Annotated in this window: 40 protein-coding genes, 1 tRNA gene and 2 pseudogenes; 20 read left to right on the forward strand and 23 right to left on the reverse strand. The window is 53.1% G+C overall.

Annotated features, from left to right (window positions below):
- Positions 1 to 55 precede the first annotated feature (55 nt).
- The 4 genes from hemA to QCD69_RS19685 are packed head-to-tail and all read left to right on the forward strand — an operon-like array spanning position 56 to position 3,885.
- Positions 56 to 1,087: a 5-aminolevulinate synthase gene (gene hemA / locus QCD69_RS19670; RefSeq protein WP_301253293.1), complete on the forward strand. Its 1,032-nt coding sequence runs from the start codon at positions 56 to 58 to the stop codon at positions 1,085 to 1,087.
- Positions 1,084 to 1,596 (forward strand): GNAT family N-acetyltransferase, encoded by a 513-nt coding sequence (locus QCD69_RS19675; protein ID WP_301253268.1) that lies wholly within the window; start codon positions 1,084 to 1,086, stop codon positions 1,594 to 1,596. The genes hemA and QCD69_RS19675 overlap by 4 nt, the downstream gene beginning before the upstream one ends.
- A gap of 6 nt (positions 1,597 to 1,602) precedes the next feature.
- Positions 1,603 to 2,688: a Gfo/Idh/MocA family protein gene (locus QCD69_RS19680; RefSeq protein ID WP_301253270.1), complete on the forward strand. Its 1,086-nt coding sequence runs from the start codon at positions 1,603 to 1,605 to the stop codon at positions 2,686 to 2,688.
- Positions 2,689 to 2,700: 12 nt separating this feature from the next.
- The gene (locus QCD69_RS19685; RefSeq protein WP_301253271.1) at positions 2,701 to 3,885 is read left to right on the forward strand and encodes an MFS transporter; all 1,185 of its coding nucleotides are present in this window, start codon (positions 2,701 to 2,703) and stop codon (positions 3,883 to 3,885) included.
- 130 nt (positions 3,886 to 4,015) lie between these two features.
- Here QCD69_RS19685 and QCD69_RS19690 read toward each other — a convergent pair whose 3' ends face one another.
- The 4 genes from QCD69_RS19690 to QCD69_RS19705 all read right to left on the reverse strand — a co-directional run bounded on the left by QCD69_RS19690 (position 4,016) and on the right by QCD69_RS19705 (position 6,349).
- Entirely contained in the window at positions 4,016 to 5,029 is a 1,014-nt protein-coding gene (locus tag QCD69_RS19690; protein ID WP_301253272.1) for a zinc-dependent alcohol dehydrogenase family protein, read from the reverse strand.
- A gap of 306 nt (positions 5,030 to 5,335) precedes the next feature.
- Positions 5,336 to 5,470, reverse strand: coding sequence for a hypothetical protein (locus QCD69_RS19695; RefSeq protein ID WP_301253274.1), 135 nt, complete (start codon positions 5,468 to 5,470; stop codon positions 5,336 to 5,338).
- Positions 5,471 to 5,473: 3 nt separating this feature from the next.
- Positions 5,474 to 5,893, reverse strand: coding sequence for a translesion error-prone DNA polymerase V autoproteolytic subunit (gene umuD / locus QCD69_RS19700; RefSeq protein WP_253455981.1), 420 nt, complete (start codon positions 5,891 to 5,893; stop codon positions 5,474 to 5,476).
- Positions 5,894 to 6,088: 195 nt separating this feature from the next.
- Positions 6,089 to 6,349, reverse strand: a complete 261-nt coding sequence (locus tag QCD69_RS19705) for a helix-turn-helix domain-containing protein (protein WP_253455977.1) — start codon at positions 6,347 to 6,349, stop codon at positions 6,089 to 6,091.
- Positions 6,350 to 6,464: 115 nt separating this feature from the next.
- Here QCD69_RS19705 and QCD69_RS19710 point away from each other — a divergent pair, with 115 nt between their 5' ends.
- Positions 6,465 to 6,680, forward strand: a complete 216-nt coding sequence (locus QCD69_RS19710) for a helix-turn-helix domain-containing protein (RefSeq protein WP_253461142.1) — start codon at positions 6,465 to 6,467, stop codon at positions 6,678 to 6,680.
- Between the two features lie 476 nt (positions 6,681 to 7,156).
- Here the strand turns inward: QCD69_RS19710 and QCD69_RS19715 are convergent, their stop codons facing one another.
- The 3 genes from QCD69_RS19715 to QCD69_RS19725 all read right to left on the reverse strand — a co-directional run bounded on the left by QCD69_RS19715 (position 7,157) and on the right by QCD69_RS19725 (position 9,137).
- A complete protein-coding gene (locus QCD69_RS19715; RefSeq protein ID WP_253455974.1) occupies positions 7,157 to 8,260 on the reverse strand; it encodes a glycosyltransferase in 1,104 nt (367 codons plus the stop codon).
- A 67-nt stretch (positions 8,261 to 8,327) separates the two neighbouring features.
- The gene (locus QCD69_RS19720; protein WP_253455971.1) at positions 8,328 to 8,783 is read right to left on the reverse strand and encodes a hypothetical protein; all 456 of its coding nucleotides are present in this window, start codon (positions 8,781 to 8,783) and stop codon (positions 8,328 to 8,330) included.
- Positions 8,784 to 8,831: 48 nt separating this feature from the next.
- The gene (locus QCD69_RS19725) at positions 8,832 to 9,137 is read right to left on the reverse strand and encodes a hypothetical protein (protein ID WP_253455969.1); all 306 of its coding nucleotides are present in this window, start codon (positions 9,135 to 9,137) and stop codon (positions 8,832 to 8,834) included.
- A 543-nt stretch (positions 9,138 to 9,680) separates the two neighbouring features.
- On the opposite strand from QCD69_RS19725, the gene QCD69_RS19730 reads away from it, so the two are divergent.
- From QCD69_RS19730 to QCD69_RS19755, 6 genes and pseudogenes are all read left to right on the forward strand, one after another.
- Positions 9,681 to 11,231: an MchC protein gene (locus QCD69_RS19730; protein ID WP_301253277.1), complete on the forward strand. Its 1,551-nt coding sequence runs from the start codon at positions 9,681 to 9,683 to the stop codon at positions 11,229 to 11,231.
- The gene (locus QCD69_RS19735) at positions 11,228 to 11,686 is read left to right on the forward strand and encodes a toxin-activating lysine-acyltransferase (RefSeq protein ID WP_253455963.1); all 459 of its coding nucleotides are present in this window, start codon (positions 11,228 to 11,230) and stop codon (positions 11,684 to 11,686) included. Before QCD69_RS19730 ends, QCD69_RS19735 begins: the two co-directional genes overlap by 4 nt.
- Positions 11,676 to 12,950 (forward strand): HlyD family secretion protein, encoded by a 1,275-nt coding sequence (locus QCD69_RS19740; RefSeq protein ID WP_301253279.1) that lies wholly within the window; start codon positions 11,676 to 11,678, stop codon positions 12,948 to 12,950. The genes QCD69_RS19735 and QCD69_RS19740 overlap by 11 nt, the downstream gene beginning before the upstream one ends.
- Entirely contained in the window at positions 12,943 to 15,042 is a 2,100-nt protein-coding gene (locus QCD69_RS19745) for a peptidase domain-containing ABC transporter (RefSeq protein ID WP_253455958.1), read from the forward strand. The genes QCD69_RS19740 and QCD69_RS19745 overlap by 8 nt, the downstream gene beginning before the upstream one ends.
- Before the next feature lie 396 nt (positions 15,043 to 15,438).
- Positions 15,439 to 15,614: pseudogene (locus QCD69_RS19750) on the forward strand (DUF4400 domain-containing protein); the annotation flags it as partial.
- A gap of 63 nt (positions 15,615 to 15,677) precedes the next feature.
- Positions 15,678 to 15,962 carry a hypothetical protein gene (locus tag QCD69_RS19755; RefSeq protein WP_253455955.1) on the forward strand — a complete coding sequence of 95 codons (285 nt, stop codon included), beginning with the start codon at positions 15,678 to 15,680 and terminating at the stop codon, positions 15,960 to 15,962.
- A 103-nt stretch (positions 15,963 to 16,065) separates the two neighbouring features.
- Here the strand turns inward: QCD69_RS19755 and QCD69_RS19760 are convergent, their stop codons facing one another.
- Positions 16,066 to 16,902: a hypothetical protein gene (locus QCD69_RS19760; RefSeq protein ID WP_301253281.1), complete on the reverse strand. Its 837-nt coding sequence runs from the start codon at positions 16,900 to 16,902 to the stop codon at positions 16,066 to 16,068.
- A 231-nt stretch (positions 16,903 to 17,133) separates the two neighbouring features.
- Between QCD69_RS19760 and QCD69_RS19765 the strand changes: the two are divergent.
- Positions 17,134 to 17,340, forward strand: a pseudogene (locus QCD69_RS19765) (RAQPRD family integrative conjugative element protein); the annotation flags it as partial.
- A gap of 267 nt (positions 17,341 to 17,607) precedes the next feature.
- Here the strand turns inward: QCD69_RS19765 and QCD69_RS19775 are convergent.
- The 5 genes from QCD69_RS19775 to aspA form a co-directional block, all read right to left on the reverse strand.
- Positions 17,608 to 17,683: transfer RNA gene (locus QCD69_RS19775), tRNA-Phe, on the reverse strand.
- A gap of 349 nt (positions 17,684 to 18,032) precedes the next feature.
- The gene (gene dicD, locus QCD69_RS19780) at positions 18,033 to 18,611 is read right to left on the reverse strand and encodes a division control transcriptional repressor DicD (RefSeq protein WP_301253283.1); all 579 of its coding nucleotides are present in this window, start codon (positions 18,609 to 18,611) and stop codon (positions 18,033 to 18,035) included.
- A 63-nt stretch (positions 18,612 to 18,674) separates the two neighbouring features.
- Positions 18,675 to 20,507, reverse strand: a complete 1,833-nt coding sequence (locus QCD69_RS19785; RefSeq protein ID WP_301253284.1) for a protein-disulfide reductase DsbD — start codon at positions 20,505 to 20,507, stop codon at positions 18,675 to 18,677.
- 200 nt (positions 20,508 to 20,707) lie between these two features.
- Positions 20,708 to 22,009, reverse strand: coding sequence for an anaerobic C4-dicarboxylate transporter (locus QCD69_RS19790; RefSeq protein WP_301253285.1), 1,302 nt, complete (start codon positions 22,007 to 22,009; stop codon positions 20,708 to 20,710).
- Positions 22,010 to 22,125: 116 nt separating this feature from the next.
- Positions 22,126 to 23,556 carry an aspartate ammonia-lyase gene (gene aspA, locus QCD69_RS19795; protein ID WP_253455939.1) on the reverse strand — a complete coding sequence of 477 codons (1,431 nt, stop codon included), beginning with the start codon at positions 23,554 to 23,556 and terminating at the stop codon, positions 22,126 to 22,128.
- 315 nt (positions 23,557 to 23,871) lie between these two features.
- Here aspA and QCD69_RS19800 point away from each other — a divergent pair, with 315 nt between their 5' ends.
- The 3 genes from QCD69_RS19800 to groL all read left to right on the forward strand — a co-directional run bounded on the left by QCD69_RS19800 (position 23,872) and on the right by groL (position 26,529).
- On the forward strand, positions 23,872 to 24,333 hold the full coding sequence (locus tag QCD69_RS19800; protein ID WP_253455937.1) for an FxsA family protein: 462 nt from the start codon (positions 23,872 to 23,874) through the stop codon (positions 24,331 to 24,333).
- Positions 24,334 to 24,544: 211 nt separating this feature from the next.
- The gene (locus QCD69_RS19805) at positions 24,545 to 24,838 is read left to right on the forward strand and encodes a co-chaperone GroES (RefSeq protein WP_125290273.1); all 294 of its coding nucleotides are present in this window, start codon (positions 24,545 to 24,547) and stop codon (positions 24,836 to 24,838) included.
- Between the two features lie 44 nt (positions 24,839 to 24,882).
- Positions 24,883 to 26,529: a chaperonin GroEL gene (gene groL / locus QCD69_RS19810; protein WP_125290274.1), complete on the forward strand. Its 1,647-nt coding sequence runs from the start codon at positions 24,883 to 24,885 to the stop codon at positions 26,527 to 26,529.
- Between the two features lie 58 nt (positions 26,530 to 26,587).
- Here the strand turns inward: groL and QCD69_RS19815 are convergent, their stop codons facing one another.
- Positions 26,588 to 28,714 carry an autotransporter outer membrane beta-barrel domain-containing protein gene (locus QCD69_RS19815; RefSeq protein ID WP_301253287.1) on the reverse strand — a complete coding sequence of 709 codons (2,127 nt, stop codon included), beginning with the start codon at positions 28,712 to 28,714 and terminating at the stop codon, positions 26,588 to 26,590.
- A gap of 893 nt (positions 28,715 to 29,607) precedes the next feature.
- Between QCD69_RS19815 and QCD69_RS19820 the strand changes: the two genes are divergently transcribed.
- On the forward strand, positions 29,608 to 29,958 hold the full coding sequence (locus tag QCD69_RS19820) for a DUF4156 domain-containing protein (RefSeq protein ID WP_253455934.1): 351 nt from the start codon (positions 29,608 to 29,610) through the stop codon (positions 29,956 to 29,958).
- Positions 29,959 to 30,014: 56 nt separating this feature from the next.
- Here the strand turns inward: QCD69_RS19820 and epmB are convergent, their stop codons facing one another.
- A complete protein-coding gene (gene epmB, locus QCD69_RS19825; protein WP_301253289.1) occupies positions 30,015 to 31,043 on the reverse strand; it encodes an EF-P beta-lysylation protein EpmB in 1,029 nt (342 codons plus the stop codon).
- Positions 31,044 to 31,084: 41 nt separating this feature from the next.
- Between epmB and efp the strand changes: the two genes are divergently transcribed.
- Both efp and QCD69_RS19835 read left to right on the forward strand, forming a co-directional pair.
- Positions 31,085 to 31,651 carry an elongation factor P gene (gene efp / locus QCD69_RS19830; protein WP_125290277.1) on the forward strand — a complete coding sequence of 189 codons (567 nt, stop codon included), beginning with the start codon at positions 31,085 to 31,087 and terminating at the stop codon, positions 31,649 to 31,651.
- Positions 31,652 to 31,910: 259 nt separating this feature from the next.
- Positions 31,911 to 32,045, forward strand: coding sequence for an entericidin A/B family lipoprotein (locus tag QCD69_RS19835; RefSeq protein ID WP_034939964.1), 135 nt, complete (start codon positions 31,911 to 31,913; stop codon positions 32,043 to 32,045).
- A 54-nt stretch (positions 32,046 to 32,099) separates the two neighbouring features.
- Here QCD69_RS19835 and QCD69_RS19840 read toward each other — a convergent pair whose 3' ends face one another.
- From QCD69_RS19840 to frdA, 5 genes are all read right to left on the reverse strand, one after another.
- The gene (locus QCD69_RS19840; protein WP_253455930.1) at positions 32,100 to 32,624 is read right to left on the reverse strand and encodes a lipocalin family protein; all 525 of its coding nucleotides are present in this window, start codon (positions 32,622 to 32,624) and stop codon (positions 32,100 to 32,102) included.
- A gap of 72 nt (positions 32,625 to 32,696) precedes the next feature.
- Complete coding sequence (gene frdD / locus QCD69_RS19845) at positions 32,697 to 33,050, reverse strand: fumarate reductase subunit FrdD (protein ID WP_253455928.1); 354 nt, start codon at positions 33,048 to 33,050, stop codon at positions 32,697 to 32,699.
- The gene (frdC, locus tag QCD69_RS19850; protein ID WP_301253291.1) at positions 33,050 to 33,454 is read right to left on the reverse strand and encodes a fumarate reductase subunit FrdC; all 405 of its coding nucleotides are present in this window, start codon (positions 33,452 to 33,454) and stop codon (positions 33,050 to 33,052) included. Before frdC ends, frdD begins: the two co-directional genes overlap by 1 nt.
- A gap of 11 nt (positions 33,455 to 33,465) precedes the next feature.
- Complete coding sequence (locus QCD69_RS19855; RefSeq protein ID WP_253455924.1) at positions 33,466 to 34,200, reverse strand: succinate dehydrogenase/fumarate reductase iron-sulfur subunit; 735 nt, start codon at positions 34,198 to 34,200, stop codon at positions 33,466 to 33,468.
- A complete protein-coding gene (frdA, locus tag QCD69_RS19860; protein ID WP_253455921.1) occupies positions 34,193 to 35,974 on the reverse strand; it encodes a fumarate reductase (quinol) flavoprotein subunit in 1,782 nt (593 codons plus the stop codon). Before frdA ends, QCD69_RS19855 begins: the two co-directional genes overlap by 8 nt.
- Before the next feature lie 262 nt (positions 35,975 to 36,236).
- Between frdA and epmA the strand changes: the two genes are divergently transcribed.
- Positions 36,237 to 37,214, forward strand: a complete 978-nt coding sequence (epmA, locus tag QCD69_RS19865) for an elongation factor P--(R)-beta-lysine ligase (protein WP_253455919.1) — start codon at positions 36,237 to 36,239, stop codon at positions 37,212 to 37,214.
- A gap of 108 nt (positions 37,215 to 37,322) precedes the next feature.
- On the opposite strand, the gene mscM is transcribed toward epmA, so the two are convergent.
- The 3 genes from mscM to rsgA form a co-directional block, all read right to left on the reverse strand.
- On the reverse strand, positions 37,323 to 40,652 hold the full coding sequence (mscM, locus tag QCD69_RS19870) for a miniconductance mechanosensitive channel MscM (protein WP_253455916.1): 3,330 nt from the start codon (positions 40,650 to 40,652) through the stop codon (positions 37,323 to 37,325).
- Between the two features lie 9 nt (positions 40,653 to 40,661).
- Positions 40,662 to 41,561: an archaetidylserine decarboxylase gene (gene asd / locus QCD69_RS19875; protein ID WP_253455913.1), complete on the reverse strand. Its 900-nt coding sequence runs from the start codon at positions 41,559 to 41,561 to the stop codon at positions 40,662 to 40,664.
- 87 nt (positions 41,562 to 41,648) lie between these two features.
- Complete coding sequence (rsgA, locus tag QCD69_RS19880; protein ID WP_253455910.1) at positions 41,649 to 42,698, reverse strand: small ribosomal subunit biogenesis GTPase RsgA; 1,050 nt, start codon at positions 42,696 to 42,698, stop codon at positions 41,649 to 41,651.
- Positions 42,699 to 42,789: 91 nt separating this feature from the next.
- Between rsgA and orn the strand changes: the two genes are divergently transcribed.
- Positions 42,790 to 43,335 carry an oligoribonuclease gene (gene orn / locus QCD69_RS19885; RefSeq protein ID WP_253455908.1) on the forward strand — a complete coding sequence of 182 codons (546 nt, stop codon included), beginning with the start codon at positions 42,790 to 42,792 and terminating at the stop codon, positions 43,333 to 43,335.
- Positions 43,336 to 43,540 lie beyond the last annotated feature (205 nt).

The following is a 43,540-nucleotide window of genomic DNA, read 5'->3' on the forward strand; positions in this document are numbered from 1 at the left end:
GTTTGAAAACCAAAACCTCGCTTAGGGCCGTGTCCACATTACGTGGGTAGGATCAATTGAACAGTATGGCGCGGGATCGGGTGGTTCCAGAAACATTGGCGGTACGCACTCCTATTTTGAAAAACTAGAAAACGCTATTGCTGACTGGCATGGTAAAGAAGCGGCCCTGGTATTTCCTACTGGCTACAGCTCAAATGATGCCACCATTCAGTGCTTGCTCAGACTCTTCGATGACTGCGTTGTCTTTTCCGATGCTTCGAATCATGCATCAATAATCAATGGTATCCGCAGTACTGTTATTGAGCGAAAAATATTCCGTCACAATGATGTTAAAGATCTGGAAAGACTACTTTCAGAGCAGCCTGTTGACCGTCCTAAAATCGTTATATTCGAATCCGTTTACTCAATGGACGGTGACATCGCGCCAGTTAAAGAAATTGTCGCGCTTTCAAAAAAATATAACGCGCTGACCTATATTGATGAAGTTCATGCCATAGGCATGTATGGCCCCAACGGGGCGGGTATTGCTGCCGGTCTTGGTATAGCCGACCAGATAGATATTATCCAGGGAACAATGGCGAAAGCTATCGGCGTTATCGGTGGTTATATTACTGCAAGCGCGCTGATTATCGACGCTATCCGCTCTTTTGCCTCTGGGTTTATATTTACAACTTCATTACCGCCGGCAATCACTGCCGCCTGCTATACGAGCATTCAGCACCTGAAGAGCTCGAACGCAGAGCGAGATGAGCTGCATAAGAAAACAGCGCTGCTCAGGAAACTCCTTCTGAAAAAAAACACCCCGGTAATGCCGATCAGTACCACTCACATCCTGCCAGTACTAATAGGAAGTGCGGATAAATGTAAAAAATCGGCACGTTACCTTCTTGAGAAAAAAGGCATTTATCTTCAGCCTATCAACTTTCCTAGCGTACCGGTTGGCACAGAAAGATTTCGAGTAAACGTGACGCCAGGCCATTCTGAAGCACAAATCTACGCTCTGGCAGATGCTCTGGAAGAAGTGTTCCGCATAATGGACGTGCCTTTTATTCAAAAATCACCTCAGGAGTTAAATACTGTCGCATGAAAGTTTTGGAAACCAGCCCCCCCCTCAGCGCGAAATGCGTGACAGCCGGAACAGCGGATATTGAAGGGTTAATTCGTCTTCGGAAGCTGCTCCTCAGCGACGGCGACGCCCACTATTCTGCGACTTCATCCGAGGAAGACTTAGCGTGGCAGCTGCACTACCAAAAGTGGCTTCTTCAGAAGCTTAATGAACCCACAGGTAATGTGAGGGTTGTGGTTATACATGACGAAGCGGACAACATAATTGCCTGCGCAACGGGCATTCTGGATGAACGAGCGCCCATGCCTGGCATTTTGAACGGCGTGCAGGGATGGATTCAGTCTGTGGTAGTGGCGCCAGAATGGCGAGGTAATGGCCTCGCCAGCCTTCTTCTTTCTGCTTTATTTTCATGGTTTAGCGCCAGGGATGCAGGAAAGGTAGTGCTGCAAACAACGCCAGCAGGTGATGCGCTGTACAGAAAACTTGGATTCAAAAATTCAGGTGAAGATCTTCTGATCAAAATACTGTGAGGAAAAATGGCCGCGTTAAATGTTCTTATTATTGGTCCCGGCTATGCCGGGAAAAGGTATATCAACGCTTTTCAGTCCTTAGAAGGGGAATTCAGGGCGACTGAATTTAACTATGCTTATGTCGCAGTAAGTAAGAAAGATCTGCCGTTCACTTACTATTCTAATATTGAACAAGCGCTTAAGCAGCACCTCCCGGATGTTATTGTTGTGGCGGTCTCAGATGGAAATCATGCTGAAGTCCTTTTCCAGCTGGAGGGCTATAGCGGTTTTATTATCTGTGAGAAACCGCTGGTTAATTCGGCAGACGATCTTCATCGCATCCGGCAGGCGCTCGTCAATACGCTTGGATTCTGTATGGATATGGTTGAAAGGTATTCTGAAGCCACCGACTATTTAAAAAATTATATTCGCGATAACAGCCTCACTCTGCTACGGGCAAACTTCATTTGGGGAAAAGACAGGATACACGACCACAGAACTACCTGTGGCGTACCCAGTGAAATTATTCACTCTCTTGATCTGGTGGAATGGGTGGCGGGCATAAATGAGCATCTGGAGCTTGATGCCGCTATTGGGACAGAATCTAACTTTTCCATATCTGGCGATAACATCCTTGATAGCGTGTCAGTTACTGCCCGGCTTGGAGAAGCCCTTATCACCGGCTATAGCAGCTTTACCAATATAATTCGTCAGCGTACGCTCGATTTTATCTTTTCATCGCCAGAAAAAGAGCTGGTGTATGCCCGGCTGACGTTTGATACGCCTGAGTGGGACAATGACCATCTCAGGCTATGGAAGCACACAAAGCAGGGTGACGAATTGATTCAGGCATTTACCACCTCTTTCGATGAGTCTGAACAGGCGTTAAAAACAATTCAGAAGCTCAGGAAGCAGGTGCGGGAAGTCATTCATTATCTTCTGAATAACTTACCGCCTGAACACGCTTTTGCCGATCTCGATACTTCGCTCAGATTACAGAGGCTGCTTAACACGATTGAGCATAAAGTGCGCCGACTTGGCCCGGCAAACTATGTCCTTAAAGATGAAAGGGAATTGTTCACTGAAGATGGCAGCCTTGAGCAATTAGGCTAGGCGGTTTCACCATTGTTTGAAGGTTATATGAAAAAGATTATTTTCTTATCCATAGGAATGTTCGCTTTAGGTCTGGATGCGTATGTCATCGCCGGTATACTGCCGGCAATCGGACTCACCTATGGCACTAGTGAAGCTCAAAATGCCCAGACCGTCACTGCGTTTACGCTTTGTTATGCTGTTGCCGCCCCTCTGTTTTCCGCCCTTCTGGCCGGAAAATCTGTTCGTAAAATTCTTAGTGTCGCGTTAGTGATTTTTTCCGTTGCGAATATCGGCAGCGCATTAAGTCCCGACCTGCATACTTTATTATTCTTTCGGGCGATTGCAGGAACAGGGGCGGGGCTTTTCTCACCGGTTGCAGCGGCGGCGGCGGCGGCCCTGGTTAGTCCGGAACGTAAGGGCCGCGCGCTGAGCATGATCCTGGGCGGCATGAGCACCGGAACGGTAATTGGCGTGCCTTTGGGGCTAATCCTCTCGTCCCACTTTGGATGGCAAAGCACCTTGTGGCTGGTAACCGTTATTGGTGTCGTTGGGCTGATTGGCGTGGTAGCGGGCTTTCCTGATATCACCGTTTCAACACCGCCTTCGTTATCGGCTCGCTTTAAGATGTTAGGCAATCGTCAGGTAGCTGCAACCGTTGGTGTCACCTTTCTGACGGCACTCGCCAGTCTTGGCCTTTATACTTTCATTGCGCCCGTGCTTAAGGAAGTCTCTGATGTGAATGCTATTACGCCTTACTTATGGGCGTGGGGCATTGGCGGGATGATAGCAAGCTTCAGTGTGGGCCATGTGATCGACTGGTGTAAAAAACCCGCCATTTTACTGGTCTTCATTTTGCTGATTATGGCCCTGTCGCTGTTGAGCATACCGATTACTTCTCAGTATGGGCCGGCGTTCGCCTTTCTCTCTTTCATCCTCTGGGGAGCTACAGGTTGGTCATCGCTTGCTCCTCAACAGCACAGTTTGCTCAGAATGCAGCCGGAGCACGGCGCAGCTGTGGTAGCGCTGAACAGTTCCAGCAATTATTTAGGCGGTGCGGTAGGGACTATCTGCGGTGGGTTACTGATTTCTTACGGCATCCACGCCAGCAACCTGCCTTATTTCGCTGGCACAGTAGCAGCACTGGCCCTGGTGAGCCATCTGGGGATCCTGGCATCACGACGGACTGCGGCTCGCGAAAACTCTTTCAATAATTAAAACAGTTTAACAGGGGCCAACTCAGGCCCCTTTATTTTACAGCGTTTACGGCCATAGTGACTGATCTGTTCAAACCATACCGGCTCTGAATCATCTACACAGCACGCTTAAATCCTGCCGCTATTTTAATCTATTGAAGAGTAATAACAATTTTGCCCGTGTGTTTTTTCCCCTGCATAAAGCGCCAGGCTTCTACCGCATCGTCAAACGTAAAAGTCCTACTAATTAAAGGATGAAGTTGTGCCTGAGAGATAGCTCTGTTCATGTCTTCAAAGTCTTCACGCGAGCCCACACTCATTGGCATAAGCACTGCACCACTTGCATAGATATCCATAAAGTTCAGCATGCTGTTACCCCCGGAAGCAAAGCCAAGCAGAATAATTTCGCCACCCTTCGTACAGGATTTTATGGAGTGAGCTATGGTTCCTGGCCCCCCAACTTCTACAATACGATCCACACCTCTGCCTTCCGTCAATTCTCTGACCTGCTGATACCAGTCGCAATGCTGTGTGTAATTAATTATATGGTCAGCGCCCTGCTCACGGAGTAGCTGCTCTTTCTCCTGAGTTGAGGTCAGGGCAATCACTTTTACGCCCAGTAGCTTTGCAAATTGCACTGCGAACAACGATACTCCGCCGGTGCCCTGTATAAGAACCGTCTGGCCTGCTTTAAGCTGTCGCGGTTTCATCAGGCTGTTCCACGCAGTCACTGCCGCACAAGGCAAGGTGGAAGCCTCTTCAAAAGAGAGATGCTGCGGAATGGAGACCAGCGCCTCCTCACTGATAACTTTATACTGAGTCAGCCATCCATCCTCTTCCAGTCCCCATGCCCCTCTTCCAGTATCCTGAGTTAAGGCGCCAGCCTGCCAGTTAGGGAAAAATATGCCTGCGACTCTGTCTCCTTTACGGAATCGGCTCACATCATCACCTGTCTCGACGATTTCACCGGCCCCGTCAGATAGCGGAATGAGGCCTTTGCGTGGAGAAAGCGTTCCTTTGCCAAAGAGCATTGAGAGATCGCGGTAGTTAAGGCTACAGGCTCTGACTTTGACCAGCACTTCTCTTCGGGATGGTTTCGGCTCGTCTTCAATACGCATATTAAGGGCGTCCAGACTACCAAAGCTGTTGATGCGAAAACATTTCATAATAAAATCCTGTTCTTAATATTTGCAGCATTAACTTTAGACGATTCAGTAAAGAAGATGATATGTAATGTATATGCTGAAAATATAATCAGCTCAGATAGAGCTATTACTCTGTCAAAAGAAATTTGGAATCAACGCACTGAGCATTTATCGATCATACGAAACGCGAAGCTCAATATTCGTAACCAGCAAGCGTATACCCTGAATCACCTAATAGCGTAAGTTCCAGGGTATGAAAGTCTATATTTCGCTCATAGCAGACCAAACAACACTCCAGAGCTGCTGACCTGAAAAGCATCAAATTAACTAACGTTTCTCACCACTCAGATCATTATTAGTCGGCACCAGCTCGTGCAGCCGACTGAACAAAAACTTAACCTGATGCGGCGGCGAAGTCTGAACGTCAGAGGCGCAGGCGCGGTAAACCCGATTTTTCAACATGGCTTACTCCATCGCCTTAATGGTGAAGGTCACCACGCCAAAAATATCCAGCTGCTCTTCTTCCGCCAGCACTATCGGCGGCCAGGCCTTGTTCATCGCCAGTAGCCGCACGTCCGGGCGCAGCTGCAGCTTTTTTACCGTGAACTCGCCGTTTACCGCCGCGACCACGATATCGCCGTGATCGGCGGCAATACCGTTATCGACCACCAGCAGGTCACCGTCATCGATCCCGGCATCCTTCATTGAGTCGCCGCTGACGCGAATGTAATAGGTGCTCTCCGGCCGCTGCACCAGCAGATCGTTTAAGTCCAGACGTTGTTCAACATGGTCGTGCGCGCTGGCAGGTGAGCCGCAGGGCACGCGGCTCATAAAGAGCGGCAGCCGCAGAAGCGCGCGGACTTCGACCGGACGAAGTAAATTCATGGGGTTATCCCGAAATAAGCTGTATATAAACACAGTATTATCATTTACGGGAAACGATCAAGCCTGACGATGGTTTTTTTGCTTCTGGCGACAGAGGAAAAGACATCGGAACAGGCGTACAGCTTGTGAAATAAGGGGAGCGACCGCAGGGCTGGCGATTGTCTGAAAAGCGACAGGGCCACTGTTAAAGCGGCGTCAGGCGGGACGTTGTCTCTGGTGCCAGAGCGCTAAAATCGTCTCGGCGAAGGCGTCATCAATCGTATAAAAATAGCATTCCGGCACGTTGAGCACTTTTGCAAAGGCGCACATCGTTTCAAACGTTGGACGATGGATCCCGCCTTCGTATTGCGAAACGCGCGAGCGCGCCGTTTCCTCTTCAATGCCTGCCAGAACGCCCAGCTTTTCCTGAGTCAGACGAGCATGGAGACGGGCGGCTTTCAAACGAGCTGGGATCATCAGTAACACCATCAACAATCATACATTGACTTACTGTTTAGCATTACTTAACATCGTAGTTGTTTAGTGATACTCAACAAGCAACGTCTGATGGAAGCTGACAAGGATGACAGAGATAACCGATAAGGACTGGCACCCGGCAGATATCATTGCCGAGCTGAAGAAGAGAGGCACGACGCTGTCTGCCGTTTCCCGCGAGGCTGGGCTGGCCTCGTCCACGCTGGCCAATGCGCTGAACCGCCACTGGCCAAGAGGGGAAAGGCTGATTGCCATAGCCCTGGATACCGAGCCGGAGCGCATCTGGCCTTCGCGATATAATAAATTCAGGTAAGAATGGCGGCGTTAAAATGATTATCCGAATGTGTAACCGGTGAGCGTATCGCCTGTGATATTTCTGCGCTTACGCAACCCTTTTTTCATCAAATGGCTTCTTTATCAGCATCGACTTCGTCCCTCCGGATCGACAAATCTTTATCACATACCCCAGCAAGATAAATTTATTGCTGTAGCTGCCGGTCAGAACATTATGTTCAGACATACCGCACAGCGTCAGGTGACCAAACCGGCATAGCTAATAAAGAAGTTATACCGGAGCAGAATGCGGAGAAAGTTGAACAGGCACTGATGAGAATAAGAACTAAGCCCGAGGCATGAACAGACAACAAAGCGTTAAAAGCAAACGTTGCTAACATTCATTTGCGTTAATGAAATCGAAGCTGTTTTTGCAGTATAGAGTCCAGCCAAAAGCCTGACTGGCCATAGTTATTATCTGTTGGCGTAAGGATCAAATAGCGCAGCTGACGATGATTAACCGCTTAGCCTTGTAACAAGCTCTTTTGCAACGTCTGAAGGGCTGGCTTGTGCAGCCATTTCCACGGCAACCTGTGCCGAAGCTTCGCGCAATGCTTTATTGCCCAAAAAGGTATTGATCCCTTCGCTTGTGATGCCATTTTTACCGGGTATGATCCCACAGCCTCGCTCAACAACAGCTCTGGCGTTAACAGGTCGATCGGCACCTTCGCCAAACACTATCTGAGGGATGCCGCTGCGTAAGGCTGTCAGGGTGTTGCCTGCGCCGCCGTGATGAATAAATCCATCTGCGCCGTTGAGAAATACGCCCATCGGGATCCAGTCGACCAGTCTTACATTTGGCGGAAGCTGACGTAGGCCAACGCGTGCATTGGCCGCCAGCTGAAGAATAATGTCAGCATCCACGTCATCTGCCGAGTCCATGACCCACGAAATTAAATCCAGGCCATCGACCATGGGTTTAACGGTGCCAAGACTAACCAACAAACGCTTTCGTGTCGGGGTTCTCTCCCACCATTTTTGCCAGACGGCGCCCCCATTATAGGGAACGTACTGCATAGAAATGACGGGTTCGCCTTCATTTTTCAGGATGCTCATGCTCGGCGGTGTAACATCAATCCAGGCAAGATCGCGCGGCGGTGCAGTAACGCCATGACGAGCATAGGCATCGGCCAACGATTGCGTCACCATTTTTATATGCCATGACGTATGGGCGAAACCCACCGACTGCATCACAACAGGAATACGGTATTTGGCCGCGATCAGGGGGCCGACCACGCCAAGCGGAGGATAGACGATCAGGTCGGGCCGCCATTTGCCAGCCAGCTCTATAAGCCGGTCGGCCATTTGGTCACTGTAAAAAGAGAAGTTTCCTGTTTTATTGCTTTTTTTTCGTTTCTCTTCCTGACGTCGGTATTCGGATTCGGAATCAAGATTTGGCGCAGCATCAAACGTCACCAGACCTGCTTCGGCAGCCTTCTGTGCAAACTTTCCGGCGCTGGCGATTAGCACTTCATGTCCGTTAGCACGAAATCCCTGAGCCAGAGATAGCACGGGAAATAGCAGGCCATATAAAGGAGGGCCGATAAAAAGAACGCGCATGGGAAAACCCTTCTCTACAAGAAATAATGATCAGCGTTTTGTCTGTCAGGTACGCCTCAGATTGAGACTATTTAGTCGCATCTTCAGAAGGTGCGCCGGCATTAAGCTGCTTAATAACCTTCTTCAGGATGTTATAGGGACCGGTAATCACCAGGGTTTCGTTTTTTCTGTTGAGATAAATCCGCTGAGATTTAAATTTCATATAGCGATGCGCCGGGATGTCGTAATAGCCCAAACCATTTTTTTTATATTTGTAACGCTCCAGGATTACTGCCAGCTTGTCCACATAATCGACAGAATCAATACGCAGGCGGCCTATACAAGTCAGCCAGAAATTAACGGAAAGTCCGCACAACATTCCGACAAAACCGTTCTGTACATTGCCATGACCAAACAAAGGCAGAACCCAGTAAATCACGGCGGAAAAAATAAGCACGACGGCGATGCAAAAGAGCAGGCGAAAACGGTCAAAACGCCACTGGTCAAGCAGGCTCAGTCGATGAAGCGTATAGCGAGTATTCACTTACTAATTTCCTTTCAATACAGAGCAGCCGCCCGCAGGTAAAACAGGTTAAGCGCCTGAAGACGATGAAGAAGAGGCTGAATCGCCGCCAAAATAGCTACCGACGGCATCGTAACCGGCAGAGATAGCCGAGCCAATGGCATCACCGCCAAAGTAACCAACGCCTGCACCTACACCGCTACCAATAATGGCACCGGCAGGCCCGCCCATGCCGGCACCGATTAAGGCTCCTTCTTCTGCTCCTGCATAGGCGCCAGCGGTGCCACCAACGGCAGAACCGATAGTCTGAGCAGCGCCCACAATATCCGCAGCCCCGCTGGCTAACTGCATTTCTTCAATACTTAAATTGCGCATTTTATTCTCCTTTGATGTTGTCTGATTGTACATTTTTGTAAAGTATAATAACGCTATCTTTACAGTAAGCAATAAAAAATTAGTTTCATCTGTTCGTGATTATAAGTTCTACAAACCTTACCTTTTAATTGGTCGCTATTTTCCCGGCGGGATTGAGAGGTAATAAAAATGATACCGCAGTCTATTTTTGTCTGGCTAAATTATGCTCGGGTAGTTTATGTATACATGGTCCTAAAAAATAACGCAGTTAAATTATATTAAATGAAATTATCATTAGCTGGCACTAGCGTAATCATTGACGCAATACTGACGCTTTGATAAATTTAAAAAAATTTAATTTTGTTCCTGTAGTGTCTAAAGGCTCTTTATTATAAATTCTGTACCCTTTTTATCTTCTGCTATTTCTTTTTGGATAAGAAAATGCTCAATAAAATACCCGCTGCTTATTATGTATCTTATGACCCTATTTAAGCGCGTTGGAAATTACCCGCCTAAAAAGAAGCAAAACGCATATCATCAAAACACGTTGGAGAATGCCAGCAAATGAGTCATTCCTCTTTGCTTTCAGGCCTGGCAGAAAATCTGGTGCCTTTTTATGCCCAACAAGTGTCATCCTCGTTGCTGTGGTGCGCTGCGGACGTTGAAGATCCAGAAGCACTACGCAACGCCTGTAGCTATCTGATCGATCCAGCCCGTTCCGCTGCGACCAAAAAGTTTTATGCGGAGCGTTATGGCGGTAGCGGCATTCAGCGCAACGGCGGCGGTGCCCGCTGCGGTTTTGACGGGCATTATCAGGTGAAAGGAATGGGGGCTAATCCCTTGGTGGGTAAGGGCTCAGACGAACGTCACTCAAATGGTACATTGAGCGCCGTTCATGCGCTTTATGAAGCTTTATGGAGCGAAGTGCTGGGGCAAATTCTCCCTTATGGCGCGGTGCAAACGCGCGCAGTTTTACTTATCGACAATGATATTGCCAACGCCGGTGAACTTGCGGCAGGCTCTTCGCGGCGGGCGCTGCTGATCCGTGAGCCTGTAGTGCGTCCGGCTCATTTCGAACGGGCACCCTATTTTCGGCCGCAGCCTGACTATGCCGGGCAACTATTGCATGATGCCCGACGGGTGAGTTCTGTCATCCGCCAGTTGCCGATAAGTTTGCCGATGCCGCCAGATGGCTTTAGCGAGCGGGCTTATCGCGATCCGCAGCGTTACTGCATCGAAGGATTATGTGAGCTTGCCAGACGCCAGGCACGGCAAATGGCATTTTGCCGGACACGTTTTTTGAGGCTAACGACGTCGCCATCCAATATCTCAATGGACGGCAAGCTGCTGGATTTTAATGGCCTGAACTGTCTGTTCCCGGACGAAAGTAGCGATAGCTTTGAATACCATCTCAGGCTTATGGCGCTGATGAAAGAGCCAGCAACGTTGCAAAAGGGGCTATCCAATCTTTGCCTGTACGCAGGTAAATATCTGTTCGATCCGGGATTCACGGTGACTGCCCGTCAGCAGACAGAAGACGTCTTTCAACAGGCTTTCCAGGACGCTTGCTACCGTGGCTATTTGGAATTGTTGGGTATAACCATTCCCTTACAGAAACCAGTGCCTGAAACGCTAAAACCTTTAGTTAAAAACTTTGTGGCATTTATTGCCAGGCCTGGCAACATGCCGTATCGCGGTGAAAAGAATAGATTTTCACTGGAAAACATTGTTACAGGTTTAATCCAGCGCTGCCAGGGACAAAGAGGTTTACATGATAATGACCTGGAGGAAGATAACCGCTTTCCGGAACTGTTGCGAAGTTATACCGACGCCATAGGCTGGCTGACCAGCACTTGCCATGAGCAGGGAGTTGATAACGCCGCAATGATAAAAGAAGTGGAGCAGAGCGCGCGACAAAAACTGCTGCCCCGAGCCTGTTTAGGCAAAGTGCAAATGTTTGAAGAAATAGCGCATCTGCTAAAAACGCATGAAAAAGATATTGTGTCTCTGAGGCAGGCATTCGTCGCAATGGGGATCAAAATGCAGACATTTGCTAACGACGTATTAGGCAGTAGCGCATTAGCCATTCACGGGCACCAGGCGAGAAAACAATGACATTGTATATACAGGAAACCGTAGATGGCCAGGATACATGGTCAGCCCAGGAACAGATTGGTTTTGCCGTTAGCTGTATGCTCCATAACCGTAATTACAGCCTCTATCCGGTTTTAACTATTCAGCTCTGGACCGAATACGCGATACAGCACCACCAAATAAAATTTCTTTTCGACGTGCAGGGTTTTCCACTGGCCTATATCACCTGGGCATACCTGGCTGCAGATACGGAAAAGAGATTGCTTGACGATCCAAAATTCCGACTGCACCCTTCTGAATGGAATGAAGACGGCAGGGTTTGGATCCTCGATTTTTGCTGCAAACCCGGTTTTGGCCGCAAGGCTATTGAGCGTTTTTCCCAACTACGACCTTGGGGTGAAGAACCAGTGCGCTGGTTAAGCCGTAGGAAGAAAATTAGAGTCGAAACATTCCGAGGAAGAAAATTTGTTTCGTAAGGAAGCAATAGAAAACAGGAAAATGCAATGGCATGGGCGTGCGATCTTATTGCCGGGCATTCCGCTCTGGTTGGTTATATTAGTCTCTGTCACTTTCATGGTGGCTTTTCTGGTATTTATTACGGAAGGAACCTATACGCGTCGAGTTAATGTCAGCGGAGAAATTACTACCTGGCCACGGGCAATTAATATTTACTCCAGCGTACAAGGGATCGTGGTGAAGCAGTTTGTCCATGAAGGGGATATCATAAAAAAAGGTGACCCTGTTTATCAACTGGACGTTAGCAAAAGCACGCCAGGCGGCGTCGTCAGTGAAAATCGTCGGAGGGATATTGAAAGCCAGCTGGTTCGCGTAAGGAATATTATCTCCCACCTGAAAGAAAATAAAAAAGTCACACTGGCTATGTTAGAAAAACAACATATGCAATACAGTGATGCATTCCGACGCTCATCAGATATTATCAGACGAGCTGAAGAGGGCATAAATATCATGAAAGGTAATATGGAGAACTACCGGAAATACCAATCAAAAGGACTGATCACCAAAGATCAGTTGACTAATCAGGTGGCACTGTATTATCAGCAGCAAAATAATCTTCTTAACCTGAGCGGGCAGAATGAACAAAATGCGTTACAGGTAACCAATCTTGCAAGCCAAGTTCAGACGCAGGCGGCAGAATTTGATAATCGCATTTATCAGATGGAACTACAGCAATTCGACTTACAAAAAGAGTTGGTTGACACCGACGAGGGCGAAGAAATCGTTATTCGTGCTCTTTCTGACGGGAAAATAGATTCAATGAGCGTCACGCCAGGGCAAATGGTAAATGCTGGGGACAGTCTGCTACAGCTTCTCCCTCAGGTCATTGATCATTATTATCTCATTATTTGGGTGCCTAATGATGCTGTACCTTATATTTCACCGGGAGATAAAGTTAATATCCGTTATGAGGCTTTTCCGGCAGAAAAATTCGGCCAGTTTTCCGCAACGGTGACGACCATCACCAGGACGCCAGCCACAGCAAAAGAGATGCTCACTTATCAGGGATCTCCTGGATATTCATCAGGCACCTCTGGCCCCTGGTATAAGGTAATCGTTAAACCTGAAAAGCAGATTATTACTTATGACGGGAAATTTCTGCCTTTGGAAAATGGTATGAAAGCGCAAAGCACATTATTTCTGGAAAAAAGAAAAATTTACCAGTGGATGCTTTCACCACTCTATGACATGAAGCACAGCGCCACAGGACAGGTAGATGAGTAGCACTGCTTTTAAAAAGATTGTGAATCAACTGGATTTGCGGTGGCAACGGCGAGTTCCGGTTATTCATCAGACAGAGACTTCAGAATGTGGACTCGCCTGTTTGGCGATGGTATGCGGACACTACGGCAAAAACATTGATTTGATATCGTTGCGACAGCGGTTCAATTTATCGACGCGCGGTGCCAATCTTGCTGGTCTCAACGGTATTGCAGAACAGCTGGGGATGGCGACCCGTCCTCTGTCATTGGCCCTAAGCGAGCTGGGCGCGCTGAAAATGCCCTGCATACTTCACTGGGATTTTAACCACTTTGTCGTGCTGGTCAGCGTGAAACGCAACCGTTTTATTCTACACGATCCTGCCAGAGGACGAAGGCATATCGGGCTTGAAGAAATGTCGCAACACTTTACCGGTGTCGCGCTGGAAGTCTGGCCCGGCAGTGAATTTACAGAACAAACGGTTAAGAATCGCCTGAGCCTGCGTACGCTGATTAGTAGTATTTATGGCATTAAAAGTATGCTGGCAAAAATATTTTTCCTGTCAGTAATTATTGAGGCCATCAATCTGGTGATGCCGATAGGTACGCAGCTGGTGATGGATCATGCTATTCCGGCAAGCGATAAAGGATTATTAACTTTGATTTGTTTCGGATTAATGTTCTTTATATTTCTGCGAGCGGCAACGGGCATTGTTCGAGCCTGGTCTTCACTGGTTATGGGGACTTTTATTAATGTGCAATGGCAGTCTGGCCTGTTTAATCATTTGTTAAGGCTTCCTTTAACTTATTTTGAAAGGCGCAGGCTGGGTGATATTAATTCTCGTTTTGGCTCGCTGGATACGCTACGTTCTACCTTTACGACCAGCGTTGTTGGCGCCATCATAGACAGTATTATGGTCGTCAGTGTCCTGATAATGATGGCGCTATATGGTGGTTGGTTAACCTGGTTTGTACTGGGTTTTACTGCGGTCTATGTTATTATTCGGCTATTGACCTATGGTCATTACCGTCAGGTTTCAGAAGAAACGCTTGTCAGAGGTGCGCGTGCCAGCTCCTATTTTATGGAGACATTGTATGGTATAGCCACGGTCAAAATACAGGGAATGACGGAAAGGCGCGGAACACACTGGCTGAATTTGAAAATTGATGCGATAAATTCTGGTATCAAATTAAATAAGATGGATCTCCTTTTTGGCGGAGTAAATACGTTTGTAGCTACATGCGATCAGATTGCTATTTTATGGCTGGGCGCTGGGCTTGTTATCGATAACCAAATGACCATAGGTATGTTTGTAGCATTTGGTGCGTTTCGTGGCCAGTTTTCCGACAGGATTGCTTCACTAACAAACTTTCTCCTGCAACTGCGCATCATGAGTCTGCATAATGAACGTATTGCGGATATCGCTTTACATCAACGGGAAGAAAAAAAAGCGGATATCGACTATATCGCGACTATGAATCCGGTATCGCTGGAAATATCAGATATCAGCTACAGCTACGATAGTCAGTCAGCTGCGATATTCAGCAGCCTGTCGTTTTCAATTTCACCAGGCGAAAGTGTAGCGATAACAGGTAACTCTGGTTCGGGCAAGACCACATTGATGAAAATATTATGCGGGCTGCTTGAACCTGATACCGGTAAGGTAATCGTTAATGGGATTGATATCCGTCAGACGGGAATAAATAACTATCATAAAATGATTGCCTGTATCATGCAGGACGACAGGTTATTCTCTGGTTCAATACGTGAAAATATCTGCGGATTTGTAGAGAATGTAGATGAAAGCTGGATGATAGAGTGCGCCAGAACCAGCTATATTCACGATGTGATTATGAAAATGCCTATGGGTTATGACACGCTAATTGGAGAACTGGGTGAAGGACTGTCAGGTGGGCAAAAGCAGCGAGTTTTTATTGCCCGCGCACTTTATAAAAAGCCTTCTATTCTGTTCATGGATGAGGCGACAAGCTCTCTTGATAGTAATAGTGAGCGGTTTGTAAATGGAGAAATTAAAAAGCTCAATATTACAAGAGTTATTATTGCACATCGGGAAAAAACGCTTAAGGCTGTCGACAGAATTATTGCAATAAATTAGTTGCTTGTATGCACGGCGCAACATGGAGGCGTGGTGCATATCTTATAGCCAATGTCGGCTCCATTTTGCACGGGATTGGATGACACCTGCTGGATTTGCCGAAAAACCGGCCGTTTGCCAGAATAGGCAACCAGTTATGCCTGGATTAGATTCGGGAGCGGGGCCATACCGTCGGAGCTTCTTTACTGGCTGATGGATAACGTTTCAGCTTACTGCGCGTCAGCCATCTCTATTAAAAATAGTATTTAGGGTAATCCCTTGTAAGGCGAAGATGATTTTTGCATTAGGGCCATAACCGATAATTTTCATCGTCAACTTTGGTCTGCTCATCGAACTGACGTCGCGGTAAAAATCCTGTGGCATGTAATGAAACAGCCGCCACGCGTCGGGTAGGCGTCGAGTTTTGTGTATCACCATGCAAAACGAATGGTGAAACCCGCAATTTATGTCCCTGTATGCTGTATCTGTCGTGGCCAACGGCGGTATATCCCAACCTGCTGCTGTTGCCCGCCGCTATTTTGCTGGGTATTGCAGTGACGGTGACCACAGCTTCGTTTAAAAAGTACCTTTAGTAGTTGATCCTGATTGATATCTGAGTGAAAAATATGCAGGTGATTAATGACAGGAGAGAATATATGAAGGGATTCATTTTTAGTTTCATGCTGGGAACGATAGTGCTAAGCGCACCAGTTCTGGCCAGCAATGCTCAACAACAAGATGCTCAAACTATAAAGATTGAACAGTGGGCTGATTCGAACCCCGAGGAGTTCAATACATTTTTAGTTAAATGTAATGAAAACAAGGTGTTTAGATTAGATAACTTACGGTCTTGCAGTATCGCTTCTTCTTATAAGGCTGAGCAAATATCAAACCAGTATCGGAAAGAAGTGCAGAGCGCGCAGTCAGCTCCTTCGTACTAGAGTAGTAAGCTGGGCGGCGGCGCACAAAACTGGCTTTTGTGCGCTGTCGTCAGCAGACAAGCCCTGTAAAAACGGTTACTGGCGCGTCAGTAAGGGAAGTATTTTAAATTTGATACATACTCACTTCATTTTCCCAGCATAGCTGAATCATCCGCCATTGCTGTATTAACTCAGATAATGCCTGTACTCGACCGTCAATATAAACAAGTACGCCAGAGGGAAAACCTGGTAAAAATGGCGGTTCATCGCCTTTATAATAGGATCCCGAATCCAGTTGTGTATTTTCGGGAAGCAGCTTGATAAGTTCTTCTGCTATTCGCTGTAGTTCAAAGATTTTATTTCTAAATTGGTGGGAGTATATATTAAAGGTAGGCAGGCCTATTCCTCTTCTGGCAAGCCCCCAGAGCGTTACGATAATCTTGTGATCAACTCTGAAAGTTCGGAACTGAGTTCCTTGAACCTTTAAACAAAATTGATAGATAGTGTCAATAAAAGGACTGGTGAAGTGGAGGTATTTTTCTGTTTCCCGACAGTCGTCAAGCGTCGTTCGTCCATATCCTGGATTCTTCCAGCGGTCTCTCCCCTCGGGGTTATTACTCTGTTGCGCCTCTCTTTTCCACTGAAAAAGATGTTCTGCTGGGAACATCAGTTCACAATTATCGACACGACGATGGCAAGTTGTACAAAGGTATATTCCGTTAGTTTGAGCGCTGAGTTGTTCAGGCGTCATATGTGGGTTGGATCGAGGGCCACTTCCCGACAGGCTAACAGCAGAATAAATATGGGCTACATCGCCCAGTTTTCGAGTTTTATTTTGTTCGGTGTAGAACTCAAGTAAATGCATACGGCAGCCAGGATTTGCACAACAATATCCGGCTTCCTCCATGACCATTTTTCTGGTTGCTTCTGTGAACTCCACCCTACCTGATGATAACGTCATGCTATTTTCTAACCTTCTGGATCAGACAGTAATAATTCGCTAATGATAACGCAGCGATAGATATATTGTTGTCTCTACTAATCAACTTGTATAGCGCTTTGGCTTGCTATTTGTTAATACGAAAATTATCAAAAAACCATAAACAGTTATCCCCTGACCCGTCTTCACATTTATCGCACCCTCACAGCACCCTAAATCACTGAGGAGTGCTTAACCTGACGAGCCGGCTGTTTGCTGGGGCTGACATTGCTGATCGCGTTACCCGTCCATGCATCTGAAAAAGATGAGCTGGCGTCTGCCCAGCACCTATTGATTCAAATACAGGCAGCACTTGAACGTGCTCGCGTTGCTGCCGTTCAGGCTGACCGGCCAGAACAGGGGCGTTTCTGGTTCGACTATTCCCGTGTCACATCGGATCTCAAAACCATCAATACCGGATAGGAATGTGGTTTTGCCGTCTCGCCATATTATTTTCACCATAACCTCACGACGGCGCTGATAACATCGTCGGAACGGAATCTTACGCTGGTGAAAGACTTACTGGGGCATCAAAGCGTCAGTACAACAAAATACGTGGGGCAGAATGCCCATTTGGCACCATCGGGAAGCGGGGGCAGACAGAGAGAAGGATAATATCTACTGGTAATCCAGTGATTTTTTGACGCATAAAGCAAAAACCCCCGCATAAGCGAGGGTTTGGAATAGTGGTGCCCGGACTCGGAATCGAACCAAGGACACGGGGATTTTCAATCCCCTGCTCTACCGACTGAGCTATCCGGGCAACGGGGCGCATTAAACCGTAAAGGCTGCCCGCCGTCAACGGCTTTGTCATAAAAAAGCGTTAAAGCGTGACTGACTGCCTGCTTTTCAGACAGTCAGCCTGAAAGTTATGCAAATCCATTCGGGACAGCCTGTCTTTCAGGCTTCCGTCGTGTGCGCTTTCTTTGCTAAAGAGCACGTGAGCCTGTGCGGTACGGGAGCGGCGCACTTACAGTACAGGACGCTGATTAAACGCACCACCGCGCTTACGGCTCAGCGCGCCGCTCTGAGATCGCAGAAGGCTTCCGTGTTTACAGTTTAGCGCGCCGCTCTGAGGCCGCAGAAGGCTTCGGCGCTTACGGCTCAGCGCACTAGCTCAGTGCGCCATTCTTACGGCATAGCGCGATACTCAGCACGTCTTCCGCCAGCGAACGGGCCGTCACCACTTCCTGCACGTTGCGTTTCACCAGCAGCCGGCTCAGGCAGCCCTCCAGAATCAGCTCCATCTGATGAGCGAGCAGTTCCGGGTTATCGGTTTCCAGCTGGGTCAACAGCTCGTGGGTATATTGCCAGGAAGCGCGCTTCTGCTGTTCGGCAACCTGATGGATAGGGTGGTCCGGCTGCGGATAAAAGCTGCACGCGGCCACAAACAGGCAGCCGGGATAGCGGTTATTGTTAACGGCCTCCTCCAGCACCTGATAACGCGCCAGCAGCTTGCGTGCTGGCCCCATAGTGTCATCCAGCAGCAGCTTGCGCCGCCAGATATCAACCTGCTGGCTGTGATAGCGCAGGGCGTCATAGAGCAGCGCCTCGCGGTCGGGCCAGTAGCGTTGCAAATCTTCCTGTTGGCAGGCTGCCGCCTCCGCCATCATGGCGAAAGAGGTGGAGGCGGCCAGCCCGTTCTGCTCGAGTACGTTCAGTGCATGCTCGAGTACCTGTTCACGTTGCAAGCGACTCTCCTCTTGAATGCATTACTTTACGGTCGCGACCGTAAAATTCTTCTCTAGTGTCGTTTACTGCGACAATTTCTGCAAATGCTCCCGGAAGGCTGCGGCATCCATAAAACCGGTCACGCGCGAGCCGGGGATCTCTTTGCCGCTGGCGTCAAAAAACAGGATGGTAGGCAGCCCCAGCACGTTCAGCCGTGCCAGCAGCGCTTTGTCTTCTGCATTATTAGCCGTGACGTTCGCCTGTAGCCGCTGCGTTTTATTCAGCGCATTCTGTACCTGCGGCTCGCTGAACGTATATTTTTCAAACTCCTTACAGGCTACGCACCAGTCGGCATAGAGATCCAGCATGGTGATGCCGTTATGCTGCTGCAACGCCCGATCGAGCTGGCTGACGGTGGCGATGCGCGTAAAGCTTAACGTCGTGTGGCTTGCCGTTGCAGGCGCGCCGAACGCCCAATCCTGCAAAGGACGGGCCGCGACCAGCGCCGCCGCCAGCATCAGGATCTGCCCCAGGCGCAGCCAGCCGTTAGCGGATTTCAGGCTGATAAAGGCCCAGCCGAAAAAGGCGATGGCCAGCAGGCTCCACAGACGCAGTCCCCAGGCGTCGCCCACCACGCGCTCAAGCAGGAAGACCGGCAGCGCCAAAATCACGAAGCCAAAGCCTTCTTTTACCGTTTGCATCCACGCGCCGCTTTTCGGCAGCAGTCGGTTGCCGAACAGCGTCACCAGGATCAGCGGCAGCCCCATGCCCACGGCGTAGAGCCAGAGCGTGCCCGCCCCGGCCAGCATGTTGCCGCTTTGCGCGATATAAAGCAGGATGGCGCTGAGCGGCGCGGTAGTACAGGGCGAGCAGATCAGACCGGCCAGCGCGCCCATCAAAAAGACGCCCGGCAGCGAGCCGCCCTGCTGACGATTGCTTAACAGCGTTAGCCGGGTTTGCAGCGCGGAGGGAAGCTGGAGCGTAAACAGCCCGAACATTGACAGCGCCAGCAGAATAAACAGCACGGAGAGGCCAATCAGCACCGCTGGCGACTGCAACGCGGCCTGAAAACGCAGCCCGGCAGCGGCGACGATCACGCCCAACGCGGTATAGGTCAGCGCCATACCTTGTACATAGACCATAGCCAGCGCAAACAGGCGCTTCAGCGAATAGCGACGGTTGCCACCAAGGATAATCCCGGAGATCAGCGGATACATCGGCAGCACGCACGGCGTAAAGGCAACGCCGATGCCGATCAGCAGCGCCCACAGCGGCGAGAAGGGCAGTTTATGATCCGGTTGCGCGGGTTGCCCGACGAGGGCCTCGGTCTGCGTGCCGGAGGCCGTATTGCCTGCATCGGTCTGCATAGTGGAGGCAGCATTGTCTGCATTAGTTTGCGTATCGGAGATCGCGTTACCTGCCTCAGTTTGCGTGCCGGAGGCCGCGCTTTCCGCGTCCGCTGGCGGCTGGCTGGCAGCCGTCACTTCGTTCAGCGGCACGCTGCGGGTTTCCGGCGGATAGCAAAAACCGGCGGCGGCGCAGCCCTGCCAGGTTACGCTGAGCGTCGCGCCCTTTTTCGCTTCCAGCAGCGTTAAAGGCACCGTCAGGCTGTCGGGATAGATTTCCGTTTTGCCGTAAAACTCGTCTTCATGCGGTTTGCCCGCGGGCAGCGCCCAGTCGGCCAGCTTCGCGCCCTGTGCGGTCAGGGAGATTTGCTGGCGATAAAGGTAGTAACCGGGCTTCACCGTCCAGCTGAGCGTCAGCCGATCGGCCCGCTGGCTGAAATCAAAGCTGAAGGCCTGGTCGACGGTGCCGAAGTGGCTGTTGGCGTTGTTGCCAAACAGCGAGGCGCTGGCGCCCGTACTAAAGAAGGCGATCAGCGCCAGCAGCAGGCAGGTTGTGATGCGTTTCATCATGACAGGGATCATTTTTCCACTACCGATATAAACCAGAAAACAGGCAGACTCCGACGCGGCGGAGATCTTATGCAAGGCGCAGACTATATCACGGCCTGGCGGCTGCGGCTGTTGCAGGATGTCGCACTGGAAGCAACGGAAAGGGTGTGGTTAAGGCGGGGTTTAACCAGGCGGGCCGTCAGCGCAGCCCGCCCTTATCGCTACAGGAACAGATTGGCGAAGAGAAAGCCAAAGGCGACCGACAGCGCAATCGCCAGCGTGCCGGGCACGATAAAAGAATGATTAAAAACGAATTTTCCGATGCGTGTCGAGCCAGTATCGTCCATTTCCACGGCGGCCAGCAGCGTAGGATAGGTAGGCAGCACGAACAGCGCCGAGACGGCGGCGAAAGAGGCTATCGCGGTATGCGGCGACACGCCCAGCAGCAGCGCCGCAGGCATCAATGCTTTGGTGGTGGCGGCCTGCGAATAAAGCAGGGTGGAGGCAAAAAAGAGGATCACCGCCAGCATCCATGGATAGTCGCGCAGCAGGCTGCCGGCAAAATCCTGAATTTCGTTGATATGCGCTTTGACAAAGGTATCGCCCAGCCAGGCGACGCCCATCACGCAGATGCAGGCGCTCATGCCGGAACGGAACGTGCTGGCGGAGAGGATCTTTGCGGTATCTACTTTACAACTCAGGCAGATCAGCGCCGCAATGGTCAGCATAAAAATCACAATAGCTTCGTTGCGCGGCAGCACGGGGTTCTGGATCAGCCCAACGGTTTCGCTAATCGCGGTAGCGTAAAGCACGACGGCTATAATGCCGATCAAAAACAGCAGTACGGATAGCTTCGCGCCCGGTTTCTCTTTAAATACCGTTTCGCCGCGCAGCGTGACTTCGCCCTTTGCCAGACGCTGCTGATAAACCTGATCTTCATGCAGCTCTTTGCCCAGAAAATTGGTGATCATCGCGGCGATGAAGATCGCGACCATCGTGGAAGGGATCGCCACGGCCAGCAGGCCCAGATAGCTGACGCCCTTCGGTTCCAGAATGCCGGAAAGGAACACCACGGCGGCGGAAATAGGCGAGGCGGTAATGGCGATTTGCGAGGCGACTACCGCAATAGAAAGCGGGCGGGAAGGGCGAACGCCCTGTTCCTTCGCCACCTCGGCAATCACCGGCAGCGTGGAGAATGCCGTATGGCCGGTGCCGGCCAGCAGCGTCATTGCGTAGGTCACCAGCGGCGCCAGAAAAGTGATATAGCGCGGATGCTTGCGCAGCAGGCGTTCGGCCAGGCTGACCAGATAATCCATTCCGCCCGCGACCTGCATTGCCGCAATAGCCGCGATCACGCCCATGATGATTTCAATCACATCGAACGGGATTGCACCTGGCTTAATCTGAAACCCCAGCGTCAGGATCAGCATGCCCACGCCGCCAGCGAAGCCGATGCCGATGCCGCCCAGTCGCGCGCCCAGATAGATCGCCGCCAGCACGACAATAAGCTCAGGTAAAATCATAGTTTGCTCCCCTGGTCTGTTTGGTTATGAATTGGTTGATAGCATGTAACTTGCGGCATAAAAAAAGGCACGTCGTTCTGTGAACCAACGTGCCTTTTTTCGCTTACCGCGGCGGATTACTCTTCATCGGTGTAGCGTTTCGCTTTATAAACCGGATACATCAGGTTCTGGGTCGAGAAAATGTCGTCCAGCTCCGTTTCGGTCAGCAGGCCGCGCTCCAGCACCACTTCGCGCACGCTTTTACCCGTTTCGGCGCAAATCTTGCCGACGATATCGCCGTTATGGTGGCCGATATAAGGATTCAGATAGGTAACGATGCCGATTGAGTTAAAGACGTAGGCTTCGCAAACCGCTTTATTGGCGGTAATGCCGTCCACGCATTTCTCCAGCAGGTTGGCGCAGGCGTTGGTCAGGATAGACACCGACTCAAACAGCGCCTGGCCGATGACCGGCTCCATTACGTTCAGCTGGAGCTGGCCCGCTTCTGACGCCATCGTCACCGTCACGTCATTGCCGATAACCTTAAAGCAGACCTGATTAACCACTTCCGGCACGACCGGGTTGACCTTGGCAGGCATAATAGAAGAGCCAGCCTGCAGTTCCGGCAGGTTGATTTCGTTCAGGCCGGCGCGCGGGCCGGAAGAGAGCAGGCGCAAATCATTACAGATTTTCGACAGCTTCACCGCCAGGCGCTTCAGCGAGCTATGCACCATGACGTAAGCGCCGCAGTCCGAGGTCGCCTCGATCAAATCTTCCGCCGGTACGCACGGCAGATTGCTGACTTCCGCCAGCTTCTGTACGGCCAGCTGCTGATAACCATCCGGCGTGTTAAGGCGGGTGCCGATAGCCGTTGCGCCCAGGTTAACTTCCAGCAGCAGCTCGGCGGTGCGCAGGATGTTTTTGATCTCTTCCTTCAGCAGCACGTTAAACGCGTGGAATTCCTGGCCCAGCGTCATCGGCACGGCATCCTGTAGCTGGGTACGGCCCATTTTCAGGATGGTGTTGAACTCAATGGCTTTACGCTCGAAGCCTTCGCTAAGGTTGCCGATAGCGTCCAGCAGTTGCAGGATCGAGCTGTAAACCGCGATGCGGAAACCGGTAGGGTAGGCGTCGTTGGTGGACTGGCATTTATTGACGTGATCGTTGGGGTTCAGAAACTGATATTCCCCTTTCTGATGGCCCATCAGCTCCAGGCCGATATTGGCCAGCACCTCGTTGGTGTTCATATTGACCGAGGTCCCGGCGCCGCCCTGATAGACATCAACCGGAAACTGATCCATACATTTGCCGTTAATCAGCACTTCATCGCAGGCTTTGATAATGGCGTTGGCAACATTACGGGGAATGGTTTGCAGCTCTTTATTGGCCATGGCGGCCGCTTTTTTTACCATCACCATGCCGCGAACAAAGGCCGGAATATCGCTGATCTTACTGTTACTGATATAGAAATTTTCGATCGCACGCAGCGTATGAACACCGTAGTAAGCATCCGCCGGAACTTCTCGCATACCTAACAGGTCTTCTTCGATACGAATGTCGTTAGCCATGAGCACCTTCTTGTGATTGCTGCCGGTTATACTAGCCAGAGTCAGAATGATCCATGAGTCGCCATCAGTCCGGGATCGATATGTTAACGTTTTGCGTCATCAGGAGCATCACTATATTCGTTAAAATATTGACGCTTTTCACTTTATCGCGAGGTTTTTTTGGCCGTCGTGTTGCCGTTGTTTATCTGACGAGGCGGCAGGGAATTTTCTGCTGACGGTTGAAAAGACGGGGCGACGTGCCCATCTTTAATCGATACGATCCTTTTTTCGCCGCTATGCCTGGCGCATGGCGGCTCTAACCGACAGGAGACTGCGGTGCGCTGGTTACCGTTTTTAGTACTTTTTGTTCTCGCCTGGATTGAGATCACTATTTTTATCCAGGTTGCCCATGTGATGGGCGTGCTGCTGACGCTGCTGCTGGTGGTGTTCAGCTCGTGCATCGGTATTTCGCTGGTGAAAAACGAAGGCATGAAGAACTTTATGCTGATGCAGCAAAAGCTGGCGGCGGGGGAAAGCCCGGCGGCAGAGATGCTAAAAAGCGTCTCGCTGATCCTGGCCGGTTTTCTGCTGCTGCTGCCCGGCTTTTTTACCGACTTCCTGGGCCTGCTGCTGCTGCTGCCGCCGGTGCAAAAACACCTGACGCTGAAGCTGATGCCGCACCTGCGTAGCTGGCGCGGGCCTGGCGCGGGGCCGGACAGCGGCTATACCGTGGACGGCGAGTATGAGCGTAAAGACACCACGCTTATCGAACACGACGACAAGCACGACAGGCAGTAATCTTCAGAAAGGCGGGCAACCCGCCTTTTCTTTTATCCGCCGTTTCGCTGACTGTTATTTGTGCAGTTGTGACGCAGAAGCAAAATTTTTATTTTTTACCCCTTGAAAGGGCCGGGCGCTGTCCCTATCTCTTGCGTCACGAGGCCGGTGCCAGTGAAGCCCGGCATTCATCCCAAAATGACTGATTGGACTTCTCAAAGGAGAGCTATCAATGAAAATTCGTCCATTGCACGACCGTGTTATCGTCAAGCGTAAAGAAGTGGAATCTAAATCGGCTGGTGGCATCGTTCTGACCGGCTCAGCAGCAGGGAAATCTACCCGCGGCGAAGTGCTGGCTGTTGGCAATGGCCGTATCCTGGAAAATGGCGAAGTGAAGCCACTGGACGTAAAAGTCGGTGACGTCGTGATTTTCAGCGAAGGCTACGGTGCGAAAACTGAGAAAATCGACAACCAGGAAGTGCTGATCATTTCTGAAAGCGACATTCTGGCAATTGTTGAAGCGTAATTTACGTAACTCATTGAACGAAACGAATTTAAGGGATATTGATAATGGCAGCTAAAGACGTAAAATTTGGCAACGACGCTCGTGTTAAAATGCTCCGCGGCGTTAACGTACTGGCAGACGCAGTAAAAGTAACCCTGGGCCCGAAAGGCCGTAACGTAGTGCTGGATAAATCCTTCGGCGCACCAACCATCACCAAAGACGGCGTTTCCGTTGCACGTGAAATCGAGCTGGACGACAAGTTCGAAAACATGGGCGCGCAGATGGTGAAAGAAGTTGCCTCTAAAGCGAACGACGCAGCGGGCGACGGCACCACCACCGCCACCGTGCTGGCACAGTCTATCATCACCGAAGGTCTGAAAGCCGTAGCCGCGGGCATGAACCCGATGGATCTGAAGCGCGGTATCGATCAGGCCGTTATCGCTGCGGTTGATGAGCTGAAAAAACTTTCCGTTCCTTGCTCCGATTCCAAAGCCATTGCTCAGGTTGGTACCATCTCCGCTAACTCCGATGAGAGCGTGGGTACCCTGATTGCTCAGGCGATGGAAAAAGTGGGCAAAGAAGGCGTGATCACCGTTGAAGAAGGCACCGGCCTGCAGGACGAGCTGGACGTGGTTGAAGGTATGCAGTTCGATCGCGGCTACCTGTCTCCTTACTTCATCAACAAGCCGGAAACCGGTGCGGTTGAGCTGGAATCACCGTTCATCCTGCTGGCTGACAAAAAAATCTCCAACATCCGCGAAATGCTGCCGGTGCTGGAAGCTGTGGCAAAAGCAAGCAAGCCGCTGCTGATCATCGCTGAAGACGTTGAAGGCGAAGCGCTGGCGACTCTGGTGGTTAACACCATGCGCGGCATCGTGAAAGTGGCTGCGGTTAAAGCACCTGGCTTCGGCGACCGTCGTAAAGCTATGCTGCAGGATATCGCTGTGCTGACCGGTGGTACCGTTATCTCTGAAGAGATCGGTATGGAGCTGGAAAAAGCGACGCTGGAAGACCTGGGTCAGGCAAAACGCGTTGTGATCAACAAAGACACCACTACCATCATCGATGGCGTGGGCGAAGAGTCTGTGATCTCTGGCCGCGTAACGCAGATCCGTCAGCAGATCGAAGAAGCGACCTCTGACTACGATCGTGAAAAACTGCAGGAGCGCGTAGCGAAACTGGCAGGCGGCGTGGCCGTGCTGAAAGTAGGCGCAGCAACTGAAGTTGAAATGAAAGAGAAGAAAGCTCGCGTTGAAGATGCTCTGCACGCTACCCGTGCGGCAGTAGAAGAAGGCGTGGTTGCCGGTGGCGGCGTGGCGCTGGTGCGCGTGGCGGCTTTGCTGTCCGAGCTGAGAGGCCAGAACGAAGACCAGAACGTGGGTATCAAAGTTGCGCTGCGCGCAATGGAATCCCCACTGCGTCAGATCGTTTCTAACGCAGGCGAAGAGCCATCTGTGGTCGCTAACAACGTGAAAGCGGGCGACGGTAACTACGGTTACAACGCGCAGACCGAAGAATACGGCAACATGATCGACTTCGGTATCCTGGACCCAACCAAAGTGACCCGTTCTGCGCTGCAGTACGCGGCTTCCGTTGCGGGCCTGATGATCACCACCGAGTGCATGGTCACTGACCTGCCAAAAGCTGATGCGCCAGACTTAGGTGCAGGCGGCGGCATGGGTGGTATGGGCGGCATGGGCGGCATGATGTAAGTCGGCACCCAGCCCCTGAAAGAAAAAAACCTGCCAGCGATGGCAGGTTTTTTTATGCCTAAAAGCCGATGCGAAAGCCCAGATTGGCGGTCAGAGGGGATTCAACAGCACGCCCTTTTTGATAGGTGAGTTCGCTATACAGTGAAGCATCCCTGGCAAGGCTGATATCGATCCCCGCGCCGTAGCTTCCTGCGCTGGCGTTAGCGGCATCGTTAAAATCCCAGCGATCGTTCAGCCGGACTTTAGCGGATTTGGCGAGTCCGTGCGTTACGCTGGCCTTCAGGTAAGGATCAAGCACGGCTTTACCGAGCCGGACGCGTTTACCCATCTGCAATCCTGTTTCGGCCTGCACCAGGGATGGCTGATAAATTTGCGCTCTCATGCCGTTGCTCAGCGTCATTTGGCTTCCGTCAGCCCGAAAAACCATCATTCTGGCAAAAGGCTCCACCCAATAGTCATCCGCCAGTACGATATGCCAGCCGCCCTCCAGTGCGCCGCCCAGGCCGTACTGATTGTAGCCGCCGCTGACCGCCACGCCGTCGCTCATGCGCGTGTGCAGCCGGCTGTTAAAGCGGTTCATTTTGATTGTCGTATCCAGATACAGGCCGCTATCGGCAAACCAGCTGGCGTACGCCCCGATACCGTAGCTGTCAATCTGGCTGTTGCCGCCACGAACATCCCTGACGGAATTATTGGTGATGGAGGCCATTACGCCGACAAGCAAGTTGCCTTGTCCTGCCGCAACGGCTTTATCACCGCCCAGTTCAAAGCCGTTCTGGCCCAGCTTCCAGCGGCTCGTCGCGCTGTTTATCCGGGTGTTTTGGTGAAGATAACGGCCCCAGAGCCCGCCATCTCCGGCTTCCCGGTCACGAAGATCGCCTCGACGCTGACGCAGGTTTTGCAGTTCGTTAGTAAAAATAAGCCCTGGCGCCGCAGCCATGTTCAATACGGCATCTGCCGAAGGCGTAAGCGAAGGCTGCGGAGGGTTATCAGGCGCATCGGGCGCATCGGGCGCGTCAGGCGTATCGGGCGCATCAGGCCGGGCGCTGTTAGCCAGATACCATGCATTATCTTTCTGGATCAGATCGTACTGCCAGACGCCCGCATCCACTTTCCCGCCATACAGCGCAAACAGCGCCGTATTACTCGGCCCCTGCACTACCTTGAGCATGGCGTCTGGATCGTCAGGCTCCGCACCGCTGTTCGCCACGCGCAGTAAAAACGTGCCATAGAGGTCGCGGGTAATATTGAGCATATCGCCCTGCATCTTCTGCAAACTGGTATTCAGCGCAAACAGGCCGGCGCCGGTGAGGCTGTCGATCGTTAAGGTATGATATTTATCATTCGGGTCAACATCCGGCATCAGAATCGAGCCGCCGATAAATAACAATTGTTTAATGTGGTTATCCGCCGTCATTTTCCACTGCGCGCTTCGGCCGATCTCCAGCGTACCCACACCGGTTATATTGCCTTCCAGCTGGCTGGCGCCGCTTAAAAGAACGTTCACCCGGCTGCTGTCATCCGCAAAAATATCACCCCTGGCATAAATGTTATAGAGTGAGAAATCCACCCGGCTGTTATTAAGCGCTTCCAGCAGCTTACCTTCTTTACTGGTGACAGAAGGGGAGCCTGACGAATAATTGTTGCGGAGGGCGATGGCGGCATTACCCTGGTTAACGCTGAAAACGGCTTTCTGTGCGTTGATGGAAGAGTCGCTGACGTCAAACTGGGTTTTATTTTCTCCCGTTATAAATACGCCAACGTTGTTGCTGTTGATAACGGAGTGTTGACTGACGAAAACATTAGCGCCTTCCACATGCAACGCCCCGCAGCCGTTGATGGCGGCGCTCCCCGCATAACAGGCTATTTCATCGCCGTTGCTGGCGGTATTTAACGTTGAGTTATAAATGATCATATCGCTGTTAGCGGCTTCGAGCGCTGAGGCTGCCTTAGCCGACAGTGTGGAGTTGCTGATAAACAAATTGTCCAGCACGCCGTCGTCAGCGCTGTTACGCATTCTGATCGCCGTTCCGTCGCTGGTAATAACAGAATTCATAATATCAACGTTATCGACATCCTGAAGCAGGATGCCGGTGACGCCTATCGCCATTGCGCCCGCATAATCACTGGTGCTGTTGATATCAATCTTTTGCAAAATGGCGGAATCAGTATTTCTGATATCCATCACCGCAAAGTTATGGTTATTAAGTTTACTGTTTTCAACAATCAGGCTGCCGCTATAGACAGATAAAGGGGAAACTCGTCCCTGTCCATTAAAAACGTCGTCCTTAATGGTTACCGTTTTATTATGGTTATTTTGTCCGGTCCTGATACTGCCGTTTACGACAGAGGCATTAATATAAATGTCACCCAGACTGGCTGAGGAGAGCGGCCTGATATTTCCGGTATAGGTACTGTCAGAAAAAATAATATGGCTGTTATTGCTGTCTATATCGCCTGAAAAGATCGCATTGCTGTTCAACGACAGCGTTGAATCGCTAAACAGATGCGATTGCGGCGAGGGGGTAAACCCCGCTTCCGCGTTGCTGATGGTTAAGCTGCCGCCATTGGTAACGTTAAAAAGGGTTTCTTCGCTTTGCGGCGTATAAATATAAACATGCTCGTTATTAATGTTGACTATATTAGGGGCGCTAAAGGCGAGAGGTAAGTAATTTGTTAAAATTAATAAGCTGCACCCTGTGCCAACGAGTTTCAGTTTTTTTATTACCGGTGTTGAAAACATTGTGATGCCTTAAGAAATAAAGGAGAAAGCGTGGTGGGTAGGATTTATTTTATTTATAATAACATCCCTTTTCTTATTAAATTAAACCGGCATTCAACGCTATAAAGAATAATCCTAAACATCATCGGGTTGCGACGGCATCTTGCAATGGGTATGTATATAAAATGCGATAGTTATGAAAACTAATATTGGCATTTTATGATCAAGCAGGCGCTTTCCCCTTTCTTTTGCCATGCCCGTCGACTCTTTTTTTCATCGGCGCAGCAGAAGTTCAGGCGTATCGCCGATTTTATGTTAATCTGCGGATGAGTCTGTTAATAATAATGGAGATTAAAATGCGGATTAACGTCTTGCTGGGGCTCTCTGTCGCGGCGGTGCTGCTGGCGGGCTGTAGCAGCTCTACCAAACTGAGTTCAGCAGGTGAACGCGTCACCTTCACCGACCAACAACCGGCAAGCAGCTGTCAGCTGCTGGGCAACCTGACCGGCTCACAAAGCAACTGGCTGAGCGGTGCGGGCGGCGGTGAAAGCAGCTCTCTGCGCGGCGCGGCTAACGATCTACGCAATCGCGCGGCGGAAATGGGCGGCAACGTGATTTACGGCGCAACCAGCCCAACGCAGAACATTTGGTCAAGCTTCGCGCCGCTGGACAGCAAAATGAGCGGTCAGGTTTATAAGTGTCCCTGAGGCGTTAGCAGCACGGATTACCCGGACAGGAGAAGACTGCCGCTTCTCCTGTTTTTTTATTGCTGACGCAGCTGCAAATCAAGCGGCGTTTTGCTTGGCTCACCGCCAATCTCCCTTGCCAGCTTCGGCACCATATAGCCGGAAACCTGGCTCAGCAGTTCCCGCATAATATTCCTCGCCTGCTCGTCGGAAACGTAGAAGTGCGCCGCGCCCTGGACTTTATCCAGCACGTGCAGATAGTAGGGCAGGATCCCGGCGTCGAATAGCGCGTTACTGAGCTCCGCCAGCGTGGCGGCGCTGTCGTTGATGCCGCGCAGCAGCACGCTCTGGTTCAGCAACGTGACGCCCGCTCGCTTCAGCTGCCGCATGGCTTCCAGCAGCTCGTCGTCAATCTCGCGCGCGTGATTGATATGGGTGACCAGCAGCGTTTGCAGCCGTGTCTCTGCCAGCCGCTGGCAAAGCGCAGCCGTGATGCGCGCAGGGATAACCACCGGCAAACGAGTGTGGATACGCAGCCTTTTCACGTGCGGGATCTGCTCCAGCTCGGTTATCAGCCACGCCAGCTCGCTGTCTTTCGCCATCAGCGGATCGCCGCCGGAGAAAATTATTTCATCCAGTTGCGGCTGCTGTCGGATATACTCCAGCGCCTGCTGCCAGTTGCGCTTGTTGCCCTGGTTATCCGAATAGGGAAAATGACGGCGGAAGCAGTAACGGCAGTTGACGGCGCAGCCGCCTTTCACCAACAGCAGCGCGCGATTATGATATTTATGTAACAGACCCGGCACTACGCTGCTTTGCTCGTCGAGCGGATCGGTACTGTAACCTGGCGCATCGATAAACTCCTGGCTTTGGGTGATCACCTGGAGCAGCAGCGGATCCTGCGGATCGCCCTTTTGCATTCTTGCCGCAAAAGCGCGCGGCACGCGCAGAGCAAAAAGACGGCGCGCGTTGGCGCCGCCCCGAAGCTCAGGATGTGAATCAAGGCCTAAAAGCTGTAATAATTCATCAGGGTCGGTGATTACATCTGCAAGTTGATGCAACCATTCTTCTCGCGAAGGGGTATTTAGGGTTACAATGTGTGCCATTTTTTTGGCTAAGTACCAGTATTAAATTGTAGAGGGCCTTTATGGCGACTTATTCTAGCAACGATTTCCGTCCCGGTCTTAAAATCATGTTCGAAGGCGAGCCTTATGCCGTCGAATCCAGCGAGTTTGTTAAGCCAGGTAAAGGCCAGGCGTTCGCACGTGTGAAAATGCGTCGTCTGCTGACCGGCACTCGCGTTGAGAAGACCTTTAAGTCTACCGACTCCGCCGAAGGCGCAGACGTAGTAGATACCAACCTGAACTACCTGTACAACGACGGCGAGTTCTACCACTTTATGCACCCGGAAACCTTCGAACAGCACCCTGTCGAAGAGAAGACTGTTGGCGACGCGGCAAAATGGCTGCTGGACAACGCAGAGTGTATCGTGACGCTGTGGAACGGCAAGCCGATTCAGGTTCTGCCGCCAAACTTCGTTGAGCTGGAGATCGTGGATACCGATCCAGGCCTGAAAGGCGATACTGCCGGTACCGGCGGCAAGCCAGCCAAACTTTCTACCGGCGCGGTAGTGAAAGTGCCTCTGTTCGTACAGATTGGCGAAGTGATTAAAGTAGACACCCGTTCGGGCGAATACGTTTCTCGCGTAAAATAAGTGGTATGGGCCTGCCTGCGCGGGCCCTTATTTTTTCCCGCCCCATAAACCGCCTCTTTTATTGCTGTCACTCTAACGGCCTGCGCGCTGAGCGCAATATTTTCCACGGCTTCGGCAAAGACGCCCGGCACCCGGGCGGCGTCATCTCACACACTGTCAGCTGAGTTCCCGTCTTCCTTTCCGCCTCGCCAGACGCATTCGCGAAATTACGACTATGCTTAACACGCTGTACTTTACTTCTAATTAAAAGGAACTGGTTATGTTAAAGAAAAGTATTGTCGCGATCTTTTCCGTTCTGGTGCTCTCTTCTGCGCTTACCGCCTGTAATACCACCCGTGGGGTAGGCGAAGACGTGTCCGCAGGCGGACGAGCGATCCAGCGAAGCGCTCAGTAAAAGAGAGGCCGGTGTTTGCACACCGGCCTTCTTGTTTTCAGCCTTCACAGGGTATTAATCCTGCTTCACCCAAATCAGCTTGTTCACGTCAAAACCGGCCTGACGCGCCTTCGCCGTCAGCTCTTCTTTTACCTTGCCGTCGAGCTGCGGCGTGCGCGATAAAATCCACAGATAGTTTCTGTTTGGCCCGCAGACCAGCGCGTGCTGATAGTCTTTATCCAGCGCGATCACGTTGTAGCCGCCATAAAAAGGCCCGAAGAAGGAGACTTTCAGCGCCGCCTGGCTTGGCGAACCGGTAAAGTAGGCTTTGCCGATGCTTTCCTGCCAGCGCTGTTTTTTGACGTTAAAGCCGCGGTTGATCACCTTCAGCCCGCCGTCGTCGCGCTTGCTGTAGGTGGCGGTCACGTGATCCAGGCCGCGTTCGAAACGGTGATCCAGACGGGCGATTTCATACCAGCTGCCCAGATAAAGGTCGGCGTTGAAGCCTTCGATGGGCGTGACGCCTTTCGGCGGCGTGGTGGTACAGGCGACAGAGAGAAGGGCGCCGGCGCCTGCGGCCAGCATTTTCCAGAGAGACATAAGCGATTCCTTTGCGTTTGAACTGCTTAAGTATAGGCCATTTTGCGCAGGCGGCCCGAAGCCGCCCGGTTATCAAAGCGTCAGTACGCCAATCGCGGTGACGATGCTCAAAATGGCGGCCAGGCCATAGAAAATCCATTTGCTGGCGGGAAGATGAATTTTCAGATCGTGCGTCATGTGGTGCAGCCGATGCACCGCGCACCAGAGCGGCAGCACGATAGCCAGAAAAAGAAAGAGGCGGCCCGGCCAGCTTTGCGCAAAGCCAAGGATGCGCTCAAAGCTGAAGGCCGACGGCGCGCCCAGCCCCAGCGGCATCATGATACCCGCCAGCAGCACCACAACGGGCGACACCAGCGCGGCCCACATGCCGCCCGCGCCAAACATGCCCCAGAACAACGGCTCGTCAGAACGGTTTTTATTTTTCATTATCCCTCCCTTACCAGCAGAACAGCGGCCAGCATGGCAAGGCTAATCAGCGCCATCGCCAGCCACAGGCTTTTAACAATCGGCCCGGACGACAGCTTCTTGTCGCCAATAACGATAATCGACGCCTTAGGCGCCAGCTCAAACCAGGTTTTGCTGTGCAGCAGCGCCGCGGCCAGCGCAATCAGGTTCAACAGCAGCAGCATGGGATGCTGTAGAAAATTCACGAAGGCTGCCCAGCTTTCCGTGCCGTGCTTTAGCGCGTACAGCCCGAAAATCAGCTCTACGCTAAACAAGAGCGCCGGAAGCGCCGTGCCTTCGCGCAGCATATAGAAGCGATAGAAACCCGTTTTTCGCCACCAGTCGGCCGTAACCGGGCGGTGATAAGCATTGCGTTTAGAACTCATCTGGCAACTCCTTATTGTGGCCTGAGGCTGGCGATCAGATAGTCTTTGGCGCTTTCCACTTTGCTCTGCTGGATAGCGGCGGCCGGATCGACATGTTTCGGGCAGACCTCCGAGCAGAAGCCAACAAAAGTGCAGGGCCAGACGCCGTTATCGCCGTTCAGCTGCGGCATTCGCGCGCGTTTGCCTTTGTCGCGGCTGTCGAGGTTGTAGCGGTGGGCCAGCGTAATAGCGGCCGGGCCGATAAATTCCGGGTTAAGCCCGAACTGCGGACAGGCGGCGTAGCACAGGCCGCAGTTGATGCAGCCGGCAAACTGGTGGTAGCGCGCCATTTGCGCCGGCGTCTGCCGGTTGGGGCCGTTCTGCGCCTGCGACGAATCGCCGATAATCCAGGGCTTGATTGCCGCCAGGCTCTCGATAAAGCGGCTCATATCCACCACCAGATCGCGCTCGATGGGGAAGTTAGCCAGCGGCTCTACGCGGATCCCCTGCGGATAGTGGCGCAGGAAGGTTTTACAGGCGAGCTTTGGCACGCCGTCCACCATCATGCCGCAGGAGCCGCAGATAGCCATGCGACATGACCAGCGAAAGGACAGATCGCCGGCCAGGTTGTCTTTGATATATCCCAACGCGTCCAGCAGCGAGGTTTGCTCGTCCCAGGGAACCGGGTAGGTGACAAAGTAAGGTGCCTTATCCGTTTCCGGGTTATAGCGTTGGATGGCAATGTTGCAATGCGCCAGGTCAGCCATTTTGCGCCTCCTTATGTTCTGATTCCGCGCCGTAAACGCGTTTCGCCGGCGGCAGCCGGGTAATCACGACGTCGCCCCAGGCGATGGTCGGCGCGCCCTGCGCGTTGAAAAAGCTCAGCGAGTGCTGCAAAAAACGCTCGTCGTCGCGCTCGCGGCAGCCCTCATCCAGACGCTGGTGTGCGCCGCGCGACTCTTTACGCGCGAAAGCCGCGTGCGCCATACATTCCGCCACGTTCAGCCCGTGCTCCAGCTCAATGGCATAGAGCAGTTCGGTGTTGAAGACGCTGGAGCTGTCGCGGATGCGCACGCGGCCGAAGCGCGCTTTCAGCTCCGCCAGCTTGTCGATAGTCTGCTGCATCAGTTCCGGCGTGCGGTAGATACCGCAGCCTTCCTCCATCGTCATGCCCATTTCATCGCGCAGCGTCGACCAGCGCTCGTCGCCGGGCTGATTAACCAGCGCCTTCAGCCGCTGCTCGCAGTCGCGGGCCTGGGCGTCCAGCGCGGCGGTGGCGAAGTTACGATTTTCCAGCGCCCTGACGGCGGCGTTTTCACCGGCCAGACGGCCAAACACTACCAGTTCCGCCAGCGAATTCGATCCCAGCCGGTTAGCGCCGTGCAGGCCCACCGACGAGCATTCGCCCACGGCAAACAGCCCACGAATAGTGGTTTCACAGCTGGCGTCCGTAGCGATACCGCCCATGGTGTAGTGCGCCGTCGGACGGATAGGGATAGGGCTGGTAACGGGATCGACGCCGACGTAGGCTTTGCTCAGCTCGCAGATAAACGGCAGCCGCTCCAGCAGTTTTTTCTCGCCCAGATGGCGCAAATCGAGATGGACGACCTCGCCGCGCGGCGTATGAATGGTGCGGCCTTTCTGCGACTCATGCCAGAAAGCCTGCGACACCTTGTCGCGCGGCCCCAGCTCCATATATTTGTTTTTGGGCTGGCCGAGCGGCGTTTCCGGCCCCATACCGTAATCCTGCAGATAGCGATAGCCGTCTTTATTAACCAGGATGCCGCCCTCGCCGCGACAGCCTTCGGTCATCAGGATACCGGATCCGGGCAGTCCGGTCGGGTGATACTGCACAAACTCCATGTCCCGCAGCGCCACGCCGTGACGCAGCGCCATTCCCATGCCGTCGCCCGTAACGATGCCGCCGTTGGTGTTATAGCGATAGACGCGCCCCGCGCCGCCGGTTGCCAGCACCACCGATTTCGCCAGAATTTTTATCAGCGCGCCTTCCATCATGTTCATGGCAACCAGCCCGCGCGCCTCGCCGTTATCCACCAGCAGATCGAGAACGAAATGCTCATCGAAGCGAGTAATCTGCGGATATTTCAGCGAGGTCTGAAACAGCGTATGCAGCATATGGAAGCCGGTCTTGTCGGCGGCGAACCAGGTGCGCTCGATTTTCATGCCGCCGAAGCGGCGCACGTTGACCGAGCCATCTTCACGACGGCTCCAGGGGCAGCCCCAGATCTCCAGCTGGGCCATCTCCTGCGGGCAGTGCTGCACGAAGTAGTCCACCACATCCTGTTCGCACAGCCAGTCGCCGCCGGAAACGGTATCCTGAAAATGCAGATCGAAGCTGTCATGCGCCTGCGTGACGGCGGCGGAACCGCCTTCAGCGGCGACGGTATGGCTGCGCATGGGATAGACTTTTGAAACCAGCGCAATGGAAAGCGTGGGGTGGGCCTCCGCAGCGGCGATGGCCGCCCGCAGCCCGGCACCGCCCGCGCCGACAATCACCAGATCGGCAGTAAAAGTTTGCACGATATTCTCCCTGTCAGGCCGTTATAGAAAGGATGAGGGGATACCCTCGGTTAACGGAGACAGCAGTATAAAACCGGCAGTAGCGGGTAAAATTGATATGCTCAGGCAAACAGGTGAAAAAATGACGGCAATAATGTTAAGGGGTTAACGTTTTCCGCAGTGGACGCTGTATCGGGCGCGCGTTTTTTTTACCGGCGCAGGTTTGTTTGTACGAAGCGCCTCGGGTAGACTGCTTCACCCTGATCCCTGAGGAGTACAAACTATGAGCGATACGGCCAGCTGGCAGCCGAGCGCGCCCGTCACCAACTTGTTAAAACGGGCAGCGATAATGGCTGAAATCCGGCGTTTCTTTGCCGATCGTGGGGTGCTGGAAGTGGAAACCCCGGCGATGAGCCAGGCAACCGTAACCGACATCCACCTGTTTCCTTTTCAGACGCGTTTTGTCGGGCCGGGTGCGGCGCAGGGGCTGGATCTCTACCTGATGACCAGCCCGGAATACCATATGAAGCGGCTGCTGGCAGCGGGCAGCGGGCCGATTTTCCAGCTTTGCCGCTGCTTCCGTAATGAGGAAGCGGGACGCCATCACAACCCTGAGTTCACCATGCTGGAGTGGTATCGGCCGCATTACGATATGTACCGGCTGATGAACGAGGTGGACGATCTGCTACAGCAGGTGCTGGAGTGCGCGCCTGCGGAAACGCTCTCCTATCAGCAGGCTTTTCTGCGTCATCTGGAGATGGATCCGCTGTCGGCAGATAAAGCGCAAATGCGTGAAGTGGCGGAAAAGCTGGGCGTGGGCGATTTGGCTAACCGCGAGGAAGACCGCGACACGCTGCTTCAGCTGCTGTTTGTCACGGGCGTGGAGCCGCAAATCGGCAAAGAGAAACCGGCGTTTGTGTACCATTTCCCGGCCAGCCAGGCGGCGCTGGCGGAGATCAGCACTGAAGATCACCGCGTGGCGGAACGCTTCGAGGTCTATTTCAAAGGCATTGAGCTGGCCAACGGCTTCCGTGAGCTGACCGACAGCCGCGAGCAGCGCCAGCGTTTTGAGCAGGATAACCGCAAGCGGGCCGCGCTTGGCCTGCCGCAGCAGCCGATTGACACTAATCTGCTGGACGCGCTGGCGCACGGCATGCCGGAATGCTCCGGCGTGGCGCTGGGCGTGGATCGCATTGTGATGCTGGCGCTTAAGGCGTCGCAGCTGAGCGAAGTGATCGCGTTCTCCGTCGACCGCTGTTAAGTCGCCAGAAAAAAGGCCAGGGATTGCGCCCTGGCCTGCGTCTACAGCCCGCCTGATTTAACCGTTCTGGCCTGTATTAACAGCCCGCCTGATTTAGCCGTTCTGCGTCTACAGCCCGCCTGATTTATACGTTCTGGCCGCCGGCACGCCGTTGTTGACCGGCGTTTTGCGCCCGATGGTTTCCATACGCACCTGGAACGGTGGGAAAGGCATCTCCAGCCCGTGCTCGTGATAGCCCTGCAAAATAAGCTGATGCAGCTCGTGGCGCAGCGGCATCCTGTGGCCCATCTCCGCCGCGTGAATGCGCAGCTCAAACAGCTGAATGCCCTGCTGCAAATCCACCAGGAACGCTTCCGGCGGCGGCGTGTCGAGCACGTACTGACAGCGCTGCGCGGCGGTCAGCAGCACGTTGGTTACCTCTTCGCTGTTGGCTTCCGCCGCCGCAGGAATAGTCAGCACCACGCGCGTAACCGAATCGGAGAGCGACCAGTTAATAAACTGCTCGGTAATAAAGGCCTTATTCGGCACGATAATCTCTTTGCGATCCCAGTCGGTGATTGTCGTCGCGCGCGTGTTAATCCGCGTAATGCTGCCGGTCAGATCGCGAATGGTAACGGTATCGCCGATGCGGATCGGCTTTTCAAACAGGATAATCAGGCCGGAAATAAAGTTGGCGAAAATTTCCTGTAATCCAAAGCCCAGCCCCACGCCCAGCGCCGCCACCAGCCATTGCAGCTTCGACCAGTCGATGCCGATCATTGAGAACCCGGCCAGGCCGCCAACCAGAATCAGCGTGTATTTGGTCAGCGTGGTGATGGCATAACCGGTACCGGGCGTCAGATTAAGGTGCTGGAGCAGCGCCAGCTCAAGCAGCGCCGGCATATTACGCACCAGCTGCGTGGTAATAATCAGCACCAGGATCGCAATCAGCACCGAGCCGAGCGTGATCGGCTCCAGGCTTTCCACGCCCTGCACCGTGGTGCTGGCATCCCACAGCCTGATGTTCTCCAGAAAGCCGAACGCCGAATGGATCTCTGACCAAAGCACAATAACCGACACCAGCGCAATCAGCGTCAGGATGGAGCGTACCAGCCGCAGCGACTGGGCGCTGATGGCGTCCAGATCGATAACCGGCTCGTCGACTTCCGTTTCCGTGCTTTGCGTAGCCGTGGTTTCCTCTTCACCTTTGGCGCGCTGGGCCAGTATTTCCGCCCGTCGGTTGCGCGCGCGATCGAAAGCGATGCGGCGACGCTGAATAAGCATCCAGCGGCGAATAATGTGATAGATAATCAGCAGCAGGAACCAGATAGCCAGCGAGGTTTCCACCCTGGCCAGCAGCGCCTGCGCGGTGGCCAGATAGCCGATGCAGGAAGCCAGCGCGGCGATCAGCGGAATGCAGATCATCATGTTCCACAAGATATTGCTGATAAAGTTTTCGCCGTTGCCCTCTTTATCCAGGTAAAGAGGAATGCCCGCGCGTTTCAGGCTGATGGTCACCAGGCTCAACGCGCCGCAGATCAGGATAAAGCAGAGGCGGCCCAGCGTGGCGGAGAAATGGCGCTCGTCCAGGTTATCAAAGCCTATCAGCAGCATAATCAGCGGCACCACAAAGCCGATGCAGAGCGTATAGAAGCGCATCGCGCGCGCCACCCGATTCTGCTGCCAGCGGAAGTGGACGATAAACAATCCTTTAGAGCGGGCAAAGCCCGCGCTGATCATAAAGGCCCACAGCAGCGGCACGGTGGCGGTGATGCCGTCGCCAATCGCCACGGCGACGGGGTAGGGCCAGGCGTGCTGCAAACCGTAGCCCAGCGCCATCCACAGCACCGGCAGCGGCAGCGCCACCAGAATCGACCAGAACACGGTGCGCATGGTCAGCCCAAAGCGATCCTGAGTGACTTTGCCCACCTTACTGGCGGAACGGTCCAGGAAATCACGATAGTGTCGGCGCGAACTCAGGCTGAAGCCTACCAGCAAAACCGCACCGATAATGGGCAGCACGGTTTCCCGGTTGGTAAACATCATCACCAGCGCGCCGCCCAGCTGGCCCAGCGTATTCAGCGACAGCAGATTGCGTAGATCGCGCATCAGCAGCAGCGGGAAGTCGAGATGCAGCGCGCCGACATCCGCCGTCCAGAACAGATAGCGATGCGTCGCCTCTTTGATTTCCCGCAGCGCGTCCTCAAGCTGACCGTTGGCGACTTTAAGCTTGGTCACTTCCAGGATCAGGTTGTCGCTGCCGGAAAGCAGCGAGCCAATCAGCTCGCGCTGGGTTTTCAGCTGGGCGTCGAGGATGCGGCGCTGCTCGCTGGTTAGCGGCGTGCCGTCATCCTGGCGGAGCTGACGCAGCTGCTGCTGGCGCTCCAGCAGATCTTCATAGCGCAGCCGCTGGACGCGCAGCTGGGCCATATCGTTATCCAGCTGCTGCGGTTTGGGCATTTCCGGCAGGCGAGCCACCTGCGCGCGCAGGGCTTCACCCAGCACCGTGGAGACGCCGAGCCACTGCGACTGCTCGCGGATAGTGCTCAGCGCCTGGCGAACCTGAATAGTTTGATTAACGGCGGTACGCTGCTGCGAGGCGACCAGATCCATGCGCTGCGCCTGTTCATTCAGCGCGGCGGACAGCTCCCGGTTAATACGGAACTGTTCGCTGAGTCTTTGCGGCAGCTCGCCGCTGTTTTCCGCCAGCTGTTCCGTTTTTTCCAGCGCGATTTCGGCTTCGCGCTGACGGCGGCTGTTCAGCTGATTGCGCAGCGCCTGCAGATACGCATCCAGCTGGGTGGCTTTACGCTGGTGAAGCTCGCCGCGCATCCGCGCCAGCTCCTGACGGTTGTTGGCCGACAGCTGCGCCAGCTCCAGTTCATCGACGCGGGCTTTACGCGCTGCCGACTCTGCCTGGCGAGCGGAGAGCTGTGCCTGAGCGAGCGGCGTGGTGGGGGTGGGCTGAGCCTGAAGGCGCCGTTCAATCTCATTCAGCGCGCGTCGGGCGTCGGTTTGCTGCTGCGGCAGCTGGGCCAGAGAGTCGCTGATTTCCCTGGCGCGATCCTGCTCCTGCTGCGCCTGGCGACCTTCTTCCAGCAGCTGGCTGCTGATCTGCAGGATCTCCTGATCCAGCTCCGCCGCCGTCATGGTAGCGCTCACCGTTTTGCTGCTGTCGCCCAGCACGACCAGCTGCTGGCGTAATTCGCGGGAAAGGCGGGGAAAATCGTCAATAACCTGCTGATAGTCGCTGGCGTTGGCCTGCGACTTTTGTTGGTCATCGATCCAGTTTAGCGCTGACTGAAGCGCATCCACGATTTCCGCCTGATTGGGCGTGTCCTGACTGGACTTCGCCTCTTCCAGGGCCTGTTTAATCTGCGCAGCGTCGGGGGCGCTGGCGGCCCAGGCGGGCTGGAGCAGCGTCCAGCCCACGAAAAGAATAACTATCAGGCGTAACATACGTCTCTGCTATGGGTGATGTAAGACTTCTTCAGCACTGGTTTTTTGCAGCGCGATAGCCAGCGGCTGGCCCAGACGCGTGGTGGTTTCCGGCGTCAGGCTTTCCGCCAGTTTCACTTTACCTTCGGCGAACAGGTTGATAACGGTCGATCCCAGCTTAAAGCGGCCCATCTCCTGGCCTTTCAGCAGCACTACCGATCCCTCTTCTTCCGCGCCCGGCCAGCGCCAGCGTTTGATCACGCCTTCGCGCGGCGGCGTTACCGTGCCCGCCCAGACGGTTTCGATGCTGCCGACGATAGTGGCACCGACCAGAATCTGCGCCATCGGGCCGAACTCGGTATCAAACAGGCAGATAACGCGTTCGTTACGGGCAAACAGGTTAGGGATATTTTGCGCCGTCAAAGGGTTCACGGAGTAAAGATCGCCCGGCACGTAGATCATCTCACGCAGGATGCCGTTGCACGGCATATGCACGCGGTGATAGTCGCGCGGCGCCAGGTAAGTGGTGACAAACTCGCCGTTGCGGAACATATCGGTCATCGCGACGTCGCCCGCCAGCAGCGCTTCCAGGGTATAGGTATGGCCCTTCGCCTGGAAGATGCGATCCTCGTCGATATGGCCCAGCTGGCTGATTGCGCCATCGCATGGCAGCACCAGTAGATTAGGATCGGTTTCAATCGGGCGAGCCTCGTCACGCAGCGGACGCACGAAGAAATCGTTAAAGGTCCGGTAGCTGGCGGTATCGGGCTTCTGCGCCTCTTTCATATCAACTTTGTAGAACCAGACAAAAATATCGATAACGGCTTTAGTCAGCCAGCCGGCGCGCTTGCCTGCGCCCCAACCGGCCAGTTCAGTAAGGCCTTTTTTCGGCAAAACAGCATTCAGGCCGAGCTTCAGACGATCCAACACAATAGCCTCCTGGCTTTCTGAAATAATTAAGGGTGCGGATTGTAACAGCGTCCGTGCATTCAGGCTACGACGCCCGCCGCGCGGATCTCAGTCGCTGTTTTCAGAAAAACTGCGTCGCGTTTTTAGCTGCATATCCGACATGCTGTCCAGAATTCGGTGGTAGTTGGCAAAACGCGACTCGTCGATATCGCCGCGTTCTACCGCTTCGCGGATAGCGCAGCCCGGATCGGTGTCATGCTTGCAATCACGGAATTTGCAGTGACCTAAAAACTCACGGAATTCGACAAATCCGCGGGTGATTTGTTCCGGCTCCAGATGCCATAAACCGAATTCGCGCACGCCCGGCGAGTCGATAACGTCACCGCCGTTAGGGAAGTGGTAAAGACGGGCTGCGGTAGTGGTGTGCTGACCAAGACCGGAGACGTCGGAAACGTCGTTGGTGAGGATCTCTGCCGCAGAGTCCAGCCCCAGCAGCGCATTAAGCAGGCTGGATTTCCCTACGCCCGACTGGCCGGCGAAAATGCTGACGCGATCAACCAGCGCGGCTTCCAGTTCGCTCAGGCCCTGCTTGCGATGGCTGGAGACCATCACGACGCGATAGCCGATGTTGCGGTAAATAGTCATCTGCTCCTGCACAAAGGCCATGCCTTCGTCATCCAGCAGATCCGTTTTATTCAGCACCAGCAGCGGCTCGATATCCAGCGTTTCGCTGGCCACCAGATAGCGGTCGATAATATTCAGCGACAGCTCCGGCAGAATGGCCGAGACGATAACGATCTGATTGATATTGGCGGCAATCGGCTTTACGCCGTCGTAGAAGTCAGGACGGGTCAGTACCGAGGTGCGCTCGTGCACCGCTTCCACAATGCCTTTGGCGCTCTGCACGCCGGGCCGCCAGAGTACGCGGTCGCCGGTCACCAGCGAACGAAGGGTGCGGCGAATATTACAGCGGTGGACGCTGCCGTCCGCATCTTCCACGTCGGCGTGCATCCCGAAACGACTGATCACCACGCCGTCGCGCGCTTCACCAAACAGGCTATCATCCGGCTCCGGCTTGTCGGCGCGCTGCTTCAGACGGCGCTCATGGTTGGCACTGACGCGACGTTGCTGACCTTTAGACAGTTTGTTCTTGCTCACGCTTCCTCACAGGCTTAGCTTCGCCCTGACAGGGCAAAACGTTTATGATACACCCTAACGTTTGATGATATAAGCCACGGCGAGAAACCCTATGACAGTAAATGCCAGTAATCTGATCTGGATTGACCTTGAAATGACCGGCCTGGACCCGGAACAGGATCGTATTATCGAAATCGCCACGCTGGTGACCGATTCCGATCTGAATATCCTTGCGGAAGGACCGGTGTTCGCCGTCCATCAGTCCGATGCGCAGCTGGCGCTGATGGATGAGTGGAACGTGAACACCCATACCAACAGCGGGCTGGTGGAGCGAGTGAAAGCGAGTCAGTACGACGATCGCGCCGCCGAGCAGGCGACGCTGGCGTTCCTGAAAAAGTGGGTGCCGGAGAACAGTTCCCCAATCTGCGGCAACAGCATCGCTCAGGATCGTCGCTTCCTGTTTAAATATATGCCGGAGCTGGAGGCCTACTTCCACTATCGCTATCTGGACGTCAGCACGCTGAAAGAGCTGGCGCGCCGTTGGAAGCCGGAAATCCTTGCCGGTTTTAAAAAGCAGGGCACGCACCAGGCGATGGATGATATTCGGGAGTCGGTTGCCGAGCTGGCCTGGTACCGCGAGCATTTTATCCAACTCTAGGAGCGAAGCGCTGACAAAATTAGCGTTATGCTGGTTTTGTCAGCAATCAGGCGGCAAAGCGAAAAAAAGTGGCGTTGCAGGCTTGCGGCGATTCTCATTTCTCGTATAATGCGCTCCCCGTACAGGAAGAGTTTTTACCTGATACGCAGAGCGGGAATAGCTCAGTTGGTAGAGCACGACCTTGCCAAGGTCGGGGTCGCGAGTT

This window comes from Erwinia sp. PsM31 (assembly GCF_030433775.1).
GTDB classification, from domain to species: domain Bacteria; phylum Pseudomonadota; class Gammaproteobacteria; order Enterobacterales; family Enterobacteriaceae; genus Erwinia; species Erwinia aeris.

What these genes read in the sequence shown, in the direction of transcription:
- QCD69_RS19675 (WP_301253268.1), top strand. Translation starts at nt 1,084, where the DNA reads ATGAAAGTTTTGGAAACCAGCCCCCCCCTCAGCGCGAAATGCGTGACA.
- QCD69_RS19680 (WP_301253270.1), top strand. Translation starts at nt 1,603, where the DNA reads ATGGCCGCGTTAAATGTTCTTATTATTGGTCCCGGCTATGCCGGGAAA.
- QCD69_RS19690 (WP_301253272.1), bottom strand. Translation starts at nt 5,029, where the DNA reads ATGAAATGTTTTCGCATCAACAGCTTTGGTAGTCTGGACGCCCTTAAT.
- QCD69_RS19695 (WP_301253274.1), bottom strand. Translation starts at nt 5,470, where the DNA reads ATGTTGAAAAATCGGGTTTACCGCGCCTGCGCCTCTGACGTTCAGACT.
- umuD (WP_253455981.1), bottom strand. Translation starts at nt 5,893, where the DNA reads ATGAATTTACTTCGTCCGGTCGAAGTCCGCGCGCTTCTGCGGCTGCCG.
- QCD69_RS19705 (WP_253455977.1), bottom strand. Translation starts at nt 6,349, where the DNA reads ATGATCCCAGCTCGTTTGAAAGCCGCCCGTCTCCATGCTCGTCTGACT.
- QCD69_RS19715 (WP_253455974.1), bottom strand. Translation starts at nt 8,260, where the DNA reads ATGCGCGTTCTTTTTATCGGCCCTCCTTTATATGGCCTGCTATTTCCC.
- QCD69_RS19725 (WP_253455969.1), bottom strand. Translation starts at nt 9,137, where the DNA reads ATGCGCAATTTAAGTATTGAAGAAATGCAGTTAGCCAGCGGGGCTGCG.
- QCD69_RS19730 (WP_301253277.1), top strand. Translation starts at nt 9,681, where the DNA reads ATGAGTCATTCCTCTTTGCTTTCAGGCCTGGCAGAAAATCTGGTGCCT.
- QCD69_RS19735 (WP_253455963.1), top strand. Translation starts at nt 11,228, where the DNA reads ATGACATTGTATATACAGGAAACCGTAGATGGCCAGGATACATGGTCA.
- QCD69_RS19745 (WP_253455958.1), top strand. Translation starts at nt 12,943, where the DNA reads ATGAGTAGCACTGCTTTTAAAAAGATTGTGAATCAACTGGATTTGCGG.
- QCD69_RS19755 (WP_253455955.1), top strand. Translation starts at nt 15,678, where the DNA reads ATGAAGGGATTCATTTTTAGTTTCATGCTGGGAACGATAGTGCTAAGC.
- QCD69_RS19760 (WP_301253281.1), bottom strand. Translation starts at nt 16,902, where the DNA reads ATGACGTTATCATCAGGTAGGGTGGAGTTCACAGAAGCAACCAGAAAA.
- QCD69_RS19785 (WP_301253284.1), bottom strand. Translation starts at nt 20,507, where the DNA reads ATGATGAAACGCATCACAACCTGCCTGCTGCTGGCGCTGATCGCCTTC.
- QCD69_RS19790 (WP_301253285.1), bottom strand. Translation starts at nt 22,009, where the DNA reads ATGATTTTACCTGAGCTTATTGTCGTGCTGGCGGCGATCTATCTGGGC.
- aspA (WP_253455939.1), bottom strand. Translation starts at nt 23,556, where the DNA reads ATGGCTAACGACATTCGTATCGAAGAAGACCTGTTAGGTATGCGAGAA.
- QCD69_RS19805 (WP_125290273.1), top strand. Translation starts at nt 24,545, where the DNA reads ATGAAAATTCGTCCATTGCACGACCGTGTTATCGTCAAGCGTAAAGAA.
- groL (WP_125290274.1), top strand. Translation starts at nt 24,883, where the DNA reads ATGGCAGCTAAAGACGTAAAATTTGGCAACGACGCTCGTGTTAAAATG.
- QCD69_RS19815 (WP_301253287.1), bottom strand. Translation starts at nt 28,714, where the DNA reads ATGGATATCAGAAATACTGATTCCGCCATTTTGCAAAAGATTGATATC.
- QCD69_RS19820 (WP_253455934.1), top strand. Translation starts at nt 29,608, where the DNA reads ATGCGGATTAACGTCTTGCTGGGGCTCTCTGTCGCGGCGGTGCTGCTG.
- epmB (WP_301253289.1), bottom strand. Translation starts at nt 31,043, where the DNA reads ATGGCACACATTGTAACCCTAAATACCCCTTCGCGAGAAGAATGGTTG.
- efp (WP_125290277.1), top strand. Translation starts at nt 31,085, where the DNA reads ATGGCGACTTATTCTAGCAACGATTTCCGTCCCGGTCTTAAAATCATG.
- QCD69_RS19835 (WP_034939964.1), top strand. Translation starts at nt 31,911, where the DNA reads ATGTTAAAGAAAAGTATTGTCGCGATCTTTTCCGTTCTGGTGCTCTCT.
- QCD69_RS19840 (WP_253455930.1), bottom strand. Translation starts at nt 32,624, where the DNA reads ATGTCTCTCTGGAAAATGCTGGCCGCAGGCGCCGGCGCCCTTCTCTCT.
- frdD (WP_253455928.1), bottom strand. Translation starts at nt 33,050, where the DNA reads ATGAAAAATAAAAACCGTTCTGACGAGCCGTTGTTCTGGGGCATGTTT.
- frdC (WP_301253291.1), bottom strand. Translation starts at nt 33,454, where the DNA reads ATGAGTTCTAAACGCAATGCTTATCACCGCCCGGTTACGGCCGACTGG.
- QCD69_RS19855 (WP_253455924.1), bottom strand. Translation starts at nt 34,200, where the DNA reads ATGGCTGACCTGGCGCATTGCAACATTGCCATCCAACGCTATAACCCG.
- epmA (WP_253455919.1), top strand. Translation starts at nt 36,237, where the DNA reads ATGAGCGATACGGCCAGCTGGCAGCCGAGCGCGCCCGTCACCAACTTG.
- mscM (WP_253455916.1), bottom strand. Translation starts at nt 40,652, where the DNA reads ATGTTACGCCTGATAGTTATTCTTTTCGTGGGCTGGACGCTGCTCCAG.
- orn (WP_253455908.1), top strand. Translation starts at nt 42,790, where the DNA reads ATGACAGTAAATGCCAGTAATCTGATCTGGATTGACCTTGAAATGACC.